56 protein-coding genes (1 of these 56 running past the window's edge) are annotated in these 57671 nt (G+C 45.3%); 27 read left to right on the top strand and 29 right to left on the bottom strand.

All coding sequences use genetic code 11. The features are described from left to right. The 12 genes in view from HCZ42_RS10020 to HCZ42_RS22100 are tightly spaced (at most 55 nt apart) and all read left to right on the top strand, a layout consistent with a single transcriptional unit that may run on beyond the window. Positions 1 to 158, top strand: partial view of a UDP-glucose 4-epimerase family protein gene (locus HCZ42_RS10020; RefSeq protein WP_167420571.1) — the 3' portion only. Its footprint begins 793 nt before the window's first position; the window shows 158 of its 951 coding nt (coding positions 794–951); the start codon falls outside the window, past its left edge; it ends in the stop codon at positions 156 to 158. A gap of 5 nt (positions 159 to 163) precedes the next feature. Further along, complete coding sequence (locus HCZ42_RS10015; protein ID WP_167420570.1) at positions 164 to 712, top strand: sugar transferase; 549 nt, start codon at positions 164 to 166, stop codon at positions 710 to 712. Positions 713 to 767: 55 nt separating this feature from the next. Then, entirely contained in the window at positions 768 to 2711 is a 1944-nt protein-coding gene (locus tag HCZ42_RS10010) for a polysaccharide biosynthesis protein (protein ID WP_167420569.1), read from the top strand. Positions 2712 to 2764: 53 nt separating this feature from the next. Continuing rightward, on the top strand, positions 2765 to 3796 hold the full coding sequence (gene rfbB / locus HCZ42_RS10005; protein ID WP_167420568.1) for a dTDP-glucose 4,6-dehydratase: 1032 nt from the start codon (positions 2765 to 2767) through the stop codon (positions 3794 to 3796). Continuing rightward, a complete protein-coding gene (rfbA, locus tag HCZ42_RS10000) occupies positions 3793 to 4662 on the top strand; it encodes a glucose-1-phosphate thymidylyltransferase RfbA (protein WP_167420567.1) in 870 nt (289 codons plus the stop codon). The genes rfbB and rfbA overlap by 4 nt, the downstream gene beginning before the upstream one ends. 14 nt (positions 4663 to 4676) lie before the next feature. After that, positions 4677 to 5462 carry a transketolase gene (locus tag HCZ42_RS09995; protein WP_167420566.1) on the top strand — a complete coding sequence of 262 codons (786 nt, stop codon included), beginning with the start codon at positions 4677 to 4679 and terminating at the stop codon, positions 5460 to 5462. Continuing rightward, on the top strand, positions 5459 to 6358 hold the full coding sequence (locus tag HCZ42_RS09990) for a transketolase family protein (RefSeq protein ID WP_167420565.1): 900 nt from the start codon (positions 5459 to 5461) through the stop codon (positions 6356 to 6358). The genes HCZ42_RS09995 and HCZ42_RS09990 overlap by 4 nt, the downstream gene beginning before the upstream one ends. Then, positions 6351 to 8294: an NAD-dependent epimerase/dehydratase family protein gene (locus tag HCZ42_RS09985; protein ID WP_167420564.1), complete on the top strand. Its 1944-nt coding sequence runs from the start codon at positions 6351 to 6353 to the stop codon at positions 8292 to 8294. Before HCZ42_RS09990 ends, HCZ42_RS09985 begins: the two co-directional genes overlap by 8 nt. Further along, a complete protein-coding gene (locus HCZ42_RS09980) occupies positions 8272 to 9207 on the top strand; it encodes a class I SAM-dependent methyltransferase (RefSeq protein WP_167420563.1) in 936 nt (311 codons plus the stop codon). Before HCZ42_RS09985 ends, HCZ42_RS09980 begins: the two co-directional genes overlap by 23 nt. Further along, positions 9197 to 9940 carry a class I SAM-dependent methyltransferase gene (locus HCZ42_RS09975; RefSeq protein WP_167420562.1) on the top strand — a complete coding sequence of 248 codons (744 nt, stop codon included), beginning with the start codon at positions 9197 to 9199 and terminating at the stop codon, positions 9938 to 9940. The genes HCZ42_RS09980 and HCZ42_RS09975 overlap by 11 nt, the downstream gene beginning before the upstream one ends. Next, positions 9937 to 10308 (top strand): EamA family transporter, encoded by a 372-nt coding sequence (locus tag HCZ42_RS09970; RefSeq protein ID WP_167420561.1) that lies wholly within the window; start codon positions 9937 to 9939, stop codon positions 10306 to 10308. The genes HCZ42_RS09975 and HCZ42_RS09970 overlap by 4 nt, the downstream gene beginning before the upstream one ends. Beyond that, positions 10301 to 10636: an EamA family transporter gene (locus HCZ42_RS22100; RefSeq protein ID WP_167420560.1), complete on the top strand. Its 336-nt coding sequence runs from the start codon at positions 10301 to 10303 to the stop codon at positions 10634 to 10636. The genes HCZ42_RS09970 and HCZ42_RS22100 overlap by 8 nt, the downstream gene beginning before the upstream one ends. 56 nt (positions 10637 to 10692) lie before the next feature. Here the strand turns inward: HCZ42_RS22100 and pssA are convergent, their stop codons facing one another. The 3 genes from pssA to murB all read right to left on the bottom strand — a co-directional run bounded on the left by pssA (position 10693) and on the right by murB (position 14162). Beyond that, entirely contained in the window at positions 10693 to 12033 is a 1341-nt protein-coding gene (gene pssA / locus HCZ42_RS09960; RefSeq protein ID WP_167420559.1) for a CDP-diacylglycerol--serine O-phosphatidyltransferase, read from the bottom strand. A 123-nt stretch (positions 12034 to 12156) separates the two neighbouring features. Then, the gene (gene birA / locus HCZ42_RS09955) at positions 12157 to 13119 is read right to left on the bottom strand and encodes a bifunctional biotin--[acetyl-CoA-carboxylase] ligase/biotin operon repressor BirA (protein ID WP_167420558.1); all 963 of its coding nucleotides are present in this window, start codon (positions 13117 to 13119) and stop codon (positions 12157 to 12159) included. After that, positions 13116 to 14162 (bottom strand): UDP-N-acetylmuramate dehydrogenase, encoded by a 1047-nt coding sequence (gene murB / locus HCZ42_RS09950; protein WP_175579461.1) that lies wholly within the window; start codon positions 14160 to 14162, stop codon positions 13116 to 13118. The genes birA and murB overlap by 4 nt, the downstream gene beginning before the upstream one ends. A gap of 59 nt (positions 14163 to 14221) precedes the next feature. On the opposite strand from murB, the gene HCZ42_RS09945 reads away from it, so the two are divergent. The 7 genes from HCZ42_RS09945 to HCZ42_RS09915 all read left to right on the top strand — a co-directional run bounded on the left by HCZ42_RS09945 (position 14222) and on the right by HCZ42_RS09915 (position 20747). Continuing rightward, positions 14222 to 14659 carry a GNAT family N-acetyltransferase gene (locus tag HCZ42_RS09945; RefSeq protein ID WP_167420556.1) on the top strand — a complete coding sequence of 146 codons (438 nt, stop codon included), beginning with the start codon at positions 14222 to 14224 and terminating at the stop codon, positions 14657 to 14659. A 56-nt stretch (positions 14660 to 14715) separates the two neighbouring features. After that, positions 14716 to 15333, top strand: coding sequence for a helix-turn-helix transcriptional regulator (locus HCZ42_RS09940; RefSeq protein WP_167420555.1), 618 nt, complete (start codon positions 14716 to 14718; stop codon positions 15331 to 15333). A gap of 460 nt (positions 15334 to 15793) precedes the next feature. Next, complete coding sequence (locus tag HCZ42_RS09935) at positions 15794 to 16588, top strand: Wzz/FepE/Etk N-terminal domain-containing protein (protein ID WP_167420554.1); 795 nt, start codon at positions 15794 to 15796, stop codon at positions 16586 to 16588. Between the two features lie 143 nt (positions 16589 to 16731). Then, complete coding sequence (locus HCZ42_RS09930; RefSeq protein WP_167420553.1) at positions 16732 to 17064, top strand: DUF3135 domain-containing protein; 333 nt, start codon at positions 16732 to 16734, stop codon at positions 17062 to 17064. A 233-nt stretch (positions 17065 to 17297) separates the two neighbouring features. Next, positions 17298 to 17588, top strand: coding sequence for a co-chaperone GroES (locus tag HCZ42_RS09925; protein ID WP_004410737.1), 291 nt, complete (start codon positions 17298 to 17300; stop codon positions 17586 to 17588). 76 nt (positions 17589 to 17664) lie between these two features. Then, complete coding sequence (gene groL / locus HCZ42_RS09920) at positions 17665 to 19311, top strand: chaperonin GroEL (protein ID WP_167420552.1); 1647 nt, start codon at positions 17665 to 17667, stop codon at positions 19309 to 19311. A gap of 269 nt (positions 19312 to 19580) precedes the next feature. Continuing rightward, complete coding sequence (locus HCZ42_RS09915) at positions 19581 to 20747, top strand: nucleotide sugar dehydrogenase (protein WP_167420551.1); 1167 nt, start codon at positions 19581 to 19583, stop codon at positions 20745 to 20747. Between the two features lie 38 nt (positions 20748 to 20785). Here HCZ42_RS09915 and HCZ42_RS09910 read toward each other — a convergent pair whose 3' ends face one another. Then, on the bottom strand, positions 20786 to 21373 hold the full coding sequence (locus HCZ42_RS09910; RefSeq protein WP_167420550.1) for a uracil-DNA glycosylase family protein: 588 nt from the start codon (positions 21371 to 21373) through the stop codon (positions 20786 to 20788). A gap of 28 nt (positions 21374 to 21401) precedes the next feature. Further along, positions 21402 to 22328 carry a D-2-hydroxyacid dehydrogenase gene (locus tag HCZ42_RS09905; RefSeq protein WP_167420549.1) on the bottom strand — a complete coding sequence of 309 codons (927 nt, stop codon included), beginning with the start codon at positions 22326 to 22328 and terminating at the stop codon, positions 21402 to 21404. Between the two features lie 71 nt (positions 22329 to 22399). Between HCZ42_RS09905 and HCZ42_RS09900 the strand changes: the two genes are divergently transcribed. Further along, entirely contained in the window at positions 22400 to 22990 is a 591-nt protein-coding gene (locus HCZ42_RS09900; protein WP_167420548.1) for a YjaG family protein, read from the top strand. A gap of 67 nt (positions 22991 to 23057) precedes the next feature. Here HCZ42_RS09900 and HCZ42_RS09895 read toward each other — a convergent pair whose 3' ends face one another. After that, positions 23058 to 24137 (bottom strand): CNNM domain-containing protein, encoded by a 1080-nt coding sequence (locus HCZ42_RS09895; RefSeq protein WP_167420547.1) that lies wholly within the window; start codon positions 24135 to 24137, stop codon positions 23058 to 23060. A gap of 418 nt (positions 24138 to 24555) precedes the next feature. Between HCZ42_RS09895 and hupA the strand changes: the two genes are divergently transcribed. Continuing rightward, positions 24556 to 24828: a nucleoid-associated protein HU-alpha gene (gene hupA / locus HCZ42_RS09890; protein ID WP_053410043.1), complete on the top strand. Its 273-nt coding sequence runs from the start codon at positions 24556 to 24558 to the stop codon at positions 24826 to 24828. Between the two features lie 81 nt (positions 24829 to 24909). After that, on the top strand, positions 24910 to 25608 hold the full coding sequence (locus HCZ42_RS09885) for a DUF1481 domain-containing protein (RefSeq protein ID WP_368484183.1): 699 nt from the start codon (positions 24910 to 24912) through the stop codon (positions 25606 to 25608). A 74-nt stretch (positions 25609 to 25682) separates the two neighbouring features. Here HCZ42_RS09885 and purD read toward each other — a convergent pair whose 3' ends face one another. Both purD and purH read right to left on the bottom strand, forming a co-directional pair. Further along, positions 25683 to 26972 carry a phosphoribosylamine--glycine ligase gene (purD, locus tag HCZ42_RS09880; protein ID WP_167420545.1) on the bottom strand — a complete coding sequence of 430 codons (1290 nt, stop codon included), beginning with the start codon at positions 26970 to 26972 and terminating at the stop codon, positions 25683 to 25685. Positions 26973 to 27129: 157 nt separating this feature from the next. After that, a complete protein-coding gene (purH, locus tag HCZ42_RS09875) occupies positions 27130 to 28722 on the bottom strand; it encodes a bifunctional phosphoribosylaminoimidazolecarboxamide formyltransferase/IMP cyclohydrolase (protein ID WP_167420544.1) in 1593 nt (530 codons plus the stop codon). A 275-nt stretch (positions 28723 to 28997) separates the two neighbouring features. Here purH and zntR point away from each other — a divergent pair, with 275 nt between their 5' ends. Next, positions 28998 to 29405 carry a Zn(2+)-responsive transcriptional regulator gene (zntR, locus tag HCZ42_RS09870; protein ID WP_167420543.1) on the top strand — a complete coding sequence of 136 codons (408 nt, stop codon included), beginning with the start codon at positions 28998 to 29000 and terminating at the stop codon, positions 29403 to 29405. A gap of 270 nt (positions 29406 to 29675) precedes the next feature. Then, positions 29676 to 30398 carry a serine protease gene (locus HCZ42_RS09865; RefSeq protein ID WP_254868933.1) on the top strand — a complete coding sequence of 241 codons (723 nt, stop codon included), beginning with the start codon at positions 29676 to 29678 and terminating at the stop codon, positions 30396 to 30398. 62 nt (positions 30399 to 30460) lie between these two features. On the opposite strand, the gene fis is transcribed toward HCZ42_RS09865, so the two are convergent. The 6 genes from fis to aroQ form a co-directional block, all read right to left on the bottom strand. Then, positions 30461 to 30757 (bottom strand): DNA-binding transcriptional regulator Fis, encoded by a 297-nt coding sequence (gene fis, locus HCZ42_RS09860; RefSeq protein WP_000462885.1) that lies wholly within the window; start codon positions 30755 to 30757, stop codon positions 30461 to 30463. A 23-nt stretch (positions 30758 to 30780) separates the two neighbouring features. Then, positions 30781 to 31749, bottom strand: a complete 969-nt coding sequence (dusB, locus tag HCZ42_RS09855; RefSeq protein WP_053410130.1) for a tRNA dihydrouridine synthase DusB — start codon at positions 31747 to 31749, stop codon at positions 30781 to 30783. 139 nt (positions 31750 to 31888) lie between these two features. Beyond that, complete coding sequence (gene prmA / locus HCZ42_RS09850) at positions 31889 to 32776, bottom strand: 50S ribosomal protein L11 methyltransferase (RefSeq protein WP_167420542.1); 888 nt, start codon at positions 32774 to 32776, stop codon at positions 31889 to 31891. Positions 32777 to 32914: 138 nt separating this feature from the next. Further along, the gene (gene accC / locus HCZ42_RS09845; RefSeq protein ID WP_167420541.1) at positions 32915 to 34258 is read right to left on the bottom strand and encodes an acetyl-CoA carboxylase biotin carboxylase subunit; all 1344 of its coding nucleotides are present in this window, start codon (positions 34256 to 34258) and stop codon (positions 32915 to 32917) included. A gap of 15 nt (positions 34259 to 34273) precedes the next feature. After that, positions 34274 to 34735, bottom strand: coding sequence for an acetyl-CoA carboxylase biotin carboxyl carrier protein (accB, locus tag HCZ42_RS09840; protein ID WP_053410050.1), 462 nt, complete (start codon positions 34733 to 34735; stop codon positions 34274 to 34276). 60 nt (positions 34736 to 34795) lie between these two features. After that, positions 34796 to 35245 (bottom strand): type II 3-dehydroquinate dehydratase, encoded by a 450-nt coding sequence (gene aroQ, locus HCZ42_RS09835; protein ID WP_167420540.1) that lies wholly within the window; start codon positions 35243 to 35245, stop codon positions 34796 to 34798. Between the two features lie 421 nt (positions 35246 to 35666). Between aroQ and HCZ42_RS09830 the strand changes: the two genes are divergently transcribed. After that, entirely contained in the window at positions 35667 to 36461 is a 795-nt protein-coding gene (locus HCZ42_RS09830; protein ID WP_167420539.1) for a hypothetical protein, read from the top strand. Between the two features lie 35 nt (positions 36462 to 36496). Here the strand turns inward: HCZ42_RS09830 and acs are convergent, their stop codons facing one another. The 3 genes from acs to HCZ42_RS09815 all read right to left on the bottom strand — a co-directional run bounded on the left by acs (position 36497) and on the right by HCZ42_RS09815 (position 41123). Continuing rightward, on the bottom strand, positions 36497 to 38446 hold the full coding sequence (gene acs / locus HCZ42_RS09825) for an acetate--CoA ligase (protein ID WP_167420538.1): 1950 nt from the start codon (positions 38444 to 38446) through the stop codon (positions 36497 to 36499). Between the two features lie 207 nt (positions 38447 to 38653). After that, a complete protein-coding gene (locus tag HCZ42_RS09820) occupies positions 38654 to 39286 on the bottom strand; it encodes a 3'-5' exonuclease (protein WP_167420537.1) in 633 nt (210 codons plus the stop codon). A gap of 10 nt (positions 39287 to 39296) precedes the next feature. Further along, a complete protein-coding gene (locus tag HCZ42_RS09815) occupies positions 39297 to 41123 on the bottom strand; it encodes a DUF294 nucleotidyltransferase-like domain-containing protein (protein WP_167420536.1) in 1827 nt (608 codons plus the stop codon). 198 nt (positions 41124 to 41321) lie between these two features. Here HCZ42_RS09815 and HCZ42_RS09810 point away from each other — a divergent pair, with 198 nt between their 5' ends. Next, positions 41322 to 42500: a 3-phenylpropionate MFS transporter gene (locus HCZ42_RS09810; RefSeq protein WP_167420535.1), complete on the top strand. Its 1179-nt coding sequence runs from the start codon at positions 41322 to 41324 to the stop codon at positions 42498 to 42500. A 98-nt stretch (positions 42501 to 42598) separates the two neighbouring features. Further along, positions 42599 to 46027 (top strand): hybrid sensor histidine kinase/response regulator, encoded by a 3429-nt coding sequence (locus tag HCZ42_RS09805; protein WP_167420534.1) that lies wholly within the window; start codon positions 42599 to 42601, stop codon positions 46025 to 46027. 76 nt (positions 46028 to 46103) lie between these two features. Here the strand turns inward: HCZ42_RS09805 and HCZ42_RS09800 are convergent, their stop codons facing one another. From HCZ42_RS09800 to HCZ42_RS09745, 12 genes are all read right to left on the bottom strand, one after another. Continuing rightward, positions 46104 to 46589 carry a hypothetical protein gene (locus HCZ42_RS09800; protein WP_167420533.1) on the bottom strand — a complete coding sequence of 162 codons (486 nt, stop codon included), beginning with the start codon at positions 46587 to 46589 and terminating at the stop codon, positions 46104 to 46106. Positions 46590 to 46700: 111 nt separating this feature from the next. Beyond that, entirely contained in the window at positions 46701 to 48428 is a 1728-nt protein-coding gene (locus HCZ42_RS09795) for a sodium:solute symporter family protein (RefSeq protein ID WP_167420532.1), read from the bottom strand. Positions 48429 to 48440: 12 nt separating this feature from the next. Continuing rightward, on the bottom strand, positions 48441 to 48704 hold the full coding sequence (locus HCZ42_RS09790; protein ID WP_053410059.1) for a DUF4212 domain-containing protein: 264 nt from the start codon (positions 48702 to 48704) through the stop codon (positions 48441 to 48443). A gap of 221 nt (positions 48705 to 48925) precedes the next feature. Beyond that, positions 48926 to 49549 carry a MarC family protein gene (locus HCZ42_RS09785; RefSeq protein ID WP_167420531.1) on the bottom strand — a complete coding sequence of 208 codons (624 nt, stop codon included), beginning with the start codon at positions 49547 to 49549 and terminating at the stop codon, positions 48926 to 48928. Positions 49550 to 49685: 136 nt separating this feature from the next. Beyond that, positions 49686 to 50321 carry a response regulator gene (locus tag HCZ42_RS09780; RefSeq protein ID WP_167420530.1) on the bottom strand — a complete coding sequence of 212 codons (636 nt, stop codon included), beginning with the start codon at positions 50319 to 50321 and terminating at the stop codon, positions 49686 to 49688. 298 nt (positions 50322 to 50619) lie between these two features. After that, positions 50620 to 52410, bottom strand: coding sequence for a protein-disulfide reductase DsbD (locus HCZ42_RS09775; protein ID WP_167420529.1), 1791 nt, complete (start codon positions 52408 to 52410; stop codon positions 50620 to 50622). Positions 52411 to 52601: 191 nt separating this feature from the next. Continuing rightward, positions 52602 to 53090 carry an arginine repressor gene (locus HCZ42_RS09770; RefSeq protein WP_167420528.1) on the bottom strand — a complete coding sequence of 163 codons (489 nt, stop codon included), beginning with the start codon at positions 53088 to 53090 and terminating at the stop codon, positions 52602 to 52604. Between the two features lie 323 nt (positions 53091 to 53413). Continuing rightward, the gene (pyrI, locus tag HCZ42_RS09765) at positions 53414 to 53878 is read right to left on the bottom strand and encodes an aspartate carbamoyltransferase regulatory subunit (protein ID WP_167420527.1); all 465 of its coding nucleotides are present in this window, start codon (positions 53876 to 53878) and stop codon (positions 53414 to 53416) included. A 17-nt stretch (positions 53879 to 53895) separates the two neighbouring features. Next, positions 53896 to 54825 (bottom strand): aspartate carbamoyltransferase, encoded by a 930-nt coding sequence (gene pyrB / locus HCZ42_RS09760; protein WP_167420526.1) that lies wholly within the window; start codon positions 54823 to 54825, stop codon positions 53896 to 53898. Between the two features lie 531 nt (positions 54826 to 55356). Then, positions 55357 to 56367, bottom strand: coding sequence for an ornithine carbamoyltransferase (locus HCZ42_RS09755; protein ID WP_053410066.1), 1011 nt, complete (start codon positions 56365 to 56367; stop codon positions 55357 to 55359). A 131-nt stretch (positions 56368 to 56498) separates the two neighbouring features. Next, positions 56499 to 57410 (bottom strand): carbamate kinase, encoded by a 912-nt coding sequence (gene arcC, locus HCZ42_RS09750; protein ID WP_167420525.1) that lies wholly within the window; start codon positions 57408 to 57410, stop codon positions 56499 to 56501. 59 nt (positions 57411 to 57469) lie between these two features. Beyond that, positions 57470 to 57671 (bottom strand): arginine deiminase family protein (locus HCZ42_RS09745; protein WP_254868932.1); only part of this gene is annotated, 202 nt, incomplete at its 5' end.

Raw genomic sequence — 57671 nt, 5'->3', positions numbered from 1 at the left:
ATCTATTTGGCAAGTCGGACGTCGTAGATAGGTTAGTAGGCTCATTGCAAGTTGATATATCCCACACCAAAGAAACTCTCGGTTGGAAGCCGCCTCAATCTATTGATGATGGATTTAAAGAGACAGCTAAAGCTTTTTTACGAGCTAAAGAGAAGTAACGTAAATGATTAAATTATTAGATTTATTAGCGGCATTTTTTGGTTTGCTTGTTTTGTCACCAGTATTGTTGATGGTTACTGTCATTGGGCTGTTTGATACAGGATCGCCTATTTTTGTACAGGAACGAGTGGGACGACATAAGAAGCCGTTTAAGTTGATAAAGTTTCGCACGATGAAAATCGAAACCAAATCTGTAGCGAGTCATTTGGCTAGTCATTCCTCAATAACTAAATTAGGCGCATTATTACGTAAAACAAAACTGGACGAACTTCCTCAACTTATTAACGTACTTAAAGGTGAAATGAGTTTAGTCGGACCGCGTCCCAACCTTTATAATCAAGATGAACTTATTGCAGCTCGCGATGAGCTTGGTGTTTACGATGTACTCCCAGGTATTACAGGTTTGGCGCAAATTCAAAATATTGATATGTCGAAACCTAAACTGCTAGCGAAAATTGATAAACAGATGATTGATACACTTAATCTAAGAGATTACTTTAAGTATATAATAATGACAGCTACAGGAAGTGGTAGTGGAGATGCAGTTAAATAGTAGTTTCTCCACACTTGTGGCTCTTAGATAGGGTAGGTAATTAAAAGAGTACAGTATGGCTAATCTAAACCACATTTGGAATTTACCTCGAACTTATAAACGTCTAATAAGTATTGCGATTGACGCTTTTTTTGTTGTGGCTTCTTTTTATGCCGCTTACTGGAGTCGTATTGGTAATGTTAAACCTTTTGAAAGCTATTTGACCTGGTATGTAGTAATTGGAACTTTGCTTGTGACAGTTTTTGCTTTTATGAGGCTTGGACTTTATCGAGCGATACTAAGGTTTTTAACCTTTCACGCTTTAGCTGTTGTAAGTATAGGAACGATTATTTCGGCAGCATCAATCTCAGTTTTGGCATTTTATTTTGATGCACCAGTCCCTCGCTCTGTTCCAATTATTTATGGTGCTTTTTTATGCTTATTATGTGGTGGTTCCCGTTTAATCGTTCGGGTATTAGTAACTCAAGCCAACAGTAAGGGCATGAAGAATGTGCTTATCTATGGTGCGGGAGCTGCTGGCCGTCAATTAGCTCTAGCTTTACGATCTTCAGAAACTCACAAAGTTGTTGGTTTTATTGATGAAGATAAAACTTTATATAACACCATTATTATGGGCTTAAAAGTTAAGGGGGTTGGTCGCGCAGAAAAGTTTATTGAGAAACATTCTGTCAGCCAAATCTTACTTGCGGTTCCCAGTGCATCCAGAGCTAGGCGAAAAGAAATCCTTGATTCACTCGTTCATCTTTCCGCAGAAGTGCTAACAGTTCCTGATATGAAGGATATTGTTGATGGAAAAGCGAAGATTGATGAACTAAAATATGTTGCGATAGAGGATTTATTGGGACGTGATTCTGTCGCGCCACAGCAAGCGTTAATGGAAGCGAATATTAAAGGCAAGGTAGTTATGGTCACCGGGGCGGGAGGCTCCATTGGCTCAGAGCTTTGCCGTCAAATTGTCAGACAAAAACCTAAGGCTTTGGTCCTGTTTGAACTTTCTGAGTTCGGTTTGTATCAAATTGATCGAGAATTATCGAACTTGGTCGAAGCTGAAAGCTTGAATGTTGAAATTGTCCCACTACTCGGTTCTGTGCAACGAATAAATCGCCTTGTTACAACCATGAAGAGCTTTGGTGTTCAAACTGTTTACCATGCTGCTGCTTACAAGCATGTTCCGTTAGTAGAGTATAATGTTGTAGAGGGCGTCCGTAACAACGTATTTGGGACTTATTATACCGCGAAATCGTCTATTGAAGCTCAAGTGGAATCGTTTGTTTTGATTTCTACGGATAAAGCGGTACGGCCAACCAATGTTATGGGTACAACTAAGCGTATGGCAGAGTTAGGACTTCAGGCTTTAGCAGAGCAGGAAAATGCTAAGGAGAAGGGAACACGCTTTTGTATGGTTCGATTTGGAAACGTTTTAGGCTCTTCGGGTTCAGTGATTCCATTGTTTAAAAAGCAAATAGCTTCAGGTGGACCGATTACAGTAACTCACCCAGATATCATTCGTTATTTCATGACAATTCCAGAAGCTGCCCAGTTAGTTATTCAGGCGGGAGCTATGGGTAAAGGTGGTGATGTGTTTGTTCTAGATATGGGTGAACCTGTAAAAATTACCGACTTGGCAGTCAACTTAATTCAGCTATCAGGCCTAGAAGTTAAAGATGAAAGCAACCCATATGGTGACATAGAAATCGAGTTTTCTGGTCTTCGACCAGGCGAAAAACTTTTTGAAGAGCTGTTGATTGGAGATAATGTGGGGGAAACGGCTCACCCACGAATTATGACAGCGAATGAGAGTTATCTCTCGATAGAGCATTATATAGAGCTCATTGATAAATTAGATAAAGCATGTCATAACTTTGAACATGAGAAGATCAGAGCTCTGTTATTAGAGGCCCCAACTGACTTTAACCCAACAGACGATATTGGTGACTTAGTGTGGAAGAAGTTGGTTAGGTCGGACACTCAAGAAAATCAAAAATCAGAGTTGCATTAGTATAATTCTGAATAGCATTGCTGGTAAGCAAGTTTTAGTTCAAATGGTTATATATGAAGATATTGGTAACTGGAGGAGCCGGGTTTATAGGCTCTGCGCTAGTGCGGTTTATTGTTCAGAAGACAGATAACTGCGTAGTAAATGTAGATAAATTGACCTACGCGGGGAATCTAGACACTTTGTCTGTTGTAGAAGGAAATGATCGCTATTATTTTGAAAAAGTAGATATATGTGACCAAAAAGAGTTGACTAGAGTGTTCGCACACCATCAGCCCGATATGGTGATGCATTTGGCCGCGGAAAGTCATGTTGATAACTCAATAGGTGAGCCTACAGATTTTATAAATACTAATATTGTTGGGACTTATACTCTATTAGAGGTTGCTCGTCGCTACTGGAAATCACTAGAGGAAAGTAAACAGCTCGATTTTAAGTTCATACACGTCTCTACAGATGAAGTGTATGGGGATTTGAAAGGAACGAATGATTTATTTACTGAGGCAACTAGCTATAACCCGAGCAGCCCCTATTCTGCGTCAAAGGCGGCAAGTGACCATTTAGTTAGAGCATGGTATCGTACTTATGGCTTACCAACCCTAGTAACAAACTGCTCGAACAACTACGGTCCATTCCAGCATAGCGAAAAGTTTATACCTAGAATGATCTGCAATGCTCTAAAAGGTGAAGCACTTCCTATATATGGTGATGGACAGCAGATTCGTGATTGGTTATATGTTGATGATCACGTAAGGGCTTTATACCTTGTTGCTAAGAAAGGAAAAATTGGTGATACATACAATATAGGCGGGATAAATGAGTGGGCTAATATTGATGTTGTGAGGGTAATTTGTGACACATTAGATGTTATGTTTCCTGAAGGGAAACCAGATCATATAGATAGCTTTTCTGAACTTATAATATTTGTAAATGACCGTCCTGGGCATGATCTTCGCTACGCTATTGATGCAAATAAAATTTATAATACATTGGGGTGGCGACCGACTGAAACCTTTGAGTCAGGTTTAAGAAAAACAATAGAATGGTATGTGGATAGTTTCCAAAATATGGATGGTAAAAGTTCATGAAAGGCATCGTATTAGCTGGAGGGTCTGGGACTCGTTTATACCCGATTACTTTAGGCACCTCAAAGCAACTTTTACCCGTCTATGACAAACCAATGGTGTATTACCCTATTTCTGTTTTAATGCTAGCGGGTATAAAAGACATTTTAATAATAACCACTCCCGACACAGTTGATGGCTTTAAACGCTTGCTTAAAAACGGTGATGAGTTTGGAGTTAGTATAGATTACGCTATCCAAGCAGAACCTCGTGGTATTGCTGAAGCATTTCTTATCGCAGAAGATTTTATTGGAAAAGACCCTGTTTGCCTTGTTCTTGGAGATAATATTTTCTATGGTCAAGGTTTTTCCCCTAAACTAAAACAGGCAGCTTCTCTTGAAAGCGGGGCAGTTGTATTTGGGTATAAAGTAAAAGACCCAGAAAGATTTGGGGTTGTCGAGTTTGATGAAAATATGGAAGTACTCTCGATCGAAGAGAAACCAGAGAACCCCAAATCAAAGTATGCCGTAACAGGACTGTATTTTTATGACAACAAAGTACTAGATTATGCTAAAAAGTTGCAACCTTCTGAGCGAGGCGAGCTGGAAATAACTAGTATTAATCAACTCTACTTGGAAAATGAAAATCTATCAATTGAACTTTTAGGCAGAGGCTTCGCATGGCTAGATACAGGCACTTACGAAAGCTTATTGGAAGCCTCTCATTTTGTCGAAACTATAGAAAAAAGGCAGGGGTACAAGATAGCTTGCTTAGAAGAAATCGCCTTTCGGAGTGGTTGGTTATCAGATGAACAACTTAGACAGTCGGCTGCACCATTCTCCAAAAACTCTTATGGTCAATATTTACTTGGCTTGTTAGATGACGACTAGTTTAGGAAATCTAAATGAATAACTTGCTCCAAGAAACTCTTGTCAGGGTGAAGTCCAAATTGCTCGAGCTTCATTACTTAACGAATACCGGTCATATAGGTGGCAATTTTTCGTGTATAGATGCTTTGGTGGTGTTACACCACCATACGATGCAAGAAGACGATAAATTTATTTTATCCAAAGGCCATTCTGCTGCGGCACTCTATACAACCTTATGGTCATTGGGAAAGATAAGTGACGAAGATCTATCCACTTTTTCAAAAAATGGTACTCGATTAGGAGGGCACCCTTCTGATTTGTCTTTATCAGATGTAATTTTTTCGACCGGCTCTTTAGGCCATGGCCCGTCTTTAGCTTCCGGTCTAGCCTATGGATTGAAAGTCAAGAAATCTGAATCTCGAGTATTTTGCGTATGTTCAGATGGTGAATGGCAAGAAGGAAGCTGTTGGGAAGCGTTAATTTTTAGTGCCCATCAAAGACTCAATAATCTTACTATTATCATTGATCTCAATAAACTGCAAGGGTTTGGTTCCACTAGTGAAGTCGCCTCGTTCGAGGAACTGCAGTATAAAATGGAGAGCTTTGGTGCTCGTGTCGAAAGATTTAACGGACATGATATAGAGTCTTTAATTAGAGGCTTGAGCGTTCAAGACTCAGAAAAGCCAATGGTATTGTTGTTAGATACTGTAAAAGGTAACGGTTTGCATTTTGAAGGTAAGTTAGAGTCTCATTATTTACCTATCAACGAAGAACAATATCAAGATGCTTTGTCGAGACTTTCTGTGAAGGAGGCGAAATGAGGAAAGTGTTTACAGAGTGTATGCTCGACTTAACTAATAAGTATGATACGTTCTTTTTAACCGGAGACTTAGGCTTTATGGCTTTGGAGGAAGTTCGGGAGGCATATGGAGACCGTTTTGTTAACGTAGGGGTAGCAGAGCAAAATATGATTGGAGTTGCCGCTGGTTTGTCCAAGCTTGGTAATACTGTGTTTGCTTATAGCATCGCACCTTTCTGCTATGCACGTCCATTTGAACAAGTAAGAAACGATCTTTCTTTTTCTAAACTTCCAGTATGTTTAGTGGGTAATGGTGGAGGATATGGCTATGGCTATATGGGGCCCACTCATCATGCTTTAGAAGATTGCTCGGTCATGTCTTCGATTAATCTTAAGGTACTAATACCTGCCTTTGACCAAGATGTTAAAGCGATACTGTCACAGCCAGTAAGTACGACAACCTATTTGAGGCTTGGTTATGATGACAGCCCTAATGATTTTATACCACCAGATTATAAGTCATGGAGAAAGATTTTCTCTGGCTCTTTGGGCGTTATGGCTGTCCTAGGTCCCTTAGTAGGTAATGCTATCCGAGTTTTAAAAGACTTGCCCGAGTCTGAAAGACCTTCATTGTGGGTCGTTTGTGAATTTGACGCGACTATAGCACCTCCGGAACTCTGGACCGAAATATCCGCTAAACCACTTGTGGTTTTCGAGGAGCATGTTCGAAGTGGAGGGCTCGGGTCACTTATAGCACTAGAATGTGTGAATCAAGGAAGTACTCCGTCTCAATTTATTCATCATTATGCTCAAGGCTACCCTAGTAAACGATATGGCTCCCAAAAATTCCATAGGAAAGAGTGTCAACTAGATGAAAAAAGTATGCAAATTGTTATTCAAGGGTTAGTTAATGCTTGAGGAAAAAATTAAAAAACTCAAAGGGCCTATTTTGGTTATAGGGGCGAGTGGTTTTGTCGGGGTAAACCTGTTTCGGGAATTATTTAAGTATAGACAGGATGTATATGGTGCATATTTTTCCAGTAAGTTTTCGTGGCGGCTGGAGGGTATACCACAAGCTCGTCTAGTTCATCTTGATATTAAAAGCAAAACTAATATCCTAAAAGTTCTAGAAGAAACTCAGGTGAAAACGGTTTTTGATTGCAGCTCTTATGGTGCGTATTCATTTGAGCAAGAGAGTGAAAGCATTCATCAAACAAACTATAATGCTCTTGTAAAATGCCTTGAAGTATTCGAAAACTGTGGAGTCAGTGCGTTTGTTCGTGCGGGGAGCTCTTCCGAATATGGCACAAACTCCAATGGCCCTGCGGAAAGTGATGAGCAGACACCAAATAGCCACTACGCTGTAAGCAAGGTCGCTGCGAATGCAGCGGTTACTTATTTTGGTAAAGTACGTAATTTCCCTGTTGCTACTTTAAGGCTTTACTCTGTATATGGTCCCTACGAGGATAGTTCTCGACTAATTCCCAACCTATGTAAAAAAGCTCTTTTAGGAGAACTACCAAGCTTTACCTCTCCAGAAGTCAAAAGAGACTTTATTCACGTAGACGATGTAGTTTCCGCTTTTGTATGTGCAGGCTATCAATTACAAGAAAACGAAAGTATAAGAGGAGAAGCGTTTAATATTGGTTCAGAACAGCAAACCTCTCTAAAAGAACTCGCTTTATTGACTAAGCAATTGTTCGCTATTGATAGCGAACCAGATTTTGGATCTTATCCTGGTAGGGAATGGGATCTTGATCGCTGGGTATCAAATTCCCAAAAAGCGAAAAAAATGCTGGATTGGTCCGCTAGCAAGACTTTAAAAGTTGGTATTAAAGAAACGGCCATTTGGTGGGATGGTTTCAAAGAGAGATCTCCAGCGGAAATGACTAAAAAAAATGGTCATCGGAGTCGCTCAATAACGGCTATTATTGCGTGTTATAAAGATGAGCCTGCCATTCCTCATATGTACAAAAGATTGGTTGAAACATTTACTGAGTTGAACATCGATTATGAAATTATTTTTGTTAATGATTGTTCTCCAGATAATAGTCGTGAAACAATCTTATCTTTATCTCAAAAAGACTCTAAGGTTATAGGTATCAATCATTCGCGTAACTTTGGTTCACAGGCGGCTTTTCGTAGTGGTATGGCAGTCGCAAGTAAAGATGCCTGTGTGCTATTAGATGGTGACTTGCAAGACCCTCCAGAGCTTATTAAAGAGTTTTACGTTAAGTGGCTAGAAGGTAATGATGTAGTTTATGGTATTCGGACCAAACGTGAAATGCCAGCGGGGACCGAGTTCTTTTATAAATCATTTTATAAAGTGTTCTCGTACCTGAGTGAGATAAACATCCCACAAAATGCTGGTGACTTTTCTCTGATTGATAAGAAAGTCGTCAAATGGATATTAAGCTGTGGCGAGAGTGATGTGTTCTTACGTGGCTTAAGAGCATATGTTGGATTTAAGCAGGCAGGGGTTGAGTATATCAGGCCCGAAAGAATGTTTGGCGTAAGTACAAACAACTGGGTAAGAAATATTGGTTGGGCTAAACGAGGTATTTTCTCCTTTTCCAAAATGCCACTTCATCTGTTGACTGCTTTTGGAGGGATAACCTTACTCCTTTCAATTCTATTTTCCTTTACCACTGTTGCTATAAGGCTTATTGATCCTGAGTTGGTACCGAAAGGGCTAACATCGATCAGTCTGCTTATTATGCTTTTTGGTGCTGCTACGATTCTGGGCTTGGGTATTTTAGGTGAGTATATTGGTAAGATCCTCGATGAAGTGAAGGGTAGACCTGAGTACATTAGGGCATCAATGATAAAAGATGGTAAAGAAATCAATGAGTGATTTTGGTAATAGTAAAGTTAGAAGTTGTCCTGTTTGCGGCTCTAAAGCTACAAAACCGTTTATGGATGAGCGTATTGACAGTAGTAAAATAAATGGATTCTCATATGCATCTCGAAAAGCTCCTGAGTTTATGTGCTTTAGGCTGGAAAGGTGCATCGAATGTAATTTGATATATGCTCCTGAACCTCCTTCTCATGAATTCTTAGAAAACGCCTACAGTGAGGCTCAGTATGATTCCTCTGATGAAGCATACTATGCTGCGAAAACATATGCACAATATATAAAGCAATTATGTAAAGGCGAGTGTCGTGAAGGTATAGCTGTTGATATAGGTGCAGGAAGTGGTCCTCTATTACCATTTTTGGAAGAATTAGGTTACCAAGAAGTTGTTGGAATTGAACCTTCGACTTCTGCAATAGAAAGTGCTCCAGCGCATATTAAAAGTAAAATGATAAACAGTATGTTTACGGAGGAGCTCCTAAAAGGAAAGCAAGTCTCTTTAGCTTGCTCATTTATGACATTGGAGCACGTCTCCGACCCAAAAGTATTAGTGAAGTCGATTTATGAGACTTTAGTCAATAATGGCAAAGCAGTATTTGTAGTACATAATGAGAGCGGTATACTAAATAGGGTTTTAGGATCTAAATCTCCAATCATTGATATTGAACACCTCCAACTATTTAATCCCAAGGCTATGATATATCTACTAGAATCTGTAGGTTATCATAACGTGAAAGTGAAAAAGATAAAAAATGCTTATCCAGTAAGCTATTGGATTAAACTACTTCCGATAGGCTCAGGGTTCAAGAAGAAGCTGTATAAATTCTTGAAGCTAACCAAGTTGAATAATGTCGTTTTATCGATACCTGTTGGTAATATTATAGTAAGTGCGGAAAAAATTAATGAAAACTAAAGAGCTGGTTAAAAAAAACGTATCTGAGTTTAATAGAGATGTCAATGAAATGGGTTCGTATGCCTATACTACAGATAGGCTTTCTTCAAACGAGGCAAATCTTCGGCTTACTACCTCTATTCGTGATATTTATGATTTTTCGGGGAAAAAAGTACTAGATATTGGATGTGGAGATGGCTCTTACACACTTGAGTTTTGCGAATTAGGTGTAAAGAAAATTGTTGGTATAGATCCTGCGGACAAAGCAATAGATGCAGCCACAGATAAAGCGGAAAAATATGGTCTAGGTCATATTGCTAGTTTTCAAGTTGATAATATTTACGAACTTGATACTGTTTTGGCCTCTGACTCATACGACTGTATTGTTGTTAGAGGTGTTGTACACCATTTATCTGACCCAGAAAAAGCTTTTATAGAGCTAGCAAAGTTTAAAGGCGACATAATTATATTGGAGCCTAATGGGTCTAACCCAGTACTTAAACTTATAGAAAAGAACTCTCAATATCATATTGAGCATGAAGAACGATCATTTTCGTCTAAAGAATTGACAGCGTGGTCAGAAAGAGCTGGTTTAATAAATGTTGACTATAAATATATTAATGTAGTTCCATTTTTTTGTCCCGATTTATTGGTTAAATTATTAAAACCTTTCGAACCTTTAGTCGAAGCTACTCCTTTATTTAGAAAATATATTTGTGGACAAATAGTATATTTGTTTAAGTCTAAGAAATGACTATCAATAGAAAGAGAAACCTGATTGTTCTTCTTGGAATTGTTATTATATTAATGTCTTTCGCTCAAGTTTCATATAAGTTGGCAGCACTGAGTATTAATGACTTTGACAACCCTGTTTCAGGTGTTATATTTAATTTTTGGTTTTATATTTCTGCATCTATTTCAGCAATTGCGCTAGGCGCTTGGTTGGTCGTAATAAAGTACATCCCTCTATCAACGGCTTATCCTTATCAGTCGTTGGTATATATACTTACTCCAGTATTAAGTTGGTTAGTATTTGATGAACATGTGGGGCTAAGCTATGTTTTAGGGCTAGTTATTATTTTGTTTGGGTTAATGATAGTTTTAAAATCAGTATATGATTAATCTTCAAGAGTTTATTTTTTGTCTATGTTCAGTATCTTTAAGCAGTCTCTCTCAGATTGCATTTAAGTTGAATACGCAGCTTGGTAATGGGGAAAAAATCAAATACCTTCTTCTAGGAATTTCTTTGATGGTAGGTTCTATGCTGTTCGTATTACTTGCCTTGCGAACCATGAACCTGTCTATCTTAGTAATGTTTGCTCCATTATCTTTCGTATTGGTCCCAGTTCTTTCTGTATTCTTTTTTAAAGAGAAAATTAACACTCAGTTTTGGATTGGTACCTTTATGATTATCACTGGTATTACGGTTTCTTTAGTTAATCCAATATAGAGTTAATATTGGGTAGTCAGAATATCAATTCACTAGGCTACCCATTGCCAACTAGTTTACAAAATCTGTTTTAAAACTCTATCCGCTCGCACACGAGTAATCTTACGCATTAATTTTTGTACGGCATCTGGGTAATTTTCAAACTTATCTAACTGCTTGTAAGTACAGATTAAATGAGTATGCTGGAGAATGTTCTCGACTTCTTTCTCAAACTGAGGTGTCAAGTGATGGAAGTGATCTTGAATCAATATAGCGTTTTCGAGGTCTAGCTTCCATGCGCGAGGGTTGAGATTGTTTCCAGTAATCAGCATGTAACGCTTATCAATCCAAATGCCTTTCAAGTGGAAACTATTTTCACTATGTTTCCACAAGTGAATAGATAGCTTTCGACTAGCAATATTTGCTTCGTTTGCCTTAGCAAATAGGCGCAAGTTGCGCTCATATAGATATGGTAAACCACCGATAGTTTTAAATTCTTCTTCGGGTGAAATATAAAAGTCATTGGCGGTTTTGTCACCGACGACAATCGTTACTTTAACTCCACGTCTAAGAGCTTTCTTTACCTCTTTTGCCACACTACGTGGGAAGTTGAAGTAAGGGGTACAGATAAAAATTTCGTCTTTAGCTGTTGCTAACAGTTGGTTGATGCCCTGATTCAACTTATTACGTTTCTTACCTACCCCCACAATAGGGGTGACTGCGACTTGTTCAGAAGAGACTTCTTGCGGCTCAAACTGATATTGTGCTTTTGCTAGAGATGCACGTAGTTGACGGATTTGTGTCTTGATCTCTTTTGTTTCTGGTTTGCTTGGGCATGTTAAATCGTTGACTGCTGGGTGAGCAATCAATTCGTTTTGAACAAAACTCACCATGCTGTCTGCTAATAATTTGTTGTTTAACAAATGGTAGCGGTCAAAGCGATAGCGCTCTTTGTAGTTTAAATAGATATTATTTAAGCTAGCTCCGCTATAAATTACTTGATCATCAATAACAAAGCCTTTGAGGTGCAACACACCAAAGACTTCACGTCCACGTACTGGAATACCATATACTGGTATTTTATGTTGATGTTTATCGGCGAAGGCTTTATACATCGCTGCATTGGTCTCGCTCGGTTCAGCACCAATCAAACCGCGTTGTGCGCGGTGCCAATCTACGCATACATTGATATCCAAGCCAGGATTTCGTTGTTTAGCTTGATAAAGCTCGGTCAAAATCTCCCGACCAGCTTCGTCATCTTCAAGGTAAAGGGCGACAAGGTAGATTCGCTTGCTCGCCTGACGAATTGCTTCAATTAAGCGAATTCGAAAATCTTTGGCGGCATACAGCGTTTCGAATTTCGCTGGATCTTGCGCCAAAGTAGGCAGTTGCTCGAATAAGTTCCTATTAGTCATCATGTTGGATGGATTACCTTTACTTAAAGTGGAAAAGGATAGTAGCAAAATGTCATTGCAGTGCCTAGGTACCAGATCCTAGTTCTCAAATCTAGGTTGTAAAAGGTTATGTTTTGTTGATGTGAGTTAGATTTGTGCTCTTAGACTGATTTCACCGCCGATGAAAGACTCCATGCCATTTTCTGTTTCTAGTAATACTGCGCCTTGCTCATTAATTCCTTTGGCAATCCCGGTAATCTCTCTTGGACCCATGATGAGCTTAATCGGACGGCCTAAAAAGTTATCCAGTCGGTTCCAACGTTCGACAAAGCCTGACATACCATAGATTTCGTAGTCGCTTAAGGCGCTGTGGAGCGTATTTATCATTGTAATCGCGAGCTGATTACGGTCGATATGCTCTTTATCCGCCACTTCGGCAAGACTTGCCCAAGGTTGAGTGATCCCTTCTGTCTGATCAGACATCATTAAGTTCATACCCATACCGATAACAAGATTTGCGGCGCCGCCAGCTTGACCTGACATTTCGACTAATATCCCTGCCAGCTTTCGGTCTTGGTAGTAAAGATCATTTGGCCATTTTAGCTTTACGCCGTTGAGTCCAAGTTTTTCTAACGCTTCAACAATGGCGACTCCAACGACTAGGCTAAGGCCCATAGCCGCAGCCATCCCCGCATCTAATCGCCAAAACATCGACATGTATAGGTTTGAGCCGAATGGTGAGACCCATTCTCGGCCGCGTCGTCCTCTGCCTTTTGCTTGATACTCAGCAATACACACTGAGCCTGATTCTAGCGCGTCGACCCGATCCAGTAAGTATTGGTTTGTTGAGTCAATGATCGGAATGAGTTCAACGGGCGTGTTTAGGTTCGCTTTTAATATCGATTCATCCAGCAATTGCAACGGTTGAGAGAGTTGATAACCTTTACCCTGCACACGAAAGATATCGATTCCCCAGTCTTGTATGCCTTTGATATGTTTGCTGATTGCCGCGCGTGAAACGCCGAGTTGTTCGCCTAACTCTTCGCCTGAGATAAAATCCCCTGTTGAAAGGGCTTTTAGGATTGCCAGTTTGATCGTGTGTTCTTTCATTGGCGTTGCTCCAAAATCTCACTCAGATTGGTCTCTTTTAGTGCGCCGATAAAGCGAACTTCATGTTCTAGCTCGATGCCATATTTCTCTTTTACTTGCGCACGGACAAGAGCCGCTAGTTCAACAATATCGTTGGCAGTGGCGTTGTCTCTGTTTACCAATACTAGGGCTTGATTCGGGTGCACTTGCGCTCCGTTAACTGCTGTACCTTTTAAGCCGCATTGGTCTATTAACCAACCAGCCGCGACTTTAACGCCGTTGTCGGTAGGGTACGCGACGAGATCTGGGTATTGCGCTTTGAGTGCCGTGTAGTGATGTTCGTCAATGACAGGGTTTTTGAAGAAGCTCCCCGCATTGCCGGTCACTGCTGGGTCTGGCAGTTTATCCATGCGTACTTGGCAAACTCGCTCAAAGATCTCTTGTGCCGACACGGTTTGAGCATCGAACGATTTTAGTGGACCGTACTCGATGTTGGGTTGCCAGTTTTTGCTAAGTTTTAACCCAATCGCCACCACAATGGCTTTTTGGTATAGCTCGTGTTTGAAAATTGAATCGCGATAACCGAACTGACACTTTTGGTTAGTAAGACGTTTGATTTCAAACGTTTCTAAGCAAATAATGTCCACGTACTCACAGACATCTTTCAATTCGATGCCGTAAGCGCCAATATTTTGGATGGGTGCGCTCCCAGCACAACCGGGGATAAGCGCTAAATTTTCCAAGCCGGCATAATCTTGTTCCACACTCCATTCAACTAATGACGGCCAGTCTTCTCCTGCTTCAACATGTAAGTGCCAATGTTGCTCCGACTCCGACACTTGCTTTCCATGTAAGCGGTTGACCACGACCACACCTTGAAATGGTTGGGTAAACAACATATTGCTACCTTTGCCAAGCATGAGTTTAGGTAAATCTTGCCATTGAGGATTTTGGTACACAGAGATCAGTTCTTGCACCGAAGATACCTCAACAAGGTATGCGCAAGTCTGTGAAATAGAAAAAGTGTGGTAAGCCGATAGGTCGGCATCGGTCAAAATTTGCATCACGGTCATTGGGTCATCTAAACTGCGGACATTCTACATTAAATTAGTCTATTACGATAATGAGCAACCTTAGCTTCGACATCTTAGACCCGATTAAACTTCCTCTTGTCAGCAGACTGTATAAAGCGCATTACCCATCAGGAAAAGCGAAGAAAAATGAACTGACGGTCGTCGCTTACCAAGAGGGTAAGTTAATTGCAGTAGTACGTTTTCGCTCAGTAGAACAGTTCCGCTTGTTGACGGGGATGTTGGTGATACCTGAAAACAGGGAGCAGGGCGTCGGACATAAATTGATGGAGTATTGCCAACATTCTGTTATGCAACCTGGTGATTTTTGTTTTGCCTATGAACATCTGGAAGCTTTTTATGCCGCGCATGACTTTAACGCGATTGAACCTCATCATTTGCCTAATTCGCTAAAAATGTTGTTTGAACGCTATATTAACAGTGGAAAGAGACTCGTTGCGATGCAATATAAACCTTTAACTTTCATGTAAAGCATTTTCTTTATGAAACATCTACTACATAATGTTGTATGGTAGAGGGAGTAAACATGAAAAGTGCCGAAAAAATATTGGAGACAATTAAACGAGATGGCTCAGTCACTGCTAAGCAATTAGCGGATAAGTTAGGTATGACGACAATGGGCGCTCGGCAGCATTTACAGGCCTTAGAATACGAAGGCTTGGTGTCGTTCTCTGATTTAAAAGTGAAAATCGGACGACCGACGCGGCACTGGGCACTCACTGCCAAAGGACACTCGCAGTTCTCAGATCGCCATAGTGATCTCACAATTCACGTTATTGAAGCGGTGGAAAACCTCTTTGGTGTAGAAGGTTTACAAAAAATTGCCGATGAACGTGAAGCTAAAACATATAGCTTCTACACTACTGAACTTGATAAGTGCGCAACTCTAGAGCGTAAGCTTGAGCGCTTAGTCGAATTAAGACAACAAGAAGGCTATATGGCGGAGCTACAAGTTCAAGGTGACACAGTTTTACTGATTGAAAATCACTGTCCTATATGTAAAGCCGCCACCCGTTGCCCAAGTTTGTGTCAGTCAGAGCTAAATATCTTTCAGCGTTTGCTGGGCGAACATTATATTGTGACACGTAGCGAGCATATTGTTGCTGGAGAAAGGCGCTGTGTTTACCAAATTACCCCTAGTTAAGATTAGCCTTTTCTCATTTCTAAAATATAAGACGCCTGATTACCTAAAATACCACTTATCGACCACCTTTAAATAGTAGTGTTGATAATTTAATCAACACTAGAAGAGATCGCATAAATTCACCCTTAATCACTTACCCCTTTCTTCATTTGATGGTGTTGGCAGAGAGCAATCCAGAAGCGTCCAATCGAGTTAAGCAAGATATATGAAGTGATGACACAGTCGTCATCCATAAAAATGCAACATAGGTTATGGACTCGACAAAGTCATATCGACCGGGTGTAGAGCAAGTGTAAAAAACAACCGAAAGGGGGGAGATGATTCCTTTTGATGATTGGCGCTAGCCTTTCGAGTAATTCAAGTGAGAGTAAGAACACAATAGAGGGATACTCACTATTTGCCCGTTATAATCTATGTTAAACTCACAGCCAGTTATTATTTTTTATCTAAAGGAGCTATTGTGAGCGGGCAACATGAACAACCTATGTCTCAAACTTCTTATACACCTCAAATACCCGACTCATTTCAAACTAATGATGAAATTGACTTAAGAGAGCTGTTTAAAGCTCTTTGGGATGGTAAGTTGATCATTATTGCTGCTGTGGCGATTTTTGCGCTTAGCGCGGCAGGGTATGCGCTAATCCAGCCAAATGTATATCAAGCTAGTTCTTCATTTTTAATTGAAGATAAGGTCTACAATATAACTGCGGCAGAGGAGCCAAGAATATCTCCTAAGCTTGTTACTAGTCGCACCTTTAGGGAACAAGTTGTTACTTTCTACGGAGAACAAAAAACAGTATTATCTGATGTGAATATTTCATACGACGAGCGTAGTCAGGTATATTCAATATCTAAGTTATCATCAGATCCAGAATCAGCCTTTGCAGGCGTGAGTGCAATGACCGAGGCACTTAATATCGTGCTCAGGAAGCAAGAGTTAAATAAAATTGATTTGGCACTAGACGCTTTGCAATCGAATGCTTCTAGCAAGTCAGTACCAAGCAAAACACAAGAATACTTGGATGAACTGTTTGCTAAGCAGCTATTTATGAAAGCTATGTTGGAAAACCCTAACACTGAGCTAGCAAAAGTCATTATTCAGCCTAGCAAACCGACTTCCCATGTCAAACCGAAGCGATCACTTATTGTCGTGCTAGGGACATTGCTTGGTGGCATGGTTGGGTTTGTAATCGTATTGATTCGGTTTACGTTTAATCAACAAGTACATAAGGATAAGCCAAAAAGTGTGATTTGATTTTGTGTTCAAAAACAAATGAATTTTCTCGCCTCTAAAGCCACAGTCTTATTCTTGATACTGTGGCTTTTTTAGTCAATGACAGGCGCCAAGTTAGCTACCCTATAACTAATAGTTGATTAATTTGTTATTAGTGAGGCGGTATGCAGTCAGTTCCTATCACTCAGACTCTTCCTTCATTTGATGACTTGGTTGAGCTTGCAAAGAATGATCCTGAAGCGTTTGATTCTCTTAAGCATAATTTATGTGAAGAGATGATCTTGTCTGCGTCTCAAGAGATGCAAGGCCGCTTGTGGGCGCAACAAAGTCATATTGATTTAGTCATTAGTCATTGTAAAAATCCGAATCACGTCAACGTTGAGTTGATGCGAGAACTCGCTGTTCAGATCAATAAGTTTCAAGATGCTTTGGATGGTAGAGCAGAACAATCACAAGCTAACAACGCGGATATTATTCCTTTTGAGCAGTGGCGTTAGGAACAAACTCTGCAGAACATTTGTATAGAAAATCCCCATTGATGCGTTCTGTTCAGTAGCATCGCACCTCATTGCTACTCATTCCCTCTGTGAACTCCAACTTAGATCACAAAAAACTTTCTCCCTCCCCTTGGGTTTGCCATTTCTATCCCACATATAGTTACCACAAGGCCTTGAAGCCCGGTTTCGGGGTAATTATCAAATAACATGTAAATTTTCAGGAGAGACGACCGATGAACATTCGTCCATTACACGACCGAGTTATCGTAGAACGCCAAGAAGTTGAGTCAAAATCAGCTGGTGGCATCGTTCTGACTGGTTCAGCTGCAGAGAAATCAACTCGCGGCGTAGTTCTAGCTGTAGGTAAGGGCCGCATTCTTGAAAACGGCACTGTCCTTCCTTTAGACGTAAAAGTGGGTGATACAGTTATCTTCGCTGAAGGTTATGGTACTAAAACTGAAAAAATCGACGGTAAAGAAGTGCTAGTTATGTCTGAAAACGACATCATGGCAATCGTTGAGTAATAGCAATCATTGAGTAATTTTTTGCTCAGATTCAACTGCTAATCAAAAACAAAGAATTTAGAAAAGGAAACTAAAGATGGCTGCTAAAGACGTTAAATTTGGTAATGACGCACGAGTTAAAATGCTAGAAGGTGTAAACGTTCTAGCTGATGCAGTAAAGGTTACACTTGGCCCTAAAGGCCGTAACGTTGTTCTAGACAAATCATTCGGTGCACCAACAATCACTAAAGATGGTGTTTCTGTTGCGCGTGAAATTGAGCTTGAAGACAAGTTCCAAAACATGGGCGCGCAAATGGTGAAAGAAGTTGCGTCTCAAGCGAACGACGCAGCAGGTGACGGTACAACAACAGCAACTGTACTTGCGCAAGCGATCGTAAACGAAGGTCTGAAAGCAGTAGCTGCGGGTATGAACCCAATGGATCTTAAACGCGGTATCGACAAAGCCGTTATCGCAGCAGTAGAACAGCTAAAAGAACTATCAGTACCTTGTGCGGACACGAAAGCAATCGCTCAAGTAGGTACGATTTCAGCAAACTCTGATACAAGCGTGGGTAACATCATTGCTGAAGCGATGGAGAAAGTGGGTCGCGACGGTGTTATTACTGTTGAAGAAGGTCAGGCTCTACAAGATGAGCTAGACGTAGTAGAAGGTATGCAGTTCGACCGCGGTTACCTATCTCCTTACTTCATCAATAACCAAGAAGCCGGTTCTGTTGACCTAGAAAACCCATTCATCCTTCTAGTGGACAAGAAGATCTCCAATATCCGTGAACTTCTACCAACACTAGAAGCTGTTGCTAAAGCATCTCGTCCACTGCTAATCATTGCAGAAGACGTTGAAGGTGAAGCGCTAGCAACACTGGTTGTGAACAACATGCGCGGTATCGTAAAAGTTGCTGCGGTTAAAGCTCCTGGTTTTGGTGACCGTCGTAAAGCGATGCTACAAGACATCGCTATCCTAACTGGCGGTACAGTGATCTCTGAAGAAGTCGGTCTAGAACTTGAAAAAGTGACACTAGAAGACCTAGGTCAAGCGAAGCGCGTTGCGATCACTAAAGAGAACACAACCATCATCGATGGTATCGGTGAAGAAGCGATGATTCAGGGCCGTGTTGCTCAAATTCGTCAGCAAATCGAAGAAGCAACGTCTGACTACGACAAAGAGAAACTGCAAGAGCGTGTAGCTAAACTCGCTGGCGGTGTTGCAGTAATCAAAGTTGGCGCAGCAACTGAAGTTGAAATGAAAGAGAAGAAAGACCGCGTAGAAGATGCGCTGCACGCAACTCGTGCTGCTGTTGAAGAAGGCGTGGTTGCGGGTGGTGGTGTTGCACTAATCCGCGCGGCATCTAAGATTGTTGACCTTGAAGGTGACAACGAAGATCAAAACGTTGGTATCCGCGTTGCACTACGTGCAATGGAAGCGCCAATCCGTCAAATCACGAAGAACGCAGGTGACGAAGAGTCAGTAGTAGCGAACAACGTGAAAGCGGGCGAAGGTTCTTACGGTTACAACGCAGCAACGGGTGAATACGGCGACATGCTAGAGATGGGTATCCTAGACCCAACGAAAGTAACTCGCTCAGCACTACAGTTTGCAGCGTCTGTTGCTGGTCTGATGATCACAACTGAAGCGATGGTGACTGACCTACCACAAAAAGAAGGCGCTGGTATGCCTGACATGGGTGGTATGGGCGGTATGGGTGGCATGGGCGGTATGATGTAATCATCCCAAGCACCTATAGAGCTTTAAAAAGCGGAGACTTCGGTCTCCGCTTTTTTGTTCTGTTTCGTCAGTGGGGCGAAATGTGGTATTTTACGCTCTTAATCCCGATATTTTTTGATGTTATAAGAATGTCGGCTACAGCTTTATTGGTACTATCCGGTTTGGCTGAGTTTAGACTAATCATTCTCGATAGAGTTGTTGGTGAGTTTCGTTGATTTGCGATGGTTGCTATCGCGCTCCCTCTCTATGAGTAAGTAATGAGGTAAGTAGTGAAGATTGCTGTTGCAGGTACCGGTTACGTTGGCTTATCCAACGCAATGCTATTGGCGCAAAACCATACGGTTGTGGCGCTAGATGTTGTAGAGAAGAAAGTCGAACTTCTCAACCAAAAAATCTCACCAATCGTTGATGCAGAGATTGAAGATTTTCTCGCCAACAAACAAATTGATTTTGTTGCGACAACAGACAAGCAGTTAGCTTACAAAGACGCACGTTTCGTCATTATCGCCACGCCGACCGACTACGATCCTGTGACGAACTACTTCAACACATCATCGGTTGAGTCTGTGATTAAAGATGTGATAGCGATTAACCCACAAGCGGTAATGATCATCAAATCTACGGTCCCTGTAGGGTATACCGAGCGTATTAAGCAAGAACTGAATTGCGACAATATCATTTTCTCACCAGAGTTCTTACGAGAAGGTAGAGCACTTTTCGATAACTTAAACCCGTCGCGAATTATCGTCGGTGAGCAGAGTGAGCGCGCGCAACAGTTTGCTGACCTGCTGGTTGAAGGCGCGGTAAAACAAGATATCGCGGTACTTCTGACCAACTCAACCGAAGCTGAAGCGGTAAAACTGTTCTCTAATACTTACCTTGCGATGCGTGTGGCGTACTTCAACGAACTAGATTCTTATGCAGAAGCGCATGGACTGGATGCGCGTCAGATTATCGAAGGTGTTGGCTTAGACCCGCGTATTGGCAATCACTACAATAATCCGTCGTTTGGTTACGGTGGTTACTGCTTGCCAAAAGATACTAAGCAGCTGCTTGCTAACTACCAAGACGTACCGAACAACATCATCGGCGCGATTGTAGACGCTAACCGCACTCGTAAAGACTTTGTCGCAGAATCTATCCTTAAGCGTGAGCCTGAAGTCGTTGGTATTTACCGTCTGATCATGAAGGCTGGTTCGGACAACTTCCGCGCGTCTTCTATTCAGGGCATCATGAAACGCCTTAAAGCGAAAGGTGTGACGGTTATCGTTTATGAACCAGTGCTGGAAGAGGACCAATTCTTCAACTCGGAAGTGGTTCGTGATCTTGAAGCGTTCAAAGCTAAATCGGATGTGATCGTTTCTAACCGTATGGCACAAGAGCTGGCTGATGTTGCGGACAAAGTCTACACCCGTGATTTGTTCGGTTCTGACTAAGCTTAATTGATTAAAAGCTGGCTCGGAAACTGTCTGAGTCAGCTTTTTAGATGCTGGTGGACGTAATCACGAATATACGGTAGCACTTCAGCTTCAAACCACGGATTCTTCTTCAGCCAGAGCGTATTTCTTGGTGATGGGTGGGGCAGAGGTAAGTAGTGAGGTGCCCAACGTTGCCACTGTCTGACCGTTTGTGTCAGCGTCGCTGGTTTCTCTTGTAGATAATAGTTTTGCGCATACTGACCAATTAACAACGTCATCCCGACATTTGGCAGTTGTGACAAGACCTTTTGATGCCACTGGGGTGCGCATTCTTTTCTTGGTGGTAGGTCGCCACTCTTTCCTTTTCCTGGGTAGCAGAGCCCCATCGGCATGATCGCAATTTCTTCTCGGTTATAAAACTGTTCCTTATCGAGCTCTAACCAGTCTCTTAGTCTATCGCCGCTTGGGTCGTTCCATGGAATAGACGTGTGATGCACTTTTACGCCTGGAGCTTGGCCAATGATCAACAGTTTGGATGATTCGTTGGCCTGAATCACCGGGTTAGCACCGAGCGGTAAGTGCGGTTCGCAGAGCTTACAGGCTCGGATTTGTTGCAATGTGTCGTCTAGCTTTATTGAAATCATAGTAAATTGCTCTTTGACGCGTTGGTGATCAGTAACCTTTTTCTATATCGACTCTGTTGACCAAACTAAACCCATCTCGCCAGCGTTGGTAGTTGTCTTTGAAGATATCAACCACTTGTTCTGGAAAACTCAACGCTGCGATATGTGGGGTGATAGTAATCGCTGGGTTGTTCCAAAATGGATGGTCTTCGGCAAGCGGTTCCAATGCAAATACATCTAAAAATGCATGTTCAATATGGCCTTGGTCGATGGCGGGCAGTAGGTCATTTTCCTCAATAATATCCCCGCGCCCAACATTAAATAACAACGCCTGCTGACAATGACTGAGCGATTGCTGGTTAAGTAGGGCTTTTGTTTCAGGGGTACTTGGGAGCGTGTTGACGATGATATCCGCTTGCTCAAGCGCAGTGTTGAGCTCTTGAATATGATAAGTGCTATCAAATGTGGCGTTTTTAACCGGAATACCACTTCGGTTGACACCAGAAACACTCAATCCCATCGCTTTTGCTGCATTGGCGAGATAGCAGCCAATTGAGCCAGTACCCAAAATCAGCATGCGTTTTTCAGTTAGGGATTGATAAGGTTTAGGGCTCCAGCGCTTTTCTGCTTGCAGGATTTGATAGTCCTTAAAGTGTCGATAATGCTGGATTGTGTAGCCCAATACATACTCGGCGATCAGTTGACCAAATATCCCTTTGACGTTGGTCAGTTCAATATCATGCTCTTGCAATGCAGGGATTAGCGCGTCCACGCCGGCGAACACAGACTGAATCCACTCCAATTTGGGAAACTCAGACAGAGCATTCGCTGCCTTAGGTGGTGCAGCAAGTAGAATGGTGGCCTCTTCCTTTTCGCTAGTGATTTCTAGCTCTGGCCACTGGCTTTGCTCAATCAGACTTTGGTACTTGGGGTTATCATCCGTCAATAGGTACAGTTTGTGAGTGAAATTGTTCATCGCCTTTGCTTTTTTCCCTGCTGGTTATCAAGTAAACTCTCGCTGTTAATTTCTGCAACCGATGAGTCGCTATGCTACAGAATCCTCTTCAGCTTCGTTTAGAGAAGTTAGAACCCTGGAAACAGATTACCTTTATGGCGTGTTTATGTGAACGTATGTATCCAAACTATGCCATGTTTTGTCAAAGTACTGAGTTTGCGCAAGAGCGTATTTACAGGGATATCCTAGATAGCGTTTGGGAGCTTCTAACGGTAAAAAACGCGAAGGTGAACTTTGAGCGTCAGTTGGAAAAGCTGGAAGAGATCATTCCTAGTTCGGAAGACTTTGACTTTTACGGCGTTTATCCTGCAATTGATGCGTGTATTGGCCTTTCAACGTTGTTGCATGGCTTGCTGGATCGCGACGATTTGTTTGAAAGCATGCAAAAGGTCAGTCAGCAGTCGGTGGTAACGGTAGCACAGCTAGAAGAAGCACAGAGCGGTGAAGAGATTACCAATGACAATCAGAAAGATAACGAAGCAGTGTGCGCTGAATGGGACGTACAGTGGGCGGTATTCCGTCCACTTAAAGATGCGCAAGAACGTGATATCGATTTGATTAAAGACCTGCGTGAAGAATTGCGTGACGAAGGCATCAGCAATATCGGTGTGAGCGTTAACTAGTTGCTGACTCGCGTTGCTTAAAGCGAACAAAAAATAAGGCTGGCCAAATGGCCAGCCTTATTAGTCTCTATTTGACTGAAATGTCGTCGGCTTCTTCTTCGTCGCGATTTTCGATTACGCTGTGGGTTTTCTTCCACTTTTCCCAACGTTCGAAGGCGAGTTGTTGCATGTCGGTGGCTCGGTCTGCCTCATCGACAATCTCTTCACCCACTAAATGCTCAAAGATATCTTCTAGCGTCAGGATGCCCTGTACCGTACCGTATTCATCGACCACCATCGCAAGTTGTAGGCGGTTGGCCATCATCTGCTCAAAAGCCTTTGGTAATGCGATGGTATTGAGTAGAACGTGCACCGGGCGCATCACTGAGCCAAGTTGTTTTTCACCAAGCCCCGCTTGTTGTAGCTTAAATAGCTCTAAACGGTGCACAAAGCCAACGATGTTGTCATTGGATTGGCTGTAGACCAAGGGTCTTGAGAAAGGTGTATCTTTGTGATCACGCAAAAACTCGTTGATGCTCATTTCAGCGCTGACGCGAAACACAACAGGACGCGGTGTCATGACTTGCGTTACCGGAACATCTTGAATACCGAGTAAGTTATCGAGAATCTTTGACTCGCCTTCAGCAAACTCACCACTCTCTTTGGCTAGCATCGCCATTGCAGACAGTTCGTCACGCATTTTAGGTGCCTCATGCCCACGTGCAAGTCGCTTGGTGATCTGTTCTGAGAACCAAACAAACGGCGTCAGCGCCCATACCATCCAACGTAATACGACTGCCGAAGCTGGAGCCAACTGTCGCCAGTATGTCGCGCCGATGGTTTTTGGCACAATTTCCGAAAGCACCAAAATCGCCAACGTTAATACCGCAGAAAATACCCCTAACCATTGGCTACCAAACACCACCGCGGCTTGTGCACCGGCACTTGCCGCGCCAATCGTGTGAGCTATCGTGTTGAGTGTCAGGATAGACGCTAGTGGCCTATCAATATCTGACTTCAGCGCGGATAGCTTCTCAGCAGAGGGATGGTTTTGTTGGCGCATTTGCGCTAAATAACTTGGGGTAATACTCAGTAATACCGCTTCCAAAACCGAACAAATAAACGATACGCCAATAGAAATACTGACGTACAAAGTTAGCAGCAACATAAAGCTCCTATAGAGTTGAGTTCATCGCTTATATCAACAGCGTTGTGTTTGATAGAGCAATCACAATTGTATTGTTGTTGATATAAACTTCACAACCGAACTTTGCATGTTACCTATTGGAACGTGTCATTCCTGTTAGGTTCAACCATACCTGGGCATTATTGGTGTGATAATTTTTTAACGTCACATTCCTGCAATATCAGGCTTCGCAGGCCGTTATCGGCTCAATAAATAAGGTCAGAGCAACATAAAAACAAGCGCTTTCTGATGCTCAGATAGTAACAAATTGTGAGTTAATACTCAGATTATGGTTAAAAGTACGTCATGAAAGCCAAAGATCGCTTACAAACCTTTGCCAGATAGGGCATTTTTGTTTTAGAGTGAGCTGAATTCGATAACCTATGAGAAGGGAAACCTAATGAACAAGACCCAATTAATCGACTTTATCGCAGAGAAAGCAGACCTATCTAAAGCACAAGCGAAAACTGCTCTTGAAGCTACTCTTGAAGGCGTAACTGGCGCACTTAAAGAGGGTGACCAAGTTCAACTAATTGGTTTTGGTACATTTAAAGTTAACCACCGTGCAGCACGTACTGGTCGCAACCCTAAGACTGGCGCTGAAATCCAAATCGCTGCAGCAAATGTTCCTGCATTCGTTTCAGGTAAAGCTCTGAAAGACGCGGTAAAATAATCTAAACAAGCAAATCCAGCGTTTTTCTCTGGAATAGTTTAAAATACGCCAAGGTAGCTCACTATCTTGGCGTATATTTTTATTATGAAAAAATTTTTATTACCGTCACTGCTGGTCTCTTTACTGGTCGGTTGTTCTTCAGGTACCTCTAACTCTAAACTAGAGCAGTTTACTGAGTACACCGGCGGCCAAACAATGGGCGACACCACAAGCCTTTACTGGTACACAGAGAAACTTGTCTCACCATACACAGCAGCCGATTATGTGGCGGCTGGAGACTACGGCTGGTATCAAACCGATTACCGCTGGGCTGACGGTGAACTGCGTGAGCTTATCCGTGAGGGTGAGCAAATCAAAGACAATCAAAAGCTCGTGCCTTACCGAATCCACGTGCGATTCAGTAAAGAGGGCGACGCGGTATACCAGCAATATCGTCTTAATGGCAAAGTGCTCCCGCTGACTCAGAACAAGCTCAGCTGGTTGAAGCAAGAAGCGGCTGATATTACTAGGCTCACCAAAGAGCAAGACGAGCAGGATTTAAGGCTGGTTCAGGGCTATTGGGATGGTAGCGAGTTTGAAACCTGTGCGGGCAGAGCGTTTGACAAGGTTGAGTTTAACCAGACCTTGCCAAGCTTTGTCGTGAACCGCTTAGCGCAGGTTGACAGCTATGTGGCGTTCCTCGGAGCTAAATACAGCGATAAAGTCGTTGTCGAAGAGTTGCTGATGCTGGCCGAAGACGACCATGATTGCATCGAACGACCGAGTTTGATTGAAGAATAACGTTATCCGTTGAAATATACCCGATATAAAAAAGGCGCTCATTGGAGCGCCTCTTTTACTATTCACGATATACGTTACTTTTGTTGCTCGCGCTCAATCGCACGATAACCGATGTCGTTGCGGTGGAACATGCCATCCCAACTGATTTGTTTCGCAAGCGCGTAAGCACGTTGCTGGGCTTCAAAAACGGTGTTGCCAAGCGCTGTTGCACAAAGTACGCGGCCACCGTTTGTCACGATATCGCCATCTTTGTTATCAGTACCCGCGTGGAAGACTTTCTCGCCTGCAACTTCTTGTTGTGGAAGACCAGAAATAACGTCACCTTTATTGTACGCCGCTGGGTAGCCACCCGCTGCTAGTACGATACCGATTGACGCCTGTGGTGCCCACTTTGATTCTACTTGGTCTAGCTTTTTATCGATTGCTGCTAAGCAAAGTTCAACAAGATCAGATTCCATACGCATCATGATAGGTTGCGTTTCTGGATCGCCGAAACGGCAGTTGTACTCGATGACTTTTGGTGTACCGTCTTGATCGATCATTAGGCCAGCGTATAGGAAACCAGTGTAAGGGTGACCTTCTGACGCCATACCTTCTACCGTTGGGTAGATCACTTCCTGCATGATGCGGTCGTGAATCTCAGGTGTCACTACAGGAGCAGGAGAGTAAGCACCCATGCCGCCCGTGTTTGGACCGGTATCTTTGTCGCCGACACGTTTGTGGTCTTGGCTAGTCGCCATTGGCAGAACATTCTTGCCATCCACCATGACGATAAAGCTTGCTTCTTCGCCATCTAGGAACTCTTCGATCACGACTCGGCTACCCGCATCGCCAAATGCGTTACCTGCTAGCATATCTTTGATCGCGTCTTCCGCTTCTTGTAGCGTCATTGCGACGATAACGCCTTTACCCGCGGCTAGACCGTCGGCTTTCACTACGATTGGTGCGCCTTGTTCACGTACGTAAGCCAATGCAGGTTCGATTTCAGTGAAGTTTGCGTAAGCAGCCGTTGGAATATTATGGCGTGCTAGGAAGTCTTTAGTGAACGCTTTAGAGCCTTCTAACTGAGCCGCCGCTTCGGTTGGGCCGAAAATCGGTAAACCGGCCGCTTGGAATGCGTCCACCACACCGATAACCAATGGCGCTTCAGGACCAACAATCGTTAGCTCAATTGCTTTCTCTTGAGCGAATGCAACTAGGCCTTTGATATCTTCAACGTCGATGTTTACGTTTTCTAACTTTGGCTCGAGAGCCGTACCAGCGTTACCTGGTGCAACAAAGATGGTTTCAACATTTGGGTTTTGTGCCACTTTCCAACCAAGAGCGTGTTCACGACCACCAGAACCAATAATTAAAACTCGCATAGTAAAATCCTTAATCTTATAGATACTGTTTACTCTAGGTAGTTGGTACTGTGGCTAGGCAACAATTGAGCCCAATCCTCGGGAGCATAGCTCGCTATGTGACTGAGGTGGGCGAGAGCCGTTAACGACGCCAGAGTACCAAATACGACGAGTAAAATTAGTGGCGGAAGTGACGCATACCGGTAAAGATCATCGCCATACCGTGCTCATCGGCTGCAGCGATAACTTCGTCATCACGCATTGAACCACCTGGTTGAATCACACATTTAATGCCTGCTTCTGCAGCGGCATCGATGCCGTCGCGGAATGGGAAAAATGCATCCGATGCCATCACGCTACCTGCAACTTCTAGACCTTCATCTGCGGCTTTAATACCGGCAATTTTCGCTGAGTATACGCGGCTCATTTGGCCCGCACCCACGCCGATAGTCATATCGCCTTTTGCGTACACAATCGCGTTTGACTTCACGTACTTAGCTACTTTCCAGCAGAATAGTGCGTCTTTTAGTTCTTCGTCAGTTGGCTGGCGTTTAGACACGACTTTCAGGTCGTCTAGGTTTACCATACCTTGGTCGCGGTCTTGAACCAGTAGGCCGCCATTCACGCGTTTCACGTCAAAGCCTGTTGTCTTGGTTGACCACTCGCCACACTCAAGTAGTCGAACGTTCTTCTTCGCGGCAACTACTTCAATCGCTGCTGCTGACACTTTAGGTGCAATAATGACTTCTACGAATTGGCGCTCAACGATAGCTGTTGCTGTTTCTGCATCTAGCTCTTTGTTGAATGCGATGATGCCGCCGAACGCTGACGTTGGGTCTGTCTGGTAAGCGCGGTTGTACGCTTCTAGAATGTCTTTACCTAGCGCAACACCACATGGGTTTGCGTGTTTAACAATTACACAAGCAGGCTCAGCAAACTCTTTCACACACTCAAGTGCTGCGTCAGTGTCTGCGATGTTGTTGTAAGAAAGTGCTTTACCTTGGATTTGCTTCGCTGTTGAAACAGACGCTTCTTGTGGGTTTTCTTCCACGTAGAAAGCTGCGTCTTGGTGGCTGTTCTCACCGTAGCGCATGTCTTGTTTCTTGAGGAATTGCTGGTTGAACGTACGAGGGAACTTCGATTCTTCGTCACCTTCTTTGTTCTCGCCGTAGCTAGGAACCATAATGCCGAAGTAGTTAGCAATCATGCCGTCGTAAGCCGCCGTGTGCTCAAATGCCGCGATAGCAAGGTCAAAACGAGTGTCTAACGTAAGAGACTTAGCGTTTGCATCCATTTCCGCAATCACGCGGTCGTAATCGTGAGCATTCACTACGATAGTCACATCTTTGTGGTTTTTCGCAGCAGAGCGAACCATTGTTGGACCGCCGATATCGATGTTTTCTACTGCGTCTGCCAGTGTGCAGCCTTCTTTCGCAACGGTTGCTGCGAACGGATAAAGGTTTACAACTACCATATCGATAGGGTTGATGCCGTGTTTTTCCATCACGTCATCATCTTGGCCGCGACGACCAAGCACACCACCGTGAACTTTCGGGTGAAGCGTTTTTACACGACCATCCATCATTTCCGGGAAACCCGTGTAGTCAGATACTTCCGTTACAGAAATGCCTTGCTCAGCCAACAGGCGAGCGGTACCACCAGTAGATAGGATATCAACACCGCGATCAGCGAGAGCTTTTGCAAACTCAACAATACCTGTTTTGTCTGATACGCTGATTAGGGCGCGGCGAATAGGGCGAGCGTTACTCATGCTTCTATTTCCTCTAAGTCACAGAGTTAGATTAAGATAAAGATATTTGCCAAAAATGAACTTGTTCTTACAGCGAGTAGTAAGATATTGGCCAGTTTTGGTAAAGACCTTTTGACCGACTAAATTTGTTTAATTAGTCGCCTCTGAACTTGACGGGGTGCATTCTAACCAATTTATTACAAAAAAGCTCGCGCAATCGTTTGGCATCGCAAAAATTTTTGCAAAAAACTCTATTTTTACCTTTAAAAGTAACGAGATGGTTAATAAGGAAGGTTATGTTCCAAATCGGTGAACTAGCAAAGCGTTGTGGTGTGACAGCAGACACGCTGCGCTTCTATGAAAAAAACCAGTTAATTCGTCCTGCCGGCCGAAGTAAATCTGGCTATCGGCTCTATGATGAAGACAACCAGAAACAGGTTGGTTTTATCCTAAAAGCCAAAGACCTTGGGCTCAGTTTAGAAGAAATCAAAGAACTACTAGAAATCAAATTGGAAGCGACAGAGCACAGTTGTGCTGAAGTTAAAGCGATTACTTCGGCTAAGTTAGAGCTGATCGACGAGAAAATTCTCGAATTAACCCGAATACGCAATGCATTAAGAAAAATTAACGATGCTTGCTGTGGCCATGTAGATGATAACGCCAGTCACTGCTCTATTCTTGGGGCATTGGCGAGTGAACAGTAAATAATTCAGTAGTACAGCAGCTTGGACTTACTGGTTACGTGCAAATATTGACAGTTGTATTTTTAACTTAAGGCGCAGACCTAGGAGGGCGAGATAAATAAAAAGAAGTGAGTGACGGATTATTGCTGACTGACAAAACGGGAAGCATTATCGACTGCAGAGATGTGGCATAACAGAAAATCGCATCTATACTGATAAAGTTGTTTTTAATTTAACACGATCTAGGTGCGCATCTCGATCATTAGATTTAAGTTGATTTAAGGAGGGGGTATGAACCTTCGCAGCTTATCTATGGTTCCGGGTCTAGTCGTATTCGTTGCTATAGCAACTTTATTTTTACTTGTTGGGTGTGTAGGGAGTAACGGAAAAGTAACGGTTACTAATGAACATCCTGCTCTTGATTATGAGTTTACTGGTATACCGTTGCTCTTTTTTGGCTTTGGTACAAGCACGCCTATTACGCCTGAGCTTAGTTTGACGGTTGCACATGTCGCTAAACTCAACTACGACAAAGTCGTGGCTTATCATCCTTACTGTGATATCGCTATTGTAAAATCAAACAATAGCGCGCTTGATTATCCTAATTTAGGTTTAGTTTTTCCTAATCAGCCAGTACGTACTTTTGGTATGAGTCCAACAGGAGATGTATTAACTGGCAGCGGCCGCTATCGTCGCGACTTATTGTTAGTTGAAGTCCCTTACTTTAAAAAGTGTCCAGCAAGTGTTACCGACGCACCAGTACAGGATGGTATGAGTGGCGGGGGAGTTTATAACGATAACGGATCTTTAGTAGGGATCATTGCTGCGAGGGCTAACCCTAGAGATATACGTTTATTGAGTGGAGAGCCTCACGGTTTAGAACGGATTAGCATATTTGTACCGTTAAACTATGTGCGTGATTGGCTGGAAGGCGCCGTGGACGATTTCTATGGCAATCAGCAATACAGCCTACGTTGGGAAAAGGATGATAAGTCAATGTTGGTTAAAAACTAAGAGTATTGGGGATAAAAAAAGAGCCTAACTTTTTAAGTTAAGCTCTTTAGTTTGCATAAATCTTAGTTCATGCCGTATTTCTTAAGTTTTTTGCGAAGAGTACCGCGGTTGATACCCATCATAGTTGCTGCGCGAGTTTGGTTACCGCGAGTGTACTGCATGATAGTATCTAGTAGTGGTTGTTCAACTTCAGCTAGAACTAATTCGTATAGCTCTGTGACTTCCTGGCCGTTCAATTGAGCAAGGTAGTTTTTAAGAGATGCTTTAACAGAGTCACGTAAAGGCTTCTGAGTGATTTGGTCTTGTGACGTTACTGTAGTTACTGTTAATGCTTCTGAAGTCAGATTTTGTTCGAACATATTCGGTCTAGCTCTTCTCTTAATTATGATGCAACGTTATCAAAATAACCCTCTAGCGCCTCGAGTTGCAGTTCTGCCACATCGATAGCGTTGAAGGTACGGCGAAACTCACTCGCTTGCTCATGCTCTTTTAGGTACCAACCCACGTGCTTACGCGCGATTCGTGGACCTAGATACTCACCATAGAAACTATGTAGAGCATTCACATGGCCAAGCATAATGCTTTTTACTTCCTCAGCGGGAAGCTCAGGCATTGTGGTGCCGTTTTCCAAAAAGTGGTGGATTTCCTGGAAAATCCACGGACGACCTTGGGCAGGACGTCCAATCATCAAAGCGTCTGCACCAGTATATTCCAGTACAAATTTGGCTTTCTCCGGGCTATCGATATCACCGTTTGCGATAACCGGGATGGATACGGCCTGTTTTGCCGCTTTAATGCTGTCATATTCGGCCTCACCTTTGTACATACAGGCTTTTGTTCTACCGTGTAGCGCAAGAGCTTGTATGCCGCAGTCTTCGGCTAATTTAGCGATTTGGACGCAGTTCTTATTGTCTGTGTCCCAGCCAGTACGGGTTTTCAACGTTACGGGAACGTCTACTGCATTTACTACCGCTTTCAGAATATCTTCGATAAGTTCTGGATACTGAAGTAAGGCAGAGCCGGCTAGCTTCTTATTCACTTTTTTTGCTGGACAACCCATGTTGATATCGATGATTTGAGCACCGTTCTCAACACTAAACTGAGCAGCGTCGGCCATCAGTTGTGGGTCGGAACCCGCAATTTGTACAGAGCGAATGCCCGATTCACCTTCATGTACCATGCGCTGTTTCGACTTAGACGTTTTCCATAGCTTAGGATTTGAGGACATCATTTCACTGACGGCCATACCCGCACCATAACGGAGGCACAACTCTCGGAACGGTCTATCGGTCACACCTGCCATAGGGGCAACGATGAGATTATTCTTAAGTTGGTAGTTTCCAATTTTCAAAACGTCTTCACAGTTCTGTACCAGCAAGGGCGCGCATTTTACGCATTTTTTCACTGCGTGAAAAGACTAATATTTGAGCATTTACAATTTGTTTCTGTAAATAGTATGAAATTCAGTCAATTAGAGCTGAAAGTCTTATCTAGCCTTGCTTGCGACCCGAGATGCGACACCATTCGTTCTGTTCAACGATAGGGTCAATTTGAAGTTCGTCACGGTAATAGTTAGCGACATCTTCTGCTTGAGTATCCAAAACGCCAGACATCGCAAGCTCGCCATGTGGCTTAATCAGAGACTTAATAATGCCTGAAAGCTCACGTAATGGACCGGCAAGAATGTTGGCTACGACGACGTCTGCCACCAATCCTTCAGGTTGGTCTTGAGGAAGGTACACTTCAAGTTGATCCGCCACGCCATTGCGCTGTGCGTTGTCTTTTGACGCTAATAGCGCTTGAGGATCGATATCGATCCCGATGACTTTTTCTGCGCCCAACTTGATTGCCGCGATCGCCAAGATGCCAGAGCCACAACCGAAGTCGATAACGGTTTTGCCTGACAGGTCTAGACTCTCTAGCCATTCTAAACACAGTGATGTTGTCGGGTGGGTACCAGTACCAAATGCTAAGCCTGGGTCAAGCATCACGTTGATCGCGTCAGGTTCTGGTACTTCACGCCAGCTTGGGCAAATCCATAAGCGCTCGCCAAACTTCATTGGGTGGAAGTTTTCCATCCATTCGCGTTCCCAGTCTTTGTCTTCAAGTTGTTCGACTTTGTATGCGAAACCTTCCGCCAGCATGTTGCTCGCTTTGATTTGCTCGATAACTAGGTTGCTGTCGGTTTCAGCGTCATACAGTGCCAGAATGTCAGTATCACCCCATAAACGAGTTTCGCCCGGTAGAGGCTCGAATACGGGTGTATCTTGCGCGTCTAGAAAGGTAACAGACAATGCACCAGTCTCTTCCATGAGCATATCGCCGATTGGTTCGGCGTTTTCATTGGTCGCGTTAAGTTTGATTTGAATCCAAGGCATGAGTATGTGCTCTCTTAGATGGTGAAATATTGATTGGCGGTGAGTGTAGCAGAACTCGTCACGTTATTTGAGTGTAGTCTCTGTTCAAAACAAAAAATGCTCACCGAAGTGAGCATTTTGATTCGAACATTGAGTCGATTATTGCAGACCGAGTTTCTTCTCAAGGTAATGAATGTTCGTACCACCGTGCTGGAAGTTCTCGTCATTCATGATAGAAACTTGTAGAGGTACGTTGGTCTTAATACCTTCTACAATCATCTCACCCAGTGCGTTCTTCATACGTGCAATCGCTACGTCACGGTTTTCACCGAAAGTGATCAGTTTACCGATCATTGAATCGTAGTGAGGCGGTACTGTGTAGCCTGAGTAGATGTGCGATTCCCAACGAACGCCCATACCACCAGGAGCGTGGAAACGTTCAATCTTACCTGGTGAAGGTAGGAAACGCTCAGGGTCTTCTGCGTTGATACGACATTCGATTGCATGGCCGCGAATCTTGATATCGTCTTGAGTAAACGATAGAGGCTGGCCTGCTGCTACGCGTAGCTGTTCCTTGATTAGGTCAACACCAGTCACCATTTCTGTTACTGGGTGTTCAACCTGAATACGGGTGTTCATTTCGATGAAGTAGAACTCACCGTTTTCGTACAGGAACTCGAACGTACCTGCGCCGCGGTAACCAATCTCTAGACATGCACGAGTACAGCGTTCACCGATGTACTTACGCATTTCTTCAGTGATGCCCGGAGCTGGAGCTTCTTCCACCACTTTTTGGTGACGACGCTGCATTGAACAGTCACGTTCACCTAGGTGGATGGCGCCGCCTTGGCCATCTGCGATTACTTGTACTTCAACGTGACGTGGGTTCTCAAGGAATTTCTCCATGTATACCATGTCGTTGTTGAACGCAGCTTTCGCTTCCGCGCGAGTCATTGCGATAGCTTGAACCAGTTCAGCTTCGCTACGAACGACGCGCATACCACGACCGCCGCCGCCGCCAGACGCTTTGATGATGACAGGGTAGCCGATGCGTTTAGCATGAGCTCTGTTTTTTACGTCATCATCGTCTAGTGGGCCGTCAGAACCCGGTACACATGGAACGCCCGCTTTTTTCATTGCGGTGATCGCTGACACTTTGTCACCCATCATGCGGATAGTGTCCGCTTTAGGACCCACAAAGATAAAGCCGCTGCGCTCTACCTGTTCTGCGAAGTCTGCGTTCTCAGACAGGAAGCCGTAACCTGGGTGGATAGCCACAGCACCAGTCACTTCTGCTGCAGAAATGATGCGTGGAATGTTTAGGTAGCTGTCGATACCACGAGCAGGACCAATACAAATTGATTCGTCTGCTAGTAGTACGTGCTTAAGATCGCGGTCAGCAGTTGAGTGTACTGCCACGGTCTTAATGCCTAATTCTTTACAAGCGCGAAGGATTCGAAGTGCAATTTCACCTCGGTTCGCGATGACTATTTTATCTAGCATGAGAGAAGGCCTCTATTATTCGATAACAACAAGTGGTTGGTCGAATTCAACTGGTTGACCATCTTCAACTAGGATTGCAGTTACCACACCAGACTTGTCAGCTTCGATTTGGTTCATCATCTTCATTGCTTCAACGATACATAGTGTTTCGCCAGCTTTAACAGATTGACCTACTTCTACGAACGCTTTTGCGTCTGGGCTTGGAGAACGGTAGAAAGTACCTACCATTGGAGAAAGAACTTGGTGACCAGCTGGAACTGCTGGAGCCGCTTCTGCTGCTGGAGCAGGTGCTGCTGCCGGAGCCGCTGGAGCAGCAGCTACAGGTGCTGGCGCCGCTGCGTAATGAACTGGAGCAGGTGCTACTGCAGGGCCGCTACGACTGATGCGTACCGATTCTTCACCTTCAGAGATCTCTAGCTCAGCAATGCCAGACTCTTCAACTAATTCGATAAGCTTCTTGATTTTACGGATATCCATCTTGTCTTTCTCTTTTATCTTGTGAATAAGACAGCCCTCGGGGGCTGCAGAGTGTATGTGTTACTTTGCCTGTAGCTTTTTAATCGCGGCAGACAGAGCGAATTCGTAGCCTTGTGCACCTAAGCCGCAGATCACGCCTTCTGCTTTATCAGAAAGGTAAGAGTGATGACGGAAAGGTTCACGGGCGTGTACATTTGAAAGATGCACTTCGATAAATGGGATCGCAACACCCAAAAGTGCATCGCGCAGAGCGACACTCGTGTGAGTAAACGCTGCTGGATTAATAATGATAAAATCCACGTTGCCATAGGCTGCGTGGATCTTCTCGATCAGTTCGTACTCGCGATTCGATTGTAAATGCTCTAGTTCTACGCCAGCGTGCTGGGCTTGTACCGCGAGTGAATCGATAATCTGTGCCAGAGTCTGAGAACCGTAATGTGCTGGTTCACGGAGACCTAACAGGTTGAGATTAGGACCATTTAAGACAAGAATGCGTAATTTTGTTGTCATTGTGTCGCTATCTTCCTATTTCATGATACGAACTAAAATATTCCCATATTATCGCTGATTCAGCATGGTTTCTTTGTGAAATTTAGACTGAATCTTTGAAATAGACCAAGATTATAGCTAATTCAGCGCATTTAGCAGCAATTTACTGGTCTTATCACTTTTGTTTTATAAAAAAAGCACGCAAGAAATGGGAGCAAGGGCACAGTGTCGATTTTCTCCGTATCATTTTCACCGTTCAAAAACTGCTCAAAGGTCAGAATTTGCTGATAGTGATGAATATTTGCGCTGAGTCGAGTGTGATGGAAGCGGTGCTCCACTATAGTGACGTGCAATATTGCCGCTCACCTTGTCGCCACTTTTCCCCAACGGGCTGAAAGTTGAGTTAGGCACAACTCACGCTCTCTAATTTAGGTGCCTGTATATGAAGATAGCGACCTTTATCACTATCGCTTCTCTCTCTGTGACGTGTTCAGCGATTGCCGCGAAACCTGCTGTGCAAACTAATCATGAAAAACTGGCTGACGACCCGACTAAAGTGATTACCAAAGCAGGGATTTCTTACGCCAATAACTATGACTTTGATGATTCCAGCGTGTCGTTCTCTGGCTCTTTAGCGTTAGACGCGGCGAGAAAAATCAACGTGCGTCTGAATGACGACGCTAGTGAGTGGCGTGTTGGCGGCTCTTGGCTCTTTCCTATCGGGATTCTGAATTTCAACTTTGGAAAAAACGAATACACTAATGGGGCTAACCAGACCAATTACAGTGTTGGGACCTTTATGCCACTCAGCTATTTTGGTATTGAGCCGGCTGGCATCCAGCTTTTTCCTATGGCGGGTTATACCTACAATGATGGTGAATCACCTCGCTGTACTATAGGTTCAAAGTGTGACGATATAGGCTTCCAAGGGATACCTAGTGCAGAAAACGGCTTTTACATGGCGGAATCGGCTGGCAGTAGCGGTTATTTGGGTACGTTTGGCTTAAAGTCGCTGACGCCAGAGTTGAGCATGATGGGCTTTGCCGCGGCCACATATGGTTCAGAAAACGATGAAGGAGAGAATTACAAAGGCTTCTTCGCGGGGCTCGGTGCGGGATACTTGGTGAACAAAAGCCATTCGTTTAACCTGATGACCTTTGTAATGGATAACAACACCTATCTCGATGACCCAGATAAGCGTGTGATTGCTTCGTATACTTATCAATTCCAAGGATAGAAAAACGCCCCTGAAGTCAGGGGCGTTTTGTTCGTTTAAACCAGTTCCGCTTTTTCAGCGATGAGTTTATCAACTACGCTTGGGTCTGCCAGCGTTGATGTATCACCTAGGTTGCTCGTATCACCTGTGGCAATCTTACGTAGGATACGACGCATGATCTTACCTGAACGTGTCTTCGGTAGAGACTCTGTCCAGTGCAGTACGTCTGGCGTTGCGATTGGACCAATCTCTTTACGCACCCAGTCTTTCACTTCTTTGTGAAGCTCAGCGGATGGGAACTCACCATCGTTTAGCGTGATGTAAGCGTAGATAGCTTGGCCTTTAATGTCATGTGGAATACCGACAATCGCTGCTTCGGCAATCTTATGGTGTGCAACCAATGCGGACTCGATTTCTGCGGTACCCATACGGTGACCAGAAACGTTCAGTACGTCATCCACACGCCCAGTGATCCAGTAATAACCGTCTTCATCGCGGCGGGCGCCGTCACCCGTAAAGTACATGCCTTTAAAGGTTGAGAAGTAAGTCTGCTCGAAGCGGTCATGGTCGCCGTAAACAGTACGCATCTGACCTGGCCAAGAATCGAGAATAACTAGGTTACCTTCGGTTGCGCCGTCAACAACGTTACCCATGTTGTCGACTAGAGCCGGTTGTACGCCAAAGAACGGACGAGTCGCTGAGCCTGGTTTTAGGTCCGTCGCGCCCGGCAGTGGCGTGATTAGGATGCCGCCAGTTTCGGTTTGCCACCAAGTATCAACGATAGGTGATTTCTCGTCACCGATGGTTTTGTAGTACCACTCCCAAGCCTCTGGGTTGATTGGTTCACCCACTGAGCCCATGATACGTAGGCTGTCACGAGAAGTTCCTTCAATCGCTTCGTTACCTTTTGCCATCAGCGCACGAATTGCCGTTGGCGCTGTGTAGAGGATGCTGACTTGGTGCTTGTCTACCACTTCGCTCATACGTGCTGTGGTTGGGTAAGTTGGTACACCTTCAAACAGGATCGTTTTCGCACCGTTAGATAGCGGTCCGTATACTAGGTAAGTGTGGCCAGTGATCCAGCCCACGTCTGCGGTACACCAGAAGGTATCGCCTGGTTGGTAGTCGAAAACGTATTTAAACGTCATGGTGGCGTAAACTAGGTAACCACCTGTGGTGTGTAGAACACCTTTAGGTTTGCCTGTTGAGCCAGAAGTGTAAAGAATGAACAGCGGGTCTTCTGCTTTCATCTCTTCTGGTGGGCAAACATCAGAAACTTTTGCCGTAGCTTCGTGCCACCAAACATCACGGTGTTCGTGCCATTCGATTTCGCCGCCAGTACGTTTTAGTACCACCACTTTCTCAATGGTTTTCACTTCTGGATTCGTCAATGCTTCATCGACGTTCTTCTTCAGTGGTACCGCACGTCCGCCACGAACCCCTTCGTCTGCAGTGATAACCACTTTTGCGTCTGAGTCGATAATACGACCCGATAGTGCTTCAGGTGAGAAACCACCAAATACCACTGTGTGAACCGCACCGATACGGGTACACGCCAGCATAGCCACTGCCGCTTCCGGTACCATTGGCATGTAAAGACACACCACGTCGCCTTTACGCACGCCTTGCTCTTTCAGTGCGTTTGAGAAACGACAGACTTCTTTGTGCAGTTCGTTAAACGTCAGTGTTTTATCGTCTGCTGGGTCATCACCTTCCCAGATGATCGCAACTTCGTCACCGCGCTCTGCTAGGTGACGGTCGATACAGTTTTCAGAAACGTTGAGTGTGCCGTCTTCGAACCAGCGAATATCTACGTGGCCAGTATCAAAAGAGGTGCTTTTCACCTTAGTAAAAGGCTTAATCCAATCGACAATCTTTCCGTGCTCGCCCCAAAATGCTTCTGGGTCTTTCACCGATTGCTCGTACATCGCTAGGTAGGTGTCATTATCCGCATGCGTATTCGTTTTGATGTTTTCTTTTACCGGATAAATATGGGCTTCACTCATTGCTTTTCTCCTTGTGCCTAATTCCGTTGTTGTGGGGTCGGAATTAGCAGTGTCCGTTTAAAACAACCGACGTTGTACAAAATCCCTATGCCTATAACTTTCAAGCACAGGGCTGGATTCGACAATTAGACTTTAGGATGAGAGGGAAGCTTCTGCTTAAAAATTAGATTGTTATGTTTGAAATTGAGAGTTGGATCGACACTTATGCTAGCGGGTATAAGGCAGATTTAGACTAGGTAGATCACCTTTTGTCAGTCTGACGAACACCAAAGCGGCGGCGATCGCATCTTGCAGAGCGTCGTGTTTGTTGCGGATAGGGATGTCGAGATGCTTACAGATCGCGTCTAAGCTCAGGTCAAAATAGGCATTGGGCAGGTGCTGTTCGAGTTTGTCATGGTAGATCTGGCTGACTTCAACCAGTGGGTTGGGCAGCGGAAAGCCTAAGTGGCGACGACACGCTAAGTCGAGAATCTTCTTATCATACCGAATATGGTAGCCAACTAGAGGTCGATTACCGGCAAACTCCAGCAACTGGATCAGTGCCTGCTTTTCATCGATGCCATCGATCAAATCCTGATGACGAATCTGGTGGATTTTGACCGAATTTGAGTCGAGTGACTGTGGCGCTCTCAATCTGACTTCAAACGGTTTACTGGTAATGATGCGGTTGTCGATGATTTTGGTCGCTGCGATAGTCACCAGCTCGGCGCGATTCGGGTCAAGGCTGGTGGTCTCGCAGTCGAGAGAGACGTACTCATCCTTTTTCACCCCAGCAAACAACGCTTGGTAAGATGAACCTTTGAGTTTATGGAACCAGTAAAGCCTTTGAATCCAGTTCATACTTGTGGCCTTAATCGCGGATCTGGTAGTGGTAGCCAAGGAACTGCTTAAACTTCTTCACCACATGTAAACTGTGACGAAGTAAGTCGCGTTCGGTGCGCTCCAATAGTTTCAGGTCGATTCGGTTGTGACTGTGCTGGTTGGCCAATTGCTGGGCGAGTCGCAGCTTAAAGAATAGCTTGAGTGCCTCACTCAAGTTGTCCGCGGTATCGGGTTCTAAAATACGCTTTTTACGTAGTAGCTCAATGCGATCAAACGTGTTGTTTTCATCGACGCCGTACTCTAGTGCGAGGGTGCGGATACCGTGCACGATTGGGAAAATGCCGCCACTTTTCAAATCCACGCCTTGCTTATCTTGTTTGACGTTACCAAACAGCGTCAGTGGCAGGCTAAATTGCAGTGCTGGACGACAAAAATCTTGCAGCGCCAGCATGTTGTTTAGCATATGGCTGTAGAGATGTTGTCTGACTGGCTCGAGCAACTCTTTGTTGCCAGCCACAGCATGGGCATCGGTGAAGATGGCTAAATCCATTACCTGTTCAGACGAGGTCGCTTTCGCCCACTGGGTGATGGTCTTCTTCCAATCGGTTTGTGACTTGACCCATTTCGGGTTGTTGACCATTACGTTGCCCGGGCATAGTGGGTAACCCAATTGCTGCAACGTATGAGTGAGCTGGTTCATCACTTGTTCGCATTGATGCCAGTGCAAACCGTCTTTGATGATCAGTGCGTTGTCTTGGTCGGTTTTAAGAATTTGTTCGCCGCGCCCTTCTGAGCCGAGCACGACTAAACAGCAGTGGTCGTGTAGTGCGGGAGGCACGACTAATTCAAATGCTTTCTCGATGATCTGTTCGTTGACCGCAGAAATTAGCTCCATGATAAAGCGCGTGCGAATGCCGTTACTCAACAGGCTATCGACCAACTGACGCTGACGGTTAGAGGCCAGTGCCAGCTCTTCAATGCTTGAGGCGCGCGCAATACTCAAAGTGAGTACATGGGAGTGTGTTGAGAAGGCGCTGAGTATTTGTGTCATGTCGAGCATGCCGACCGCCTGCTTGCCGTCAGCGACCATGACGCGTTTCATGCGATTTCGCGTCATCTTAATCATCGCATTGAATAAGAAGTCGCCGTCTTCCACATGAATGACCGGGAAGGTTGCGATCTGGCCGACAGGCGTATCGAGTGGGTGGTCATCCAGCATCACCGCGTGAAGCATGTTGGTTCGAGTGATAATGCCGTAGGGAAGCTCGTGGTGTTGGTTGAGCAGTCGCGGGTCATCGTCGTTTAACTTGACCAGCGCCGAGTCAATTCCGTTTTCTTTTAGTGTTCGCGTTACTTCATTCAGGGGTTGGTCAGGCTGAAGGATCATCGGCGGGTGGTAAATATCGCTGTCCACCTTGGTCAGGATAAATTCGGCGAGGTTTTGCTGTTGCTGCGCCGCTTCGATTAACTCTTGTCTTTTGGCTAGGTTGTTATCGAAGTAAGCGGCGAACTGACCGTTCTCGTTATAGAGTTCGAGGAAAACGTCTTTTGGCAGCAAGTAGGCGAGGGTATCTTCTAGCGCGACATAGTGGTGGCGGAGTTTGTCTTCAAACAAGGCGCGTACATCAAATAGGTCGTCGTTAGCGTAATGAGCAAAAATCTCACTGCCGTTTTCCGAGCGCTCTTCTACCGCCCCTTTGATCAGAATATGCAGGTACTTGGCTTCAGATCCAGTCGACAAAATGGTTTCTTTGCCTCTGAAGTAGGCGACGTCGAGTGAAGAGCGCAGCTTTTTCTGCTCGCTTTCATCTAGGCGATCGAAAGGGGGAGAGTGCATGTTAAATTTATCAGGCATGAATCACCTACACGTACAAAGAGACCATAGTGCTAGTGTGACAAATTCTTTGGGAAGTGCTAGACGACTTTGGTCGAACGGTTGCTGAACACTGGATGCGTATCAATAGGGAAACATTGCGGTGACGAATATTCCCTTTTTATGCAGCGTAAAAAAGTAGATACTAGGCGCGCTTTTTCATATGCATTTGAGGTTTTTATGCTTACCCCATCTCCTTATGGGTGGATTTCCCAATATTTTGGCGGTTTTTTCTTCGCATACGGTGTTTATCTTCCGTTTTGGGCGTTGTGGTTCGAAGAACAAGGCGTTTCGCCAACCGATATCGGTTTATTGGTGGGAATTGGTTTTGCGACACGCTGCGTCGCGAACATGACGTTAACGCCTCGAATTCATAAAGTGGAACACCTGATGCCGGCACTGCGTTGGCTGAGTTTCGCTGCTCTGGTGTTTGTGGCTTTCCACTTCTTTACCGGTGGCAGTTTCTGGTTAATGGCGGTCGCGACCATTCTATTTAACTTGTGTTGTGGTCCGATTGTGCCGCTTTCCGATGCGATGGCGAACTACTACGCGCGTTTAAAAATGTTGGATTATGGCCGCACACGACTGTGGGGTTCGATTGCGTTTATCGCCGGTTCTACCGTGGTGGGCTTTTTGGTCGCGAAATTCGGCTCTGACATGATCATCTATACCGCGCTTGCGGGTGTGTTTGTCTCGTTACTATTCAGTCTTCGCCGCACGACGCCGATGCCAGTGACCACTGAAGAGGAACACGCAGAGCGTCCTAAACTCTCAGAGCTATTGCGTGAACTGCCTGTCGTTAAGTTCTTAGTGCTGGTCGCCTTGATTCAAGGTAGCCACGCGGCGTACTACAGCTTCAGCTCGATTTACTGGAAAGAAGCGGGCTACTCAGAAGACATCATTGGCTACCTGTGGAGCTTAGGTGTGGTTGCTGAAGTCGCGGTATTTGCGTTCAGTAAGCGTATGTTTTCTGGCTGGACGCTACGCACTCTGTTTGTCGTTGCGTCTTTAGGTGTAGTGGCGCGTTGGGGTTTGACTGCTTCAACGACAGCACTCGTCGCATTGGTGATGATCCAGCTGCTGCACGGCGTGACATTTGCGATGGCGCATATCGCCGCAATTCAATACATCCAAAACTCAGAGCAGCGTAAGATGGTGGCGTTACAAGCGCTATATAACGCGATACCGCTAGGCGCGTTTATTGCCTTAATGACGGCATTAAGTGGTTGGGGTTACGAGAACTGGGGCGCGAACGTGTTCTGGGCGATGGCCGCGATGGGCGTATTGGCGCTGTTTATTCGTGTTGAGCCTAAACGCCAGTCGAAAGAAAAGGTTATGAAAGCTGAACCACAGAATTAAACCGAACGCATTGAGATAAGTGATTATCCTTAGTTAAATGAAGCCTCTCCAAATGGAGAGGCTTTTTTTATGGACGTGACTCAAGATAAGGATATCTGATGCAAGGTTGGCTGGTAATCGTGGTGCTGCTGATGTACCTCGGGCTGCTGTTTCTCATCGCATGGCATGGCGACAAACACCCAAAATGGTTGGCGAAATGGCGTTCGTGGATTTATAGCCTGTCGATTGCGGTTTACTGTACCTCATGGACGTTTTACGGCACGGTCGGACAAGCGAGTGATAATCCCTGGTCCTTCTTGCCGATCTATCTTGCACCGATTTTGGTGTTTACGTTTGGCTGGCGTATTCTCGCGCGTTTAATCATTACCGCTAAACGGGAACACATCACCTCGATCGCCGATTTTATTGCCGCGCGTTATGGTAAATCACAGGGGTTGGCGGTAGTTGTAACGCTGATCGCGGTGGCGGGTATTCTGCCTTACATCGCTCTGCAACTGCGCGGGATTACCATGGGTTTAGAAATCATCGCCCCAGACCTGTCGCAGAGTTTTGCCAATAACGGTTCAGACGTATCCTGGTTTGTCGTTGGTGCATTGGCGGTGTTTACCATGCTGTTTGGTACGCGTCATATCGACAATACCGAACACCACCGTGGCATGATGATGGCGATTGCGTTTGAATCCTTGGTCAAGTTGGTCGCTTTTTTGGTCGTCGGCTGTTTTATCCTTTATCTTGCTCTGGGTAGCCGCGATATCGAGTTAGTCGAGATCGCCGCACAAACCTATGAGCCTCCCAATTTCCCCACGCTCGCGATTCATACCTTGCTGACCATGATGGCGATTGTCTGTCTGCCGCGTCAGTTCCATACCATGGTGGTCGAGAACGAACGCGCGCAAGACTTGCACACTGCACGTTGGCTATTTCCGATTTATCTGGTGTTGATGGGGATCTTTGTCCTACCGATCGCGTGGGTGGGGCAAAGCCTACTTACTGACGTGAGCCCAGATACCTTTGTGATCAGCTTGCCGATGGCGGTTGGTGCGAGCGATATTGCCCTGCTGGCGTTTTTAGGCGGCACATCAGCGGCGAGTGGCATGGTTATCGTTTCGACTATTGCGTTGGCGATCATGGTCTCGAACGACTTGGTGATGCCGCTCATTCTGCGTCGGATGCGTTTATCTCATCGCAACCATCGCCACTTTTCCGGCTTATTGCTGATCATCCGCCGCGCGCTGATTCTGTTGCTGCTGTTTGGCGCGTGGGGCTTTTACCAGGCATTGGGCTCGATTCATTCTCTCTCGGCGATTGGCTTTTTGTCTTTTGCCGCGATCACCCAGTTCGCGCCGGCGATTCTTGGCGGGATGTATTGGCGTCAAGGTAACCGCAAAGGCGCGTATGTCGGCTTGGCGTTCGGTTTTACCATCTGGTTGATTACCTTAATGAGCCAGACCGATATGCTGGCGGGCGATGCGAGCAACAACTTCCTGTTGTGGATTGTAACCCCGCCAGACTACTTAGAAGCGGCGGGTATCTCAGGTTCAGACTGGGGCATCGTGCTGAGTATTGTTGGTAACGCGATTTGTTATGTGCTGGTCTCGATGTTGACCCGAGCTAGCCTAAGTGAGCGTTTACAGTCGGCGTCGTTTATTGGTACGCCGCTGCCAGAAAACGAAAACATGAGCTTGTACCAAAGCCGCGTGACCGTGGGTGAGTTGGAAATGCTGGCGTCTCGTTTTGTCGGCAGGCCACGAGTTCGCACCGCATTTAAGCAGTATTGGGCACAGCAACACGAAACCATGATGCCAAACCAGCAGGCGCCGTCGACGTTAATTCGACACACCGAACGCGTGTTGGCTGGTGTGTTTGGTGCCTCTTCAGCGAAGTTGGTTCTGACGTCGGCGCTGCAAGGTCGCAATATGCAGCTCGAAGAAGTGGCAACCATTGTCGACGAAGCATCGGAGCTGTACGACTTTAGCCGCGGCTTATTGCAAGGGGCGATTGAGCACATTGGTCAAGGTATCGCGGTGGTGGACAAGCAGCTTAGGCTAGTGGCATGGAACCAACGTTACTTAGAGCTGTTTACTTTCCCGACCGGGTTGATTCAGGTCGGCCGTCCCATCGCCGATGTGATTCGCCACAATGCCCAGCAAGGCTTATGTGGACTCGGTGACCCGGAAGATCACGTACGCCGTCGTATTTACCACTTAGAGCAAGGGACACGCCATACCTCTTCTCGTGTTCGGCCAGACGGACGAGTGATCGAAGTGCAGGGGAACCCGATGCCAGGTGGTGGTTTCGTGATGAGTTTTACCGATATCACCGTGTTCCGTGAGGCGGAACAGGCGTTGAAAGAGGCCAATGAAACGTTGGAAGAACGTGTGCATGCGCGAACCGAAGAGCTGGAAAAACTCAACAAGAAACTGGTGTCGGCGACCCAACGTTCAGAGCGCGAATCTCAGTCTAAATCTCGCTTCTTGGCTGCCGTTAGCCACGATTTAATGCAGCCACTCAATGCGGCACGTTTGTTTGCTTCGTCATTATCGGAAGTGGCAAAAGACGATGAAACCAAAAAGCTCTCGCATCATATCGAAAGTGCGCTTGGTGCCGCAGAAGACCTGATCGGTGATTTGCTGGATATCTCCCGCCTCGAATCAGGCAAGTTGGACGTCAACATTCATAGCTTTGAAGTCAATGATGTTTTGTCGAATCTTAACGCCGAGTTTAGTGCGTTAGCCAAGCAACAAGGTGTGCAGTTTGAAATGGTGCCGAGCAGCTTGATCGTCCAGTCTGACCCGAAACTGCTGCGTCGCGTGGTGCAAAACTTCCTCACCAATGCGTTTCGTTATAACCCGAATGGGAAAGTGGTGTTGGGTGTTCGCCGGGTGAAAGGACAAGTACGCATCGAAGTGTGGGATAACGGTACTGGCATTGATGAAGACAAGCAGCAAGAGATTTTTGAAGAGTTCACCCGAGGTAGCCAAGTGCGCTCCGATCAGGGGCTTGGGCTTGGTCTGGCGATCTCGAAAGGGATTGCGCATGTCTTAGGCCATCAAATCTCGATGCGCTCTTGGCCGGGAGATGGCAGTGTATTTTCCATTACACTCGAGCGTAGCTCAGAGGCGCAGGCCAAACCGCAAGTTGAATCTGCGGGTGCGGCGTCTGACTTAAGCCATTTGCGTGTGCTGTGCGTTGATAACGAACCGGATATTTTGGTCGGGATGGAAAACCTACTCGCGCGCTGGGGCTGCGATGTGCGCACCGCGACTGATATTATCGGCAGTTTGAAATCCATTGATGAAGAGTGGTTGCCGGATGTGATTTTATCTGACTATCGTTTGGATAATGGACGTACGGGATTGGAAGTGTTGCAACAATGTCGTTTAAGGCTCGGTGATAGCTTTAAAGGCGTCATTATCAGTGCCGACCGTACTAACGATATGATGGCCGGGATCACTTCAAATGGCTTCAGCTTTATTCCTAAACCCGTTAAACCGCTTAAGCTTAGGGCAATTCTCAACGGGTTATAGATATGCTTTGAGAAATAAAAAAGCCTGCATTGTGCAGGCTTTTTCATTTGACTGTCCCGTCTTAAATAAGGTTGTATCACTGCTCCGTGAACAGCGTTTCGTACTTCACAAATGCGGTTTGTGTTTCACCGTAGTAAAGCGTGCCATTGGATTGAATCGCAACACGCAACCAGCTTTCAGGTGAGCTTGGTTTTGGTAGGCTGATGTACCAGTTTTTACCTTCACTCCCTGCGGCCTTCATATCGATCGGTTTGCCCGTTTTGTCTTGGTCGTCGACCAAAGACAGCTTTACTCCCTCAAGCGTAAAGTCGGATTCTAGAGATAATTCTAGTGCCGATTGAGTGAGGTTTTCAGAGCGAAACAGCACTTTAAACTCACCATTCTCCATACCACACAAACCGCTGGTGTAGCGACAGTTGGACTTGGACACGAGCTTGTAGGTTTCACCTTCTTGTGCAGCATGTGGCTTCTCACTTATCGCCATATCCGTACCGAAGTAAGCGATGATAGATAAGATGGGTGCTATGAGTAGGGCGATGATTAAGTGCTTGTTTTTAAACATTTGGGCTTCCTTGCTACAACGTTATTTGGCCTAAACTACCTTAACTGAGGATAATAAAAAAGCCCCCCGACGGGTAGTCTAAAAGGGGGCTTAGATAGTGTTACTTAACGATTAGTGATCTACGGCGTCACTTGCACCTGCTGGTACACGTACGTGTTCAACCAGATCTTTAACTTCTTGTGGTGTTTCTGCTGTTACTTTAGATACACCGTACGCGACTGCGAAGTTAAATACTGCACCTACCGCACCAAATGCATTTGGCTCGATACCTAGGAACCAGTTGCTGCCCCAGCTTTCTAGGTAAGTCCAATCTGCGACAAACAGGATACCTTTGTGCTGGAATACGTAGAACAGAGTGATCGTAATACCAGTGATCATACCTGCGATAGCGCCTTCTTTGTTGATGCTCTTACTGAAGATACCCATCATCAGTGCAGGGAAGATGGAGGACGCCGCCAGACCGAAGGCCAGTGCAACCGTACCTGCCGCGAAGCCTGGTGGATGGAGACCTAAGTAACCCGCCACCGCAATCGCCACCGCCATCGAGATTCGACTCGCCAATAGTTCTTTCTTCTCGGATATATTCGGATTTATCACGCCTTTGATTAAGTCATGCGATATTGCCGAAGATATTGCCAATAGGAGACCTGCTGCGGTCGATAGTGCTGCTGCCAGACCACCTGCCGCGACGAGTGCGATTACCCAGTTAGGGAGTTTCGCGATCTCTGGGTTCGCCAGTACCATGATGTCACGGTCAACTTTTAGCTCGTTGGTTGCAGCATTCGAAGTGTACTGAATGTTGCCGTCACCGTTCTTATCTTCAAAACCTAGTAGGCCTGTTTTCTCCCAGTTTTTGAACCAGTCAGGACGTTCGTCATACGCTAAGTGCTGACCTGGAGCAGGGTTTACAGTATCCATTAGGTTTAGACGAGCCATCGCAGATACTGCTGGTGCAGTTGTGTATAGAATCGCGATGAACACGAGTGCCCAACCTGCTGACGTACGTGCGTCACGTACTTTCGGTACCGTGAAGAAACGGATGATTACGTGTGGTAGACCTGCTGTACCGATCATTAGCGACATAGTGTAGGCGAACATGTTTAACGTATCGCCACGCACCTGAGTGGTGTATTCACTAAAGCCGAGTTCGGTCACCACTTGGTCGAGCCTATCGAGTAGATAGACGTCGGTGCCGGTAATGGTGCTACCTAAGCCAATCTGCGGGAATGGGTTACCAGTAAGCTGCAGAGAGATAAAGATTGCTGGGATAGTGTAAGCAAGAATGAGTACGCAATATTGAGCAATCTGCGTGTATGTGATGCCTTTCATGCCGCCAAGAACCGCGTACATAAATACGATACACATACCGATTAGTAGACCTGTAGAGTAGTCAACCTCTAGGAAGCGACCAAACGCAACACCCACACCTTTCATCTGTCCGATAACGTAAGTTACCGACGCGATGATAAGACAAGCAACCGCTACAACACGTGCTGCGTTTGAGTAGAAACGTTCACCTACAAACTCTGGTACTGTGAATTTGCCGAACTTACGTAGGTAAGGTGCAAGAAGTAGCGCGAGAAGTACGTAACCACCCGTCCAACCCATTAGGAATACAGAGCCGCCGTAACCCATGAAGGCGATAAGACCTGCCATAGAGATAAATGACGCCGCTGACATCCAGTCTGCTGCTGTTGCCATACCATTAGCGATAGGGTTTACACCACCGCCTGCAACGTAGAATTCTTTAGTTGATCCAGCACGTGCCCAAATCGCGATACCGATGTAAAGGATAAAGGTCGCACCAACAACGAGGTAAGTGATTGTTTTCAAATCCATCTGAGTGACTCCTTACTCGTCCACGTTAAATTCGCGGTCAATTTTGCGCATTTTCCACGCGTAGTAGAAAATAATGCCGAGGAACGCATAGATGGAACCTTGTTGAGCAAACCAGAAACCTAGCTTGTATCCACCTAATTGAAATTGATTCAGTACGTCGACAAACAAAATGCCACAGCCAAATGAAACGACAAACCAAATGATCATCAAGTTGATCATCAGTTTTACGTTTTTGTCCCAGTAGGCTTTGGCTTTATCCTGACTTTCAAACGCCATTGCCGCCTCCTTACGATTGTTTATGTTGTTAAGAAAATGTTTCACCATCTACATTAGCAAGGTGTTGGCAAGAACTCTTTTCAACTTTAGTCGTGGGGGTATATAAAAAAAGCGCCATTAAAATAGGCGCTTACAGGTGGGTGGGGTTGTTTTTGTGATGTTAACGATGTGTTAATTTAGCCAAAGGTCTAATAATTATTCGCTTTGAGTCGTATTTATTTTCAAACATAGAAGTCTTTTATACCCATTAAAAGGTTGTTTAATGCGACGGCGGCCAAAATTAACCCCATAACACGACTGATGATCGCGGCGCCGACGTTACCAATCCATTTTTGGATATGCGTCGCACCAAGCAGTAACAGCAAGGTAATCAGCAGCACTAGAATCATCACACCCGCTGTCATACCTTGGTCGAGAAAAGAGTTACGGTGATTGTCGGTTAACATCACAATCGCCATCATCGCACCCGGTGAAGCAATCGACGGGATCGCCAACGGATACACAGCTAAGTCGGCCAAGTCCGATTTACTGAGATCTTGAGACAGTTTAGTTTCTTGGTCGGGTTTGGATTCACCAAAGATCATGCTGAGTGCAAATAACAGAAGAACTAAGCCACCTGCGGCTTGAAACGCAGGCAATGGAATTTGCATCGCTTCTAATAGTAACTGGCCTGCGATGAGGAAAAATAGTAGTACGCCCGTGGCGATACCGACCGCTTTCAGAGCCACTAATCGACGCTGTTTAGCCGTCAGGTGATGAGTTTGTGAAAGGTAGACAGGTATGGTCCCTACAGGGTCGATAACCGCCCACAGAACAACGAATTGAGTAATTAAGATACTAAGCAAGCTTTTGGCTCCCAGAGTTAGTAAAACAGAGGGATAACATACTTGGCGACGGGATGAGGGAGTGCTCAGGAGCCCCGTTAGCCGGACTTAGTCACAATAGCTTAAATTGGGCTCAATTGCGTTAAATTACAGTGAATTAAGACTCTGATTCGAGTTGTTGCAGCAAGATAACCGCTTGAGTGCGGTTTTTCACCCCAAGTTTGCGGAAGATTGCCGTCATGTGCGCTTTGATGGTTGCTTCAGACACATTGAGCTCGTAAGCGATTTGCTTGTTAAGTAAGCCGTCTGAAAGCATGCCTAGTACTTTGTATTGCTGCGGTGTTAGGGTCGAGATTTTTTCGGCAAGGTCACTACACGCAGCGTTGTTGGTAATCGAACCTTCTGGGAAGAAGGGTTCGCCATTTAACACCTGGTTTAACGCACTCACCAACTCACGCATATCGCTCGATTTAGGAATGAAACCAAACGCACCGTGGCTTTTCACTTGAGTGACAACCGACGACTCTTCGCTGGCAGAGACAACCACGATCGGCAGATCAGGGTATTCTGCGCGTAGGTGTATCAAACCAGACATCCCATTCGCGCCCGGCATTTTCAAATCAAGCAGCAGTAAATCCGGCTCTTCTTCTTTGGCCAAAACCGCGAGTAGCGCTTCAAGCGAGTCGGCTTCCAGCAAGTTGGCACCACTGACCGCCATATGGACGGATTGGAAAAGCGCGTTGCGGAAAAGGGGGTGATCGTCGGCGATGATTATGTTGTATGTCGAATCCATGACGTTAAACACTTATAACAAACTAGTTAAATGATTATTGTCACCTTTGCGTTACGGGACAATGTTTATTCACTAAAAGTCTGAACTAAATCGGGTTTTATTAGAAAAATTGCATATAAATGTTTATTCCCTTGTCACCAATAGAACCGGTGTCATCCCAAACGCCAATCTCGATTTAAACCAGAGCGGGTTTGAATTGGCAAGGTTATTGATTTTTCAGATAAAACAACGCCGCCTCAAACAGTGATGGCGGCGCTGGTTAGCATGGTTTCTTGCGGCGTTTAAAACACCGATGAGCTTAAAGGCTATGGGTGGTCAAATGCTCTAAGAACCGCTCGGCTGGCATAAATCCGGTAATACGGGCGTTAGGGATATGTTCGCCTTTCGCGTTCCAGAATTCGATGGTTGGCAAACCGAGAACGTTCATTTGTTTTAACAATTCAATGTCTTGTGGGGTGTTTTTCGTCACATCCGCTTGCAGTAAGACAAAGTTCTTCAACTTACCTTCGACATTGGTTTCGTGGAACGTGTACTTTTCAAACTCTTTACACGCGACACACCAGTCGGCGTAGAAATCGAGCATGACTGGTTTACCGGCAAGCTTGGCTTGCTCAAGCTGACTTTCTAGCTCCGTCGCGGTAGAGACGCGGATGAACTCAATGCTTGCCTGCTGTTTCGCCGCTGGTGGATTGAACCAATAGTTCAGTGCTGGCTGTGCTGAGACGAACAACCCGAGTACTGCAATAATACCGACGGTACTTTGCTTCCAGCCGCCAAAGGTGAGTGAATTCTTGACGTGGTAAAGCCAGCCAAACGCCGCGATACCCAGTGCTGACCACAGCCCGGTTGACCATGCTTCTGGCAAGATACGTTCGAGTAAAAAGATTGGCGCAGCCAGTAAGATGAAGCCAAACAGCGTTTTGACTCTGTCCATCCAGTTGCCCGCTTTGGGTAGTAGCTTATTGCCGAATACCGCAACCAGTATCAGCGGAATCCCCATACCGATTGCCAAGGCGTAGAGTGCAACACCGCCGGTCAACAGATCGCCACTTTGCGCGACATACAGCAGCGCACCAGACAGTGGCGCGGTTGTACACGGAGAGCAGACCAACCCTGAGATGGCGCCCATGGCAAATACGCCCAGAGAGCTGCCACCTTGTTGTTTGTTGCTAAGGTTATTTAGCCAGGTTTGTACGCCACTTGGCAGCTGCAGGTTATAAACGCCAAACATTGATAATGCTAAGGTAACGAACAACACACTTAGACCAATCAATACATACGGGTGCTGCATCGCCGCTTGGAATTGCATGCCCGCAGACGCAACCACCAAACCGAGTAGGGTATAGGTCAGTGCCATCCCTTGAACGTAAACAAAGGAAAGGCCTAGTGCGCGGCGGTGGCTTAACTTACCGCTGCCAAGCACGATACTGGTCAAAATCGGGTACATCGGTAGCACGCAAGGCGTAAAAGCTAAGCCCACGCCCAGCGCTAAAAACAGTAGCGGTGTCCACCAGTTATCGCTGAGCTTCGACGCTAGGTTGGAATCTTTTGACGCTGGTGTTGATGGTGTTTGTGTCGAGGTACTTGGCGCGGAGTCTGCTTGCGCCTGTGTTGGTGTCACACTGTTGCTGTCTGAAAACTTAAAGCTGGTGACATCGATAACGCGCGTTTCTGGTGGGTAGCAAAAACCAGCTTTCGCACAGCCTTGGTATTGAACGATTAAGCGAGCGCCTTCTTGATAGTCTGACAAAGAGACTTCAACAAACAGCGGCGTGGTATAGATGTTTACCTCACCAAAAAACTCGTCTTTGTACGGTTCGCCGTCGCGCATGCTGACTTCGTTGACGGTAACATTTTCGCCGCTGACCGAAATACGGTGTTGATAAAGGTAGTACTCAGGTTTGACCTGCCAGTCGATCAGTATGCGGTTGCCCTGTTGGAAATAATTCAACGGAAAAGCTTCGTCAACGGGAACAAATCGGTCCTTGTTGTCAAAACTGAGCGTTGAGTTGTTGTTGCCAAAAATCGCCAGTGCTGGCGTAGAAAGCATAGAAAAACAGAGGATTATCAGCGTAAAGGCAAAGCGCATAAAGTCAGTCACTTGAGTTAATTTTGTTCATTTTAACTCATTAGGACAGAAGAAAGGACGAAGAAGTTTCAAGCCAAAGAAAATAATCTTATTGCGTGGGTTAATAAAAAAGCATGAGAAGGGAAAGTCGCTGAGAAACCCTGATAATTCAGGCTACAGAGTTTCTCAGCTTTGACTGTTTTGCGCTTGCTTTACGCGACGCCTAAACGTGCTCGAACAACACGTTCACAAGCGTCAATGTTGTCGGTGTCTTTTGGGATCACCAACACAGTGTCGTTACCACCGACCGTACCCAAGATCTCGGTGTGCGGGTCGATGTCGACTAGGCGAGCAACAAGCTGCGCACTGCCAGGGTGCGTTTTTACCACCACCATCGATTGGTTGTGGGTAATAAACTCAATCTGCGATGAAATCGAAGACTCGACACGTACTGGTGCGGTTTCTACGGTAATGCAATACACCTTTTTACCACACGCATTTTGCACTTTGACGACACCGAGTTGAGAAAGCAGACGGGAAACCGTGGATTGGCTAATGCCTTCAAAGCCGATATTAACCAGCGCTTCGCGAAGGTCATTTTGCGTTGCAAAACTTTGCTGTTGAAGCAGGCGTTTGCAGGCAGCGGTAAGCGTTTTATCTTCTGAGTAATCTACTGTAATAGGGTTTAGAGTTTCACTCATGGGAACTCCTTAACGTGACGTACGAATAAACCGTCCATGTAAACTAAGGCACTCTTTTCTCCTTGCTGTGCCCCTCGGCCAATCTCTAAGAAAATTGGTTTTTTGCTTGAGCAATCACTTCTTTGGCGATCTTATATTTATTGTGAGAAATGAGTTTACCACCAAACAAAATGTGGCTTTGTGAAAAGGATCGCCAAACAAAAATAATGCATAAAGCGGAGATTTGAAGGAATATTCTGATGGAAAGTGGATATTTATTCCGTGTAAGGAATAAATATCCAGTACGATTTACGCTATAGACGCTAAGGGATTGAAGCGATTGGTTAGCGAGCTTCGGTCATGATTTCGCGTGAGAATACTTTTTCACAGTAGTGACACTTCAGATGCACATTGTCCTGTTTTTGTTGAACTTTAAATTTACTTTCAACTGGCTCACCGTGCGAAATACAGTTGCTGTTTGGGCACTCAAACACGCTTTCAATGTGCTCTGGAAGAGCCAGGTTTAGCTTGTTGACGACCTTGTATTCTTCGATCTGGTTTACAGTCGCTTTTGGTGCATAAAGTGCCAGTTGGTTCGCTTGCTCTTTAGTAAGATAAACGTTCTCAATTTTGATCAGATCTTTTGCACCGAGCGCTGAAGAAGGCAGGTTTAGACCGATTGTGATGCGCTGGTTAGTTTTGTGCATCTTGAACAGTTTTAGAATTTTGATCCCGATGTGAGCAGGGATGTGGTCAATCACTGAACCGTTGCGAATCGCTTCTACTTGTAGTTGAGTTTCTTTCACCATGATATCTCTCCTGCTAATTAAATGGTTTCGTTAAGAACTAGAGCCAGTAGCGCTTCGCGAGCGTAAACGCCGTTTTCTGCCTGCTCAAAGTAGTAAGCGTGTTTGGTCTTATCTACGTCCGTGGTGATTTCATCCACACGTGGTAGTGGGTGCAGCACTTTCATGTTGTCGCGTGCTTCTTTTAGGGTTTCAGCGGTGAGGATAAAGGCTGATTTGAAGTGTGCGTATTCAGACTCGTCAAAGCGCTCTTTCTGTACACGTGTCATGTAAAGTACGTCTAGCTCTGGCACCACTTCTTCAATGTTGCTGTGCATGCTGAACTGGATGCCCGCTTCTTCAAGCTCTTCACAAATGTAGTCTGGCATCGCCAACGCTTCTGGTGCGATAAAGAAGAAGCGCACGTTGTTGAACTTCGCCAGTGCTTGAGTCAAAGAGTGAACCGTACGGCCGTATTTTAGGTCACCAACAAACGCAACGTTGAGGTTGTCTAAAGTACCTTGCGTCTCGTAGATAGAGAACAGGTCAAGCAGAGTTTGCGTTGGGTGTTGGTTTGCACCGTCACCACCGTTAACGATTGGAACGCCGTTTGAGAACTCAGATGCTAAACGTGCTGCACCTTCTTGCGGGTGGCGCATCACAAATGCGTCAACGTAAGATGAAATCACTTGTACTGAGTCTGCCAATGTTTCACCTTTTTTCGCCAGTGACGTATTACCGCCGTTATCAAAGCCAATCACGGTGCCGCCCAAGCGCTGCACTGCGGTTTCGAAAGACAAGCGAGTACGAGTTGACGGCTCAAAGAAGCAGCTCGCTACCACCTTGTTTTTTAGCAGTTCAGGATTTGGCTCGGCTTTGAGTCTTGCCGCGGTATCAACGATAAGCTCTAGCTCTTCACGGCTAAGCTCTGGGATAGAGATAATGTGCTTTTTAAATAACGAATGCGCCATTGCTGATTTTCCTCGTCTCGTAAATGACAGACAAAAAAAAGCCCCCTAAAAATAGGAGGCTTCAAATAGGATCGATGGAGAAAAAGAAACAGCGAACGTCCCTGAACCAGGGTGCGAAAAATCGTCGCGATACGTTGTAAGTGGCTGTTTCATTTTGTGCTCCGTAGACAAATTGCGGAGGATTATACGGACAAAAAAACGCCTTGCAAGCGTTTGTGAAAAGTATCCAGAAATTGGATTTTTATGCGAAAATGGCATCTTTTCGACTCTTGTTCTCAGGTGTTGTGAGAACTTGCTTGGTGGCGTTTTTATTGCTGTTTTATTTGTCTTTCACTGAAAAAAAATGCGGGCTTTATTCAGGGTAAATTGAGGGTCTCCCTTCCTGCCGCCCGCATTTCCCTGCAGAAATACTCGTTCTCGATGAAATTGTAGCTGGGTAACTCTGTTTCCTTGACGGGGTATCTATCGGGAAACAACCCCTGCTACAACCTCAATCTCCTGAGTATTCAGGCTGCTAATATCGGCGTGATATTAGTCGCCTAGTGTTGCTACCATGATAGCTTTGATAGTGTGCATGCGGTTTTCCGCTTCGTCGAAGACGATAGAGTGTTTAGACTCAACCACTTCGTCAGTGACTTCCACACCGTCTTTTAGCTGAGGGTATTCTTGAGCAAGCTCTTTACCCACAGTTGTGTCTTCACCGTGGAATGCTGGTAGGCAGTGCATGAATTTCACATGTGGGTTGCCTGTTGCTTTTAGCATCTCCATGTTCACTTGGTAAGGCATCATTAGGTTGATACGCTCAGCCCAAGCTTCTTTTGCTTCGCCCATTGATACCCATACATCAGTGTATAGGAAGTCACAGCCTTGAACGCCTTCTTGAACGTCTTCAGTCAGTGTGATTTTCGCGCCAGTTTCTTCGGCGATTTCACGACATTGTGCCACTAGTGCTTCTTCTGGCCAGTACGCTTTAGGTGCCACTAGACGGATGTCCATGCCCATTTTCGCTGCGCCAACCATTAGAGAGTTACCCATGTTGTTGCGAGCGTCGCCTAGGTAAGCAAACTTGATTTCGTGGAGTTGTTTGCCACGGCCGTGTTCTAGCATAGTTAGGAAGTCAGCTAGGATTTGAGTTGGGTGGAATTCATCTGTTAGACCGTTCCATACTGGCACACCAGCGTAAGCGCCTAGCTCTTCGACGATCTCTTGACCGAAACCGCGGTATTCGATGCCATCGTACATACGGCCAAGAACGCGCGCTGTATCTTTCATTGATTCTTTGTGACCGATTTGAGAACCAGATGGGCCTAAGTAAGAAACTTGTGCGCCTTGGTCAAACGCCGCAACTTCAAATGCACAACGTGTACGAGTTGATGTTTTCTCGAAAATTAGCGCAATGTTTTTGCCTTTTAGACGAGGTTGCTCATAGCCGTTGTATTTTGCTTTTTTAAGCTCCGCAGAAAGATCTAGCAGGTGCTGAATTTCACGTGGAGTAAAGTCTAGTAGTTTTAGGAAGTTACGGTTACGTAGATTGAAAGCCATGATGTTTTCCTTCTTGTGTTTAGCGCTTTCCTATTTATGCAGGGTAAAGAAGTAAGAAAGCGCATAAAAATTGACAGTTAATTCAGTTGTTTGTTACTCGGTCATCCGTTTTGGCAGTGGATGAGAGAGGGTTAACCTTTAGTGATGTTGGTGCCCGCTGTGCCTTGCAGAATGCGTAGGCCATCTTCTAGTGCACCAATGCCGACCACTTTGCCGCCTTGCTTGATAAATTCGCACGACGCTTCAATTTTTGGTCCCATTGAGCCAGCATCAAATTGGTATTGAGCCAGTTCTGTTGGGGTAGTGCTGCGCAGAGCGTGTTGTGTTGGTTTGCCCCAGTCTAGGTAAACCGCGTCTGCGTCAGTCAGAATCAGTAGCGCATCTGCGTCGAGTTGTTTCGCTAGGAACGCTGCCGACATGTCTTTGTCGATCACCGCTTCTACACCAACCAGTTTGCCGTTTTCACGTTTCACTGGGATACCACCACCACCAGTACAGATCACTAGGTGACCTTCATCGATCAGCTTAGTAATCGCGTCGTTTTCGATGATGCCAGTTGGTTGTGGGCTAGGAACAACACGACGGAAGTGTTTGCCGTCTGGTTTGATGATCCAGTTGTACTTCTCAGCCATTTCACGCGCTTCAGCTTCTTCGTAGATCGGGCCAATTGGCTTAGTTGGATCGACGAACGCTGGGTCATTTGGGTCAACGGTCATTTGCGTTAACATGCAAGTCACGTTGATGTCAGGCAGTTGGTTTTTGAACTCTTGCATCAGCATGTAGCCGATCATGCCTTGAGTTTCGCTGCCCAAAACATCCAATGGGTATGGCGCAACTTTTTTGTATTCCAAGCCTTGAAGGGCTAGCAGACCGACTTGTGGACCGTTTCCGTGAACCAGTACCACGTTGTATTCTTTAGCGATTTCAGAAATCGTTTTGACAGCAATTTCAATGTTGTGGCGCTGAACGTCTGCCTCTAAAGGCTCACCGCGACGAAGTAGGGCGTTACCGCCAAGTGCTACAACTACAGTTTGTTTGCTCATTGTTTTATCTCTCTGCAGGGGGCAGAAGCGCAGTGCACTTCTGCCTTTTTCATCACGACTTAGATGCCATCACGCTCGATTGGGCAGCTCATGCAGCGAGCACCGCCACGACCACGACCTAGTTCGTCACCTGGGATTGGTAGAACTGTGATGCCTGCTTTGTCGTATTTCTCGTTGGTGTAAGTGTTGCCTTCGTAGCCGATAACTACGCCAGGTTTCACAGTTAGAACGTTGTTCGCGTCGTTCCACTGTTCACGTTCA

Origin of the sequence: Vibrio hepatarius (genome assembly GCF_011806575.1) — a bacterium.
In the GTDB taxonomy this organism is placed as follows: domain Bacteria; phylum Pseudomonadota; class Gammaproteobacteria; order Enterobacterales; family Vibrionaceae; genus Vibrio; species Vibrio hepatarius_A.
This window is presented reverse-complemented; position numbering and strand designations above follow the sequence as displayed.

Coding starts and splice junctions, on each gene's coding strand:
- HCZ42_RS10015 (WP_167420570.1), top strand. CDS start 164: ATGATTAAATTATTAGATTTATTAGCGGCATTTTTTGGTTTGCTTGTT.
- HCZ42_RS10010 (WP_167420569.1), top strand. CDS start 768: ATGGCTAATCTAAACCACATTTGGAATTTACCTCGAACTTATAAACGT.
- rfbB (WP_167420568.1), top strand. CDS start 2,765: ATGAAGATATTGGTAACTGGAGGAGCCGGGTTTATAGGCTCTGCGCTA.
- rfbA (WP_167420567.1), top strand. CDS start 3,793: ATGAAAGGCATCGTATTAGCTGGAGGGTCTGGGACTCGTTTATACCCG.
- HCZ42_RS09995 (WP_167420566.1), top strand. CDS start 4,677: ATGAATAACTTGCTCCAAGAAACTCTTGTCAGGGTGAAGTCCAAATTG.
- HCZ42_RS09990 (WP_167420565.1), top strand. CDS start 5,459: ATGAGGAAAGTGTTTACAGAGTGTATGCTCGACTTAACTAATAAGTAT.
- HCZ42_RS09985 (WP_167420564.1), top strand. CDS start 6,351: ATGCTTGAGGAAAAAATTAAAAAACTCAAAGGGCCTATTTTGGTTATA.
- HCZ42_RS09980 (WP_167420563.1), top strand. CDS start 8,272: ATGGTAAAGAAATCAATGAGTGATTTTGGTAATAGTAAAGTTAGAAGT.
- HCZ42_RS09975 (WP_167420562.1), top strand. CDS start 9,197: ATGAAAACTAAAGAGCTGGTTAAAAAAAACGTATCTGAGTTTAATAGA.
- HCZ42_RS09970 (WP_167420561.1), top strand. CDS start 9,937: ATGACTATCAATAGAAAGAGAAACCTGATTGTTCTTCTTGGAATTGTT.
- HCZ42_RS22100 (WP_167420560.1), top strand. CDS start 10,301: ATGATTAATCTTCAAGAGTTTATTTTTTGTCTATGTTCAGTATCTTTA.
- pssA (WP_167420559.1), bottom strand. CDS start 12,033: ATGATGACTAATAGGAACTTATTCGAGCAACTGCCTACTTTGGCGCAA.
- birA (WP_167420558.1), bottom strand. CDS start 13,119: ATGAAAGAACACACGATCAAACTGGCAATCCTAAAAGCCCTTTCAACA.
- murB (WP_175579461.1), bottom strand. CDS start 14,162: ATGCAAATTTTGACCGATGCCGACCTATCGGCTTACCACACTTTTTCT.
- HCZ42_RS09945 (WP_167420556.1), top strand. CDS start 14,222: ATGAGCAACCTTAGCTTCGACATCTTAGACCCGATTAAACTTCCTCTT.
- HCZ42_RS09940 (WP_167420555.1), top strand. CDS start 14,716: ATGAAAAGTGCCGAAAAAATATTGGAGACAATTAAACGAGATGGCTCA.
- HCZ42_RS09930 (WP_167420553.1), top strand. CDS start 16,732: ATGCAGTCAGTTCCTATCACTCAGACTCTTCCTTCATTTGATGACTTG.
- HCZ42_RS09925 (WP_004410737.1), top strand. CDS start 17,298: ATGAACATTCGTCCATTACACGACCGAGTTATCGTAGAACGCCAAGAA.
- groL (WP_167420552.1), top strand. CDS start 17,665: ATGGCTGCTAAAGACGTTAAATTTGGTAATGACGCACGAGTTAAAATG.
- HCZ42_RS09910 (WP_167420550.1), bottom strand. CDS start 21,373: ATGATTTCAATAAAGCTAGACGACACATTGCAACAAATCCGAGCCTGT.
- HCZ42_RS09905 (WP_167420549.1), bottom strand. CDS start 22,328: ATGAACAATTTCACTCACAAACTGTACCTATTGACGGATGATAACCCC.
- HCZ42_RS09900 (WP_167420548.1), top strand. CDS start 22,400: ATGCTACAGAATCCTCTTCAGCTTCGTTTAGAGAAGTTAGAACCCTGG.
- HCZ42_RS09895 (WP_167420547.1), bottom strand. CDS start 24,137: ATGTTGCTGCTAACTTTGTACGTCAGTATTTCTATTGGCGTATCGTTT.
- hupA (WP_053410043.1), top strand. CDS start 24,556: ATGAACAAGACCCAATTAATCGACTTTATCGCAGAGAAAGCAGACCTA.
- purD (WP_167420545.1), bottom strand. CDS start 26,972: ATGCGAGTTTTAATTATTGGTTCTGGTGGTCGTGAACACGCTCTTGGT.
- purH (WP_167420544.1), bottom strand. CDS start 28,722: ATGAGTAACGCTCGCCCTATTCGCCGCGCCCTAATCAGCGTATCAGAC.
- zntR (WP_167420543.1), top strand. CDS start 28,998: ATGTTCCAAATCGGTGAACTAGCAAAGCGTTGTGGTGTGACAGCAGAC.
- HCZ42_RS09865 (WP_254868933.1), top strand. CDS start 29,676: ATGAACCTTCGCAGCTTATCTATGGTTCCGGGTCTAGTCGTATTCGTT.
- fis (WP_000462885.1), bottom strand. CDS start 30,757: ATGTTCGAACAAAATCTGACTTCAGAAGCATTAACAGTAACTACAGTA.
- prmA (WP_167420542.1), bottom strand. CDS start 32,776: ATGCCTTGGATTCAAATCAAACTTAACGCGACCAATGAAAACGCCGAA.
- accC (WP_167420541.1), bottom strand. CDS start 34,258: ATGCTAGATAAAATAGTCATCGCGAACCGAGGTGAAATTGCACTTCGA.
- accB (WP_053410050.1), bottom strand. CDS start 34,735: ATGGATATCCGTAAAATCAAGAAGCTTATCGAATTAGTTGAAGAGTCT.
- aroQ (WP_167420540.1), bottom strand. CDS start 35,245: ATGACAACAAAATTACGCATTCTTGTCTTAAATGGTCCTAATCTCAAC.
- HCZ42_RS09830 (WP_167420539.1), top strand. CDS start 35,667: ATGAAGATAGCGACCTTTATCACTATCGCTTCTCTCTCTGTGACGTGT.
- acs (WP_167420538.1), bottom strand. CDS start 38,446: ATGAGTGAAGCCCATATTTATCCGGTAAAAGAAAACATCAAAACGAAT.
- HCZ42_RS09820 (WP_167420537.1), bottom strand. CDS start 39,286: ATGAACTGGATTCAAAGGCTTTACTGGTTCCATAAACTCAAAGGTTCA.
- HCZ42_RS09815 (WP_167420536.1), bottom strand. CDS start 41,123: ATGCCTGATAAATTTAACATGCACTCTCCCCCTTTCGATCGCCTAGAT.
- HCZ42_RS09810 (WP_167420535.1), top strand. CDS start 41,322: ATGCTTACCCCATCTCCTTATGGGTGGATTTCCCAATATTTTGGCGGT.
- HCZ42_RS09805 (WP_167420534.1), top strand. CDS start 42,599: ATGCAAGGTTGGCTGGTAATCGTGGTGCTGCTGATGTACCTCGGGCTG.
- HCZ42_RS09800 (WP_167420533.1), bottom strand. CDS start 46,589: ATGTTTAAAAACAAGCACTTAATCATCGCCCTACTCATAGCACCCATC.
- HCZ42_RS09795 (WP_167420532.1), bottom strand. CDS start 48,428: ATGGATTTGAAAACAATCACTTACCTCGTTGTTGGTGCGACCTTTATC.
- HCZ42_RS09790 (WP_053410059.1), bottom strand. CDS start 48,704: ATGGCGTTTGAAAGTCAGGATAAAGCCAAAGCCTACTGGGACAAAAAC.
- HCZ42_RS09780 (WP_167420530.1), bottom strand. CDS start 50,321: ATGGATTCGACATACAACATAATCATCGCCGACGATCACCCCCTTTTC.
- HCZ42_RS09775 (WP_167420529.1), bottom strand. CDS start 52,410: ATGCGCTTTGCCTTTACGCTGATAATCCTCTGTTTTTCTATGCTTTCT.
- HCZ42_RS09770 (WP_167420528.1), bottom strand. CDS start 53,090: ATGAGTGAAACTCTAAACCCTATTACAGTAGATTACTCAGAAGATAAA.
- pyrI (WP_167420527.1), bottom strand. CDS start 53,878: ATGGTGAAAGAAACTCAACTACAAGTAGAAGCGATTCGCAACGGTTCA.
- pyrB (WP_167420526.1), bottom strand. CDS start 54,825: ATGGCGCATTCGTTATTTAAAAAGCACATTATCTCTATCCCAGAGCTT.
- HCZ42_RS09755 (WP_053410066.1), bottom strand. CDS start 56,367: ATGGCTTTCAATCTACGTAACCGTAACTTCCTAAAACTACTAGACTTT.
- arcC (WP_167420525.1), bottom strand. CDS start 57,410: ATGAGCAAACAAACTGTAGTTGTAGCACTTGGCGGTAACGCCCTACTT.